Source organism: Kitasatospora saccharophila, assembly GCF_039529925.1.
GTDB classification, from domain to species: Bacteria; Actinomycetota; Actinomycetes; order Streptomycetales; family Streptomycetaceae; genus Kitasatospora; species Kitasatospora saccharophila.
Map to the genome: position 1 here is coordinate 57672 of NZ_BAAANS010000023.1, position 57671 is coordinate 115342.

Below are 57671 nucleotides of genomic sequence, written 5' to 3' on the forward strand. Positions count from 1 at the left end.
CCGGCTCCGGCGGTGGCGTGCTCGGCCAGCTCGGAGTGCACCGCGGCCAGGTTGACCAGGGCGATCGCCCGGCCGACCTGGTTGCCCGCCCGGGCGGCGAGCTCGGCGGCGGGGCCGAGGCAGGCGGCGGCCTCGTGCAGGCGGCGGTTGGAGACCAGCACCCAGCCGAGCAGCGCCCGCACCTGGCTCTCGCCGTCCACGTCCCCGGTCTCCACGGTCGCCTCCAGGGCGAGCTGGAGCTGCGGCACCCAGCCGTCGCGGACCCGGCGCAGGATCAGCGGCCACTGGGTGAGCACCAGCCGCCAGGCCCGCTCCGGGCCCGTGGTGGCGATCACCTCGGCGAGCGTCTCGCGGTGCGCGCCGAGCCACTGCAGGGCGTCCTCGGCGGCGTCGAACTCGGGGACGGAGCGCGGACGGCGGCTGTCGGCCGGGGGTTCGCAGCAGGGCCGGCTGGCGGGTTCGGCGCACAGCGCGGCGGCCAGGCCGGTGTGCAGGTACTGGTCGGCGAGCCGGGTACGGGCGGCGCGCTGCTCGGACCGGCCGGTCTCGGCGGCGAGCTGGCGGGCGTACAGCCAGACCAGGTCGTGCAGGGTGTACTGCTCGGCGCCGGTCTCGGTGACCAGGTGGGTGGCGGCGAGCTGCTCCAACGCCTCGGCGGCGTCCCGGTGTTCGAGGTCGGCGAGGGCGGCGGCGGTGTGGGCGTCGACCATCGGGCCCGGGTGCAGGCCGAGGGCGCGGAACAACCGGGCCGCGGTGGGCGGGAGTTGCTCGTGCGAGATCCGCAGCGCACTGGTGACGCTGATCTCCTCGGCCGCCAGCTGGCTCAACCGGTGCTGCTCGTGCCGCAGTTGCTCGGCAACGGCGGCCAAGCCGCGGCGCGGGTCGGCGGCGGCCTTGGCGGCGGCGACCCGCAGCGCGAGCGGCAACCCGTCGCACAGGTCGGCGAGTTCGCGGGCGGCCTCGGGTTCGGCGGCGATCCGGGCCGGGCCCAGCACCCGGGACAGCAGGGCCGCCGACTCCTCCGGACGCAGCACCGACAGCGGGACGGGGCGGGCGAGTTCGGAGGCGACCAGGCCGAGCATCCGGTACCGGCTGGTGACCAGCGCGGCCGAGTCGGAGCCGGCCGGCAGCAGCGGCCGGACCTGTTCGGACTCGCGGGCGTTGTCGACCACCACCAGCAGCCGGAGCCCGGTGGTGGCCCGCCGGTAGAGCGCGGCCCGGCCGGCCAGGGTGGGCGGCAGGTCCGCCGGGTCGGTGCCCAGGGCGACCAGGAACTCGGCCAGCACGTCGCCGAGTTCGCGGTCCGGACGGTCGCTGAACCCGCCGAGGTCGGCGAACAGCACGCCGTCGGGGAAGCCACCGCCGTGCCGGTGCGCCCAGTCCAGCACGAGCGCGGTCTTGCCGACCCCGGCCGGGCCGGTGACCAGGGCGATCGCCCCGTCCGGCCCGGTGCGCAACGCGTCGCCCAGCGCGGCCAGTTCGGTGACCCGGCCGTAGAAGCCGCGCGGGGCGCGGGGCAGCAGGTCGACGGCGGCGGACGGAGCGGACGAACGGGCGGCGGACGGAGCGGACCCGGCGGACGCAACGGGCCCGGCCGACGACGCGGCGTCCTCGGCGTCCTCGGCAGGTGCCTCGGTGCCCGTCCGGACGGGGGTGCGCGGCGCCGACCGGGCCCGCCCGGCGGCGTCCGGAACCGGGGCGGGGTCCGGAACCGGGGCGGCGGCTGGAGCGGTGACCGCCCCCGCGTCCGGCTCGGTGCGGCCGTTCTCGCCGCGCAGGATCCGCTCGTACGCGGCGTTCAGGGCCCGGCCCGGGTCGACGCCGAGGCGGTCGGCGAGGGCCTCCCGGGTGCGGTGGTACCAGTCGATGGCGTCGGACTGCCGCCCGGCGCGGACCAGGGCGAGCATCAGTGCGGAGACCAGCGATTCGCGCAGCGGGTGGGCGACCGTCTCGGCGCGCAGCAGCTCGGCGGCGCGGGCGGGTTCGCCGAGCCGCTGGAGGTGGTCGGCGAGCGCCTCGACGGCGGCGAGCCGGTTCTCCTCCAGGGTCTGCCGCCAGGCTTCCAGCGGGGTGCTGGCGACGGTGCCGGTGAGGGCGGGGCCGCGCCACAGGCCGAGGGCCTGTTCGAGGGTGCCGACCACCTCGGTGGAGCGCTGCTCGACCCGGGCGGCGGCGACCAGCGCGTCGAACCGCTCGACGTCGAGCAGCCCTTCGGGCAACTGCAGGACGTAGGCGTCGCCCGCGGTGGCGAGCCGGACGCCGTACCCCTCGGCCCCCGCCCCGGCGAGCAGGGCGCGCAGCCGGGAGACGTGGCCCTGCACCACGGTGCGGGCGTTGGCGGGCGGTTCGTCCGCCCAGAGCGCCTCGATCAGCTGGGCGACGGACACGGCGCGGTCGCGGCGCAGCAGCAGCAGGGCGAGCAGGCTGCGCCGCTTCTCCGGCCCGAGTTGGAGCGCGCCGTCCGCACCGTCCGCCGCGACTGCGCCGAGCAGCCGGAATCTCACCGTGTACCCCCCACCGTGGTGCTACGTCCGGTCACGGAGGTTATCCGGTCGTTATCCGATGCACACCACCGGGGCCTGAACCGGTAAGCCCGCCGGGCCCCGGCCGGGGCCCGGCGGTCGTGCCGTTCCCGTCCGCTCAGCCGGACGCCTCCGGGGAGCCGTCCCGACCTGCGGCGAACCGCCACGCGGCGGCGACCCGGGCCGCCGCCGCGTCGTCGAGCGGGGCGCCACCGGACGGAGCGTCCTGCGGCTGGCCGTCCTGCGGCTGCGCGCCCGCGGGCTTGCGGTGGCGCAGCGTCAGTTCGCGTTCACCGCCCGGGCGGACGGCCACCAGGTAGTCCCAGTCCCCGTTGGCCCCTGGCGAGGGGGTCAGCTGGACGATGACCTCGCTCGGCGGGGTGCCCGGCTTGAGGTAGGTCTTCTCCTCGAACTTCCGGATCTGTTCCGCCACGTCGCCGCCGTCCAACTGGAACCGCTGGCTCAGCAGCAGGCTGGCGTCCTGGCCGAGGACGGTGAGGCTCAGCTGCCCGCCGGCCGGTGTGCCGTCGCCCGGCAGGGCCCGGGCGGCGTCGGCGGCGGTCGCCATCGCGCTGGTGACCAGTCCGCTGGCCGGGCCCCGGTCGGTCCACGTCTCGCGGTGGACGTCGTACTGCTCCTGTGCGGGCCAGCCGTCGTGCGCGCCGAGCACCAGGTCCTCCAGGGTGAACGGCCCGTCGCCCGCGGTCCGTCCGGGGGCTCCGAGCGGCCGGGCCGCCTCGGTGGCGCGCCGTTCGAAGTAGTCGGCCACCTGGACCACGGCGTCAACCGGCAACGGGTCCCCCTTGGGGGTGCCGAGCAGGTCGCCGAGCAGGTCGGCCGTGCCGGAGTAGGTGCCGCCGCCCAGCATGACCAGGTGGTGGACGGCCTGGATGCGGCCCCGGTCGGCTCCGGTCCCGGCGGCGAAGTCCTCTCCGTAGACGGCCCTGCCGAGCCGTACGGTGTCGACGAGGCTCTGGTGGTCGGCCGGGGTGGCCTTGGCCTGGTCGTACAGCTGGTCGCCGCCCCGGGCGCGGTGCACCGTGTTGAGGAGGCCCGGCTCGCCGTACTGCAGTTCGCCGGCGCGGTGGGCCGGGCCGAAGGAGAGGTAGTGGTCCTCCGGGACGTCCACGGCACGGGTCTCCGACAGCGGGATGTCGAGGGCGACGGGGATGAGCCCCTTCTCCTTGACCTGCTCGCGGTTGCCGTCGAAGAACGTCACCTCGACCTCGGCGTAGCCGTGGTAGAGGGCCGCCCCGCCCGGGATCTTGCCGTTGGAGACGATCTGCCCGGCGCCGCCGTGGCCGCCGCCCGCCCGCCAGGCGTGCTGGCTCCCGCCGATGATCGCCGGGGTGTTGGTGAAGGAGGAGGTACCGGTGATCTTCGCGCCCAACTGTGCCTGGGCACCCGCGTCGCCCGCCGACAGGGCGTAGCCGAGCGAGCCGCCGGAAGCGGAGTTGGCCGGGCTCAACTCACCCACCACGTCGCTGTTCCGGTGTTCGAGGGAGACCAACCTCACGTTGAACTCGACGCCCTTGTCCCGGCCGAACAGCACCCGCTCGATCGGAGCGGTCTTCGCACCTTCCTTCGACGTCCCCTCCTTCGGCGCGCCCTCCTTCGGCGTCCCTTCCTTCGGCGCGCTCTCCTTCGACGTCTCCTCCGTCAACGCGCCCTCCGACGACGTCCCTTCCTTCACCGCCCCTTCCTTCGACGCCCCTTCGCTCTCCGGCGTCCCGTGGGAGGCGGAGGCGAACAGGGCCGAGAGGCTGGCGTACTTGGTGCCCCCGCCCCTCTGGGATTCCATCTTCTCCCAGGCCGACCGGCCGAAGTACTCCGGCCCGCGCAGCCGCACCAGGTCCTGGACACCGCCGACGTCGACGAGGAAGCGCAGTACGTCGGTGTCGCGCAGCCCGCTCTTCCAGACCCGTTCCGGCGGGATCGGGATGCTGGCCGGCTCGACCGCCTGCTGCGGGATGGTCTTCACCGGTTCCTTTTCAGGGGCGGTGTCCTTCTCGTCCGCACCCTTGGCAGCAGCCTTCTCGTCCGCACCCTTGGCAGCAGCCTTCTCGTCCGCACCCTTGGCAGCAGCCTTCTCGGGCACCGGCACGGTCCCGGCGGTCTCGACGATGCTCTCGAAGCCGACCACCGCCGTCCGCCGCTGGAACACCGAGGCGCCGATCAACGGCCGCCGCTCGAAGGTGAACTGCAGCTCCGCCGCGCCCTGGTAGGCGCTGCCCGGCAGTTTGGCCTTGGTCGCCATGCCGCTGGAGACGCTGCTGTTGTGCACCTCGATCTGCTCCCGGCCGCGGCCGCCGGTGCCGGTCAGTCCGGGGGCCATCGAGACCGGCGCGCCGGGGATGGGGGCGGAGCCGGTGATCCCGAGCAGGCCGTGGTGACCTTGGCCGGTGGCGTCGACGTCGACGAACGTCCGTTGGACGTCGGTGCCGGTGTTGAACTCGGTGGTGCCGGAGCTGCCGAGGTGGTCCATCCGGTCGCGGAGCACGGCGCGGACCCGGACGGTGGTGCGCCCGTGCCGAACGACGATCTCGTCCCCGGCCGTCATGCCCTTCAGGCGGGACTGCAACCGGTCGGGGGTGAGTTCACGGTCCAGCTTGCTGCGGAGTCCGGACCAGTCGCTCCGGAACGGGTTGCTCACCGACTTCTGTTCCTGCTTCGGAGTCTTCCCGTTCATCCGCTTCAGCCAGTCGGGCTTCCAGCCCGACTCGACCTGGGACAGCACGGACTCGCCGAACGTCTGCCGCGGCCCCCGGCTGTTGTCCGGACCGGCCGGGCCGTTCGCGTACTCCGGTAGGACGTGGACGTCGGTGATGATCGCCGAGGAGTCCAGCCGCCGCCGTCCCCCCGCGAAGCTGACGGGCTCGGTGCCGGCGGGCTTCTTGCCCGGGTCCTCCGTCGACCGGGCGTCGCGCGTCGGGACGGCCACCCGGGCCGACGTGCGGACCTGCTCGGTGACCGTGCCGTCCGGGACGCCGAGCCGGGTGAACTTCACCGTGACGTCGTAGGCCGCGTCGACGTCGAAGAACACGGCCGGCTCGACGTGCTTGCCCCGGTTCGAGGCCGAGCCGATGCTCTCCGTGGTCCGGCCCTGGCTGTGGTCGCTCCGGTGCGCGTAGGCACCCAGGACGTCCAGCACCGGCGTCTTCACCTTGAACCGGGTGCCGAAGAACAGCCGCCGGCGCGTGTCGCGCACGTCGCCGTGGCCGCTCGACGTGCGGGTGCCGGACTCGAACTCGTACTTCTCCGTCGACGAGTGGTAGGTGGCGTCCGTCACCCGGGCCCTGACCGTGATCTCGGCCTTCCAGGTGGGACCGGAGACCGTCTCGGTGATCTTGCCGCCCCGGGTGAGCGGGGAGAGCTGGGTCTTCAGCGCGATCCGGTCGAGGGTCGCGTCGAGCCGCTCCTCCACCTTCGCCGAGGGCTCGCCGTGCTTTTCCCGGATCGCACCCTTCACCTTCGCGAGCACCTGATCGCCGCCGCGCAGGGTGTGGACGACGTACGAGGCGTTCACCTCCTGCCGCTCCAGCATCCGGGGGGGCGCGTTGTAGGGGGCGGCGGGCTTCGGGCGCTGAACGGTGGTGCGGGGCTCCTCGGTCGTGCCCTTCGCCGGGGCAGGCGTGCCCTTCGCCGGAGCGGGCGTGCCCTTCGCCGGGGCAGGCGTGGCCTTCGCCGGAGCAGGCGTGCCCTTCGCCGGAGCGGGCGTGCCCTTCGCCGGGGCAGGCGTGGCCGGCCGCGGGAAGACGACGGTGCCGTCCTCGCGGCGCGGCGCCCGGACCTTGGCCGTCTCCCGGGCGTCGAGGCCCACCTCGACCCGGACCGGGGCCGAGACGGTGCCGAGGTCCCCGGCCTTGTCACCGGGCCGGCCGAAGCTGATCTCCACCGACAGGTCCGCCCCGTAGATCACCTGCGGGACGCCGTACTTGCCGTTGGCGTACACCCGGTCGGCCTGCCGTCCCTGCCCGCCCTTGCGTTCGCGCTGCTGGCCGGTCCCGACGGCGGCCAGTTCGAAACCGGGCGTGCCCTGGACCGGGACGGCGCCCGCCTCGACGGTGCCGATGGTGGTGTCCGACTGCAGCCGGCGGTCCACCCGGAACGTGCTGGTCTCGTTGAGCGGGTTGAGTTCGGCCTTGCCGTCCTCGCGGCGGTAGGTCATGCCCTCGACCTTGGCCACGGCGCGGATCACCAGGTCCTCCTTGCCGGGGACCTTCACCACCAGCGGCTCGCCCCGGGTCATCCCGGTCAGCCGGGCGGCCAGGTTCGGCTGGCTGAAGCTCCGCAGCACCTGGTCGCGGATGCCGTCCCACTCCTTGCGGAACCGCGCGCGTCCTGCGGTGTCGATCGCCGAGCGCAGGGCGACGGTGCTCTCCAGGTCCCGGACGACCACCGTCTCGTCCAGCCCGCCCCGGTCGTTGCCTTCCTTCCAGACCGATGCCGGCGGGGCGAGGACCTCCTGTTCCTCCTGCTTCTCCGGCTGGTCCTTGGCCTGCTTCTCCGGCTGGTCCTTCGGCTGGTTCTCCGGCTGGTTCTCCGGCTGGTTCTCCGGCTGGTCCTTCGGCGGGGTGGACCCGGAGTCCTTCGCCGCCGGGGCCGGGGGACGAGTGTCCGCCTGGTCGACGAGCAGGCGGACGTCCGCCGAACCCGCCTCGTGGGTCTCGGGCTTGCCGTTGAACGAGAGCGTGAAGCGCACGGCGCCGTCGTAGATGACGGCCGGCACCTTCGACTTGCTGGTGAGCTGCGACACCCGGCTCTCGCCCACGATCTCGACGTGGTCCCGGCCGAGCCGCTTGGCTCCGCCCCCGCCAGCCACCGCGTAGCCCGGCCGGAACACCTCCGTCAGCCCCAACTGGCCCGCGTTGCCCTCGTTCGTCACCGAGCTGCGGACCTGCTGGACGGCGGTGCCGATGTTGAACTCGGTCTCCTTGGTCGTCCCGGTCTGGTGCAGGTCGCCGACCCGGGCACCGATCTCGACCGTGCCGATCCGGCGGCCCTGTCCGTCGGTCAGCGTGACGGTGACCGGTTCGCCCGCCGTCATGCTCTTCAGGTTCTGCTGCAACAGGTCGAAGTCGACCTCGGCGAGGACCTTCTCCCGCATCGCGGGCCACCTGTCGCCGAACTCGTGCCGCGCCGCCTGCTCGACGTGCTCCAGCAGCGCCTCCACCGGCTGCCGGCCCTCGGCCGCGCCGCGCGGCGCCATGTCCAGCACGATCTCCTGCCCGCCGACCCGGCCGTCCAGCAGCCGCTGCGGGGGCGTGCGCTGCTCGTCCTCCGGCCCGGTCCTGGTCTGCACCGGGACGGCGACGGTCAGCCCGAGTTCCGCCTGCACGGTGTGGCCGCCGGAGGCGGTGCGCACCGGGGCGTCCTCGTGCCGCAGGCCGCCGAAGTCGACCTCCAGTCGCATCGTCGACTCGTACAGCTCCGCGTCCTGGACGGTCTTCGAGCGCGCGACCATCCCGCCGAGGTCCACGGCGACCTCGCTGTGGCCCCGGTCGTGGTAGTACCCGGCCATTTCGGTGGGCTCCCAGAGGTCCACGCCGTGCCGGGCCCGGAACCCGAGGTTGTGCTGCCACTGGCTGTCGCGGAAGCCGCCGTTCGCCGCGGACAGGTCGCCGCCGTTCTCGAACTCCAGCTTCTGGGTGCCGCGCTCGAACGTCTCGAAGACCCGGCCGCTCAGCTTGATGTCGCCGCTCCAGCCGTCGCCCTCGAACGGGATGGTCCACGAGTCGCCCCGGGAGAACGCCCGGAGCATCGGCCGCAGGGTCGCCGGACCGAAGTGCGTGTCGGCGAACGTCCGGACCGCCGCCTTGTTCCCCGGCACCGCCTGGTTGAGGACGTCGACGACCTTGTCCCGGAGCTCCTTCTCGTCCTTGGTCAGGCCGACCACCAGGTCGGATCCCTCGATCGGCCGCGTCGGGACCTTCTTGCCCTTCAGCTCGCCGGTGTTCTGCTGTTCCGCCTCCGGCGCCTTCTGCTCCGGGGCCTTCTGCTGCTCCTGCTCCTCCGGTGCCTTCTGCTCCGGGGCTTTCTGCTGCTGCTGCCCCTCCGGAGCCTGCTGCTGCCCCTCGGGCGCCTTCTGCTGCTCCGGTGTCGTGCGCGACGGCGGCTGCTGCTCCGGAGTCGTACGCGACGGCGGCTGCTGCTGCCCGGCGACGGGCGGCACCGGGCCGCTTCCGTCGTAGTGGTCACCCTGGTGGTACACCGTGACCTGCCGCCCGTCCGACGGGCCGAAGACCGCCAGGGAGGTGCCGTCGTCGCCGACCACGCGGAGGTTGAGCCCCAGCGCGTGGGCCGCGGCGGCCGGAAGCATCTCGCCCGCGTTGGTCCCCCAGCGGGCCTCCCAGTTCCGGACGGTGTCCAGCAGGGCCGCGCGTTCGGTGCGGGTCGGGGGCGGCGGGGTGCTGGTGGAGTGGTTGCTGAGGGTCTGCAGCGTGTCGGCGGGGAGGCCGAGCGGGTTGCCGGGGTCCAGAGCCTTCTGGGCGATCAGGTCGTTGCGGTGGTTGGAGACGACCTCAATCGGCCAGTGCTCCGGGGGGAGCGTGGCGAAGTGGTTCTCGACGGTGCTCCGGAGCTGTTCGGCCGTGCTGCGGCTCACCGCCGCTCCGGGCGTGCCGATGGCGATCGAGTGCAGCAGGCAGAGGCCGTCCATCGGCGCCGGCACGCGCGGGCCGACCGGCGGGAACTGCCCCCGTTCGGGGGTCGACGGGTGAACGGGCAGCGGTGCCAGCTCTATCGCGTTCGGGTCGGCCTGGTGCGGCGCGCCGAAGGTGTCGGTGCCCGTCGGGTCGGACGGGTGGGCCGATTCGCCGAAGGTGCTGAACCGCTCCATGAACCGCGGGTCGTGCGGCCCGGAGACGTTGTTCTCGTGCGGGTCGGCGACGGAGGCCCAGACCGTCCAGTCGGGGCGGAAGTTGTCGGGCATCGTGCCGTTGGCGGCGGCGACCTTGCGGTCGGTCAGGTCGGCCCAGCGCAGCGTGCCGTCCCGGTCGTGGACCAGGGCGACGGCGTGGCCGGTGCCGGTCGCGCCGATGCCGAGCACGGTGGCGAAGCTGCCGGGTCCACCGGCCTGCACCGTATCCATCAACTTCTGTACGGCGTCCGGCCCTTGGCCGAACAGCGCAGGGCCGTCGTGCCGCTTCCAGAGCGTGTTGCCGGGGGCCGGTTCGACGGTTCCGTGTACGGTCTGCCCGGAGACCCGGGGGCGTCCGAAATGGGTATCCCGGTAGGCCTCGACGTTCTCCAGGCAGGCGTTCAGGTCATTGCCGGACCGGAAGCCCGCAGCGGGATTCGTCGGCTCCTGGTGCGGATTGACCTTCTGCAAGAGGGAGTTGCTCATCGGCGGGTGCAGCTTGGGCGCACCGCCCAGGTAGTTGACCAGCTCACCGGTCAACGGGTGGTCGGGGGCGATCCGTTCGTAGCCGCGATCCCCCATCACCGCCTGGCTGTTCTCGTACTCGGGGGTCCGCCGCCGCTTGTCGGCCGGGGCCGTGGTCGGCCCGTCCTGCTCGTTCTCCTCGTCCTCGCGCCCGCGCTTGCGCGGGTTCGACGGCTGGGGCGCCGGGGCGCCGTCCGCGTCCGCGTCCGCGTCCGCCCGGTGCTCGACCGGCGACGTCGGACCGTCCGGGTTCATCGGCTCCGGCGTGTGCCCGAGCGGGGTGTCGTCACCGCGCACCGGGGCGCGGTCAGTGGCCGGTGCGGGCACCGAACCGAACCCGGCCCGCGGCACGGACTCGGGCGCAGGCTCGGGCGTGGGCTCGGCCGTGGGCTCGGCCGTGGGCTTCAGGTAGGCGCTGGTCTCCCCGTGCAGGCCGTCGATCCAGGCCGCGTTCGCGTTGAACTTGAACTCCTCGACCACTGCGCTGACATGGCCCTTGAAGGCGTACGTCCCGCTGGCGGGCTCCTTGTAGACCATCCGCAGGATGGCCTCCATCATGATCTCGCTCTTCTCCGCGGCCTTCTCGTTCTCCTTCCCCGTGGCCTTCAGGATCCCCGCCACCTTGTGCAGCTCCTGCACTGTCAGGTCGGGCCGTCGGAGGCTCGCGAAGGTCTGTGCCTGGGCCTCCAGCCGCTTGCGCAGCCCGTCGACCTCCTTGCTGATGGCGTCCCACTTCCAGTCCTCCTTGGGCACATCTCGCAGCAACCACTCGGCGTTCCCCTCGAAGCGCCGGGTCTGCTCGGCGGGCACCGAGTCGTACAGGACCATGGTGCGCCTGGTGAACTCCTCTCCGGTGGGCGGGTCCAGCTTCAGCGGCCGGGTGGTGGTGTCGCGTCCGATGTGGTGGTTGCCCGGGGTCTTGACGACTTCCTGGCTGATCACCTCCCAGCCGGCCGGACCGTGCCGCAGCACGTTGGTGACCGCGTACTGCTGGCTCTGGTGGGGATTGATGTACTCGTCGATACCGAACCAGTCCGTCACGGGGTGCTCCACCCGGAACGTGGCCGCCGGGCCCAGGTTGGAGAGCGCCGAGTACGACTGCACGTGCCAGACCTTGAAGGAGTCCGGGCCCACGTCGGTGATCGCCAGCCCGCAGCCGTTCATGCCGCCGGTGAAGACCAGGCTGTCTCCGGGCCGGGCCGGATCGGGTTTCCGGACGACCACCGTGTTGCCGATATTGGCTTCGTCGCGCATCGAGCCCGACTTGTACGGGAAGTAGCCGGCTCGGATGTACTCGTGGTCGGGCTTCGGGACCGGCAGCGCCACACCGTTCGACGGCTTGGGGAAGCGCTCCTCACCCGGCTGCTTCGGGAGGCTCTCGTCGTGCGCCACGTACTTCTCCCACGCCGGGGTGAGGATGTACGCCTCCTGGTCGGGCCCGGAGTTCGGATCGCGTTCCAGGGTGAACCAGTGCTCGGAGCTGCGCTCGAACGCTTCGACGAAGGCGAACACGTCCTGCTGCTGCAGGCCCGGGGTGCGCTGCAGGACTCCATCGGCGAAGGACACCGAGACCGGATTGTTCTTCAGGAACTCCACCGGGTCGTGCAGCAGCCCGTACTCGGCGCTGTTGTCCGGGGGAAGCAGCGGTTCGTGGCCCGGCGCGGCCCCGTCGTCGTGCTGCTGCTGGTCCTGCTCGTGTTGGCCCTGCTCGTGTTGGCCGGGAGCGGGCTGGTCGGACGTGTGCGGAGCGGACGCGGTGGAGGGGCCGGCGTGGCCGGTTCCCTGCTGTCCGGTGGGCGACCCGGTTCGGAGGTCCGCTCCGAAGCCGCGCCGGTCGCCTTCGGCGCGCGGCGTGCCGCCCGCGCCGCCGACCGGCGGCAGGGAGCCGGACGTCTCGACGGCCGGGGGCTGCGGACGGCCGGAGCCGCCCGCGGCCACCGGCTCCGGGGCGGGCGCGTCCGCGGGGCGGGTGAAGCCGGAGTAGGTGTCCACGAAGTTCGGGTCGTGCGGGCCCGAGATGTTGTTCTCGTGCGGGTCGGCGACCGAGGCCCACACCGTCCAGTCGGGGCGGAAGTTCTCCGGCATGCCGCCGTCCGCGGGGGTGACCCGGTGGTCCGACAGGTCGGCCCAGTGCAGTTGCCCGTCCTGGCCGTGGACCAGCGCGACCACGTGGCCGGTGCCCTGCTTGCCCGCGCCGAGCACGGTGGCGAAGCTGCCCGGGCCGCCGTCCCGCACCGTCTCCATCAGCTTCGGGATCGCGGCGGCGCCCTCGCCGAACAGCGCCGGGCTGTCGTGCCGCTTCCACAGCGTGCTGCCCGGGTTCTGTTCCACGTCACCGTGCAGCGTCTGACCGGCGACCCGGGGACGGCCGAAGTGGGTGTCCCGGTACGCCTCCACGTTCTCCATGCAGGCGTTCAGGTCGTCGCCGACCCGGAAGCCCTCGCCCGGGTGGACGGGCGCGGCGTGCGGGTTCACCTTCCCGAGCAACTCGGGACTGACCGGCGGGTGCGCCTTCGCCTCGCCGCCGAGGTGGCTCACCAGGTCCTGCGTCAGCGGGTCGTGGGCGCCGACGGCCCGGAACCCGCGGTCCTGCATGACCGCGTCGCTGTTCTCGTACGACGGCGTCCGGCGCCGCTTCGGCTCGGGGGTGGGCTCGGAGACGGGCCGGTCGTCCCCGTCCTCGTCCCGGCCGCGCTTGCGGCTGTTCGACGGGGCGGGCTGCGGCGTGCTGTCGTCGTCCTCGTCCCGCCCGCGCTTGCGGCTGTTCGACGGGGCGGGCGACGCCGGCGGGGTGTCACTGTCGGCGTTCCGCCGGGGCGGGACGGCCCGGGTGTCCGAGGCGGGCGCGGTGGCCTCCGTCGGACGGGGCTGCCGGGGTTCGGACACACCGGTGCCGTGCGCGGTGGCCGACGGGTGCGCCTCGGGTGTCGGCTGCGACGTGGGCGCCGGGCTTGACGGGATCGAGCCGAAGTCCCGGGTGCTGGTGCCCTGTTGGACGTCCGCGGTGGGGTGCGGGGCCGACGGCGGGACGGGGGTGCTGTCGTCGCCGAGGCTCCGGGTCGACGGCGCCGGGCTGTTCAGGTCCTGGACGGACGTGGTGTCGGCGGAACCGGGCGGCAGGGGCTGCCGGGCGTCGCTCTCGTGCCGCATCACGTCGATCCAGTCCGACTTCCGGAACTCCGAGATCAAGGTATCGGGTCGCCGGTTCGGATAGGCCGCCGTCGCGTGCTCGAACAGCTCCTTGAAGTGAGCCTCGTTCTTGTCCAGGAATTCCCGGTTCTTCTGCTCCGCCTCCCGCAACTCGGTCACGGCGGCCCTGACGTCCTCCAGGGTCTTTCCGGGCTCCTGAAGCTCGGCGACGCGGCGCTCCTGAGCTTCGAGCCTCCGGCTCATGGTCTTGATGAACCCCGCCAGTTCCTCGACGTAGTGGCTGTCCTGGTCCAGCCCCTTGGTGAGGCTGTGCGCCGCGTCCTGGAACTGTCCGAGCTGCTGCTTCGCCCTGACGTGGTAGGGGTCGACCGTCATCTTGACGAGGTTCTCCGGGGTCTGCGTCGTGACCTCGAAGGGAATGGTCGACTGCTTGGAGACCCTCGGCGGGCTGTTCGGGTCCAGGATGTTCGTGTGCGTCTCCTGGCTGACCAGCTCCCAGCCCTGCCCGTTGTGGCGCAGCATGTTGGTCGCCGCCGGCGTGTGCCCGGGCGGCAGGGGCGCCGCGTAGTCGTGCAGCCCCGCCCACTGGGTGACCGTCTTGCCCAGCCGGAAGTCGGCGCCGGCCTGCAGGTTCTCCGCGGCTGAGTACGACTGGTAGTGCCAGGCCGTGAACGTCTCCTCACCGGGCTTGACGGTGGCCACGAACGCGCAGCCGTTCATCGCGTCGGTGAACACCAGCCCCTCGCGCGGGAGGTTCGGGTCCGGGTTCAGCGGGACCTCGGCGTGGCCGATGGTGCTGTCGGCGCCGGGACGCTCACTGGCCTCGTAGGGCACGTACGCGCCCTTCACGTAGTGGCTGTCGTCCTTCAGCGGCGGCAACTGGGCCCCGAGCGGCTCGGGGAAGCTTTCGACTCCGGGGAAGCTCTCGGGGTGCTCGGCGAAGTGCGCCGCGTACTTCTCCCACGCGGGCACCAGGTGGTACGAGGGCTTGCCACCGCGGCCGACGGCCGGGTCCGGCTCCATCGTGAACCAGTGCTTGTCGCTGCTCTTCATCGCGTTGAGGAACACGATGTCCTGCCCCGGCCTCAGCCCGGGCATCCGCTGCTTCACGCCTTCGGAGAAGTCCACCGAGAGCAGGTTGTCCGCCAGGAACCCCGCCGGGTCGTGCATGATCCCGTGCTCCGGCGTGCCCACCGGCGGCAACGGCTCCGGCTCGACGTGCGAGACGGTCTCCTCGTGGTTCGACGGCAGGTCGGTGCCGTCCACGCGACCCTCGCCGGAGCGGATGGTGCTGCCGCCGGGCTCGGACCGGACCGGACCGGTCGCCGAGCCCGCCGGGGGACCGTCCTGCCGCGGAACGGACCCGAAGCCCCCCTGGCGGCCGGACGCACCGGCCCCGCCGCGACCGGCACCGCTCGCACCGACGGACGACGCACCGGGCAGGTACCCGGCGCCCGCCATCGGGGGCGGCGTGACGGTCGACGACGGCGTGCCGTCCGGCACGGCGTCCGGCAGCACCTGGCCGGGCACCTGCTCCGGCCCGGCCGGACGCACCGGCGCCGGAGCGGACGCGCCCCGGCTGCCACCGTCCAGGTGGGTACCGCCGGCACCCGCCAGGTTCCCGGCCCCGCCGAGCACGCCCGACAGGTTCGGCCCCCCGGACGGCTGCTGCGTCGCCGCGGCACCGACCGGCTGCTCCGTCACCCTCGGCCCGGCGGCCCCGTCCGTCGGGGCCGGAGCCTCCTGGTGCGCGACCTGGTGCGGCACGGGAGTCTCGTGCGGCTGGACGGTCGGCGTCTCGTGCGGCTGGACGGTCGGCGTCTCGTGCGGCTGGACGGTCGGCGTCTCGTGCGGCTGCGACGCGGCGGGCTCGTGACGCGGGGCCGGAGCTCCGTGCGACTGCTCGGGAACCGGCTCCTGGTGCGGCACGGGCGTCTCGTGCGACACCTGCTCCACACGGACGGGCTCCAGCGGCGTGACCTGCTCGTGGCGCGGCACCGGGGTCTCGTGCGGCTGAACGGTAGGCGTCTCGTGCGGCTGAACCGCCACCGGCTCCGGACGCGGCGTCGCACTCTCGTGCAACTGCGGGGCTGGCGTCTCGTGCGGCTGGACGGTAGGCGTCTCGTGCGGCTGAACCGCCACCGGCTCCGGACGCGGCGCGGGCGACTCCTGGTGCGGCACCGGCGTCTCGTGCGGCTGAACCGCCACCGGCTCCGGACGCGGCGCAGGCGATTCCTGACGCGGCGCCGCACTCTCGTGCAACTGCGGGGCCGGCGACTCGTGCGACTGAACCGTCGGCGACTCGTGCGGCTGCGGCGCGGGCGTCTCGTGCGGCTGTCCGGTCGTCGGGTGCACCGAGCGCACCATCGCCGGTTCGGTTTCGGTGTTAGGCCCGGCCGTCCGCGAGTCGATGCGGGCGATGTCAGGTTCCTGGGCCCGCGTGCCCGTCTGCTCGTGCGGGGCGGGCACAGGCGTCTCGTGCGGCTGGACCGTCGGCGTCTCGTGCGGGGCGGGCGCGGCCGTGGTCCCGGCCGTGGTACCGGTGCTGCGGTCGGAGCCGAACGGCGCCAGGCCGTTCACCTTCGACTCGCCCGCACCCGTCGTGGTGGTGTGTCCGGACGACGAGCCCGCGTCCACGGTCGAGCCCAGGCCGGACGCGGCCCCGGCTCCGGCTCCGGCTCCGGCTCCGGCTCCGGCTCCAGTTGCGGCTGCGGCTCCGAACCCGGCTCCGGAGGTGCTGCCGGAGGTCGGTGCGGGTTCCGGGCTGTCCCCGGAGGTCGTTCCGGACGGGCCGCGGTAGGTGCTGTCGTCCGAGGAGGAGGTGGACTTGGTGAACGTGGGCGGGTTGTCGTGGCCGGTGCCGGCGGTGTCGGGCAGGTCGAGTTTGGGGGCGTCCACCGGCTTGGGGACGTTCATGTTGGTCTTGATCGCGGAGGCGCCGGCGTGCAGGCCCGCGCCCGCGCCGCCGGACAGGCCGGAGCCGAGCAGGGAGCCGCTGTCGAGCTGGCCGGTGGTGATCAGCTGGGTGGAGACGTCCGCGCCGACGCCGATGGCCGCGCCGGTGCCGATCTTGCCGACGGTGGAGTTGAGCGCGTTCTCCGCCCCCATCTTCTTGCCGGCCGCGCCGATGCCCTTGCCGATCAGGTGGGCGGAGGCGCCGCCGACCGCTCCGCCGAGGGCGTTCTGGCCGAGCTCCTTCATGTCGATGCTCTTGCGGTGGCCCTCGGCCACCTCGATGCCTTGGGCGAGGAGGTTGATCGCGCCCATCTGGGCGGCCTGCTTGGCCGCCATCTCCAGGGTTTCCTTGAGCAGTTGCTTCAGGATCTGCTGGACGACCGCCCGGCTGGCCCCGATCATCACCGGCACCTGGAGCAGCGAGGCGCCCGCGGTGAACGGCGCCTCGGCCTCGGCGGTGGCCAACTCGAAGGCCAGGATGCCGAGTTGGGCGATGATCTGGATCTTCGCGGTCTCCGCGGAGTTGGCCATGTTCTCCAGCATGTCGCCCATGCCGTTGAGCGAGTCGACCGTGGCCGGAAGGGCCCCGGGCTTGTCGGAGCCCTCACCGACCGAGTACTTCTTCTCCCAGTACGAGGACAACGCCTCGGCGGCGGCGCCCTGTTGGCCGTCCAGCGCGCGCTTGATCGTCGAATCGGCGCTCTGCGCGGCGTCCTTGACGCTCTCGGCGGCCGTGCGGCAGTGCTCGGCCATGTGGCGGAGCTGGTCCTCGTCCGCCTCGGGCCAGCGGGTGCCGGCCAGCAGCAGGAGGACCCACTGGAGCGGTTCCGGGAGTTCGACGGCCATCGGGTCAGTGCCTTCCGCTCTGGGTCATACCCGGAGTGATCATGAGGTGGGGAGAGGTGGACGGGAGGGACGGCGAGGCGGGCATCGGCGCGGTGCTGTCGATCTCGCCGAGCTCGGCGACGGTGTCGTCGTCCGCGTTCTGGTAGCTGTCGGCCATCTGCTTCAGGCCGTCGGCGATGCCCTTGAGGCCGCCGGACAGGCTCTTGAAGAGCGTCATGGTGCTGTGGCTGACGTTCACGTAGCCGTGCTCGCCCTCGGCGAACTTCTTGCCCGACTCGTCGTTGCCCCAGGGGTCCTGGGCCTCCAGCGAGGGCAGGTAGGCGCTCAACGACCGGTAGGCGTTGCCGAGTTGGTCGGCGGCGGCGAGCAGCGGCGACACCGCCGCCCGGTACTGGTCGGGGTCCACCCGGAAGCCCGATCCGGCGCCGCCCGAACTCCCGCTCCCGGACGCCGCGTTCCGGGCCGCCATCGGCCGGTGGGCCACCTGGTCGGGCGTCGCCCGGGAGAGCGGCACGCCCTGCTGCATCGGCTGCAGCGGCGCGTACGCCGGTTCCACCGGATGCTCGGCGGACGGTGCCGCGAAGTCCGTCCGCCCCTGCTGGAACGGCTCCACCGGCTGCTCCAGCCCCTGCCGGGGCAGCAACGTCTCCGGCGACGCCTGCTCCAGCCCCTGCCGGGGCAACAGCGTCTCCGGCTCCGCCAACTGCATCGCCGGCTGCCGGGGCAGCAGCGTCTCCGGCTCCGCCGGCAGGACCCGCTCCCGGGGCAGCAGCATCTCCGGTGTCGCCTGCTCGGAGACCGGAACGCCCTGCTGCATCGGCTGCAGCAGACCGCCCATCCGCTCCCGCGGCTGCACCGGATCGAGGGCGATGCTCTCCGGGCCCGCCGTGTCGACCTCGAAGCGGTCGGCCTCGACAGGGGTCTCGACCATCCGGTGCAGGACGTGGGCGGGTTCGGCGGGCGCCCCGGCGTCGACGTACCAGGCCTGCTCGTCGTTGCTCATGAGGGTTCCTTCGTCAGTGCGGGCGGCGGCGGGCGCGCGGTCAGTCGGCGGCGGGCGCGGCCAGCCGGGAGAGGGCGGCGCGCAGGAACGGGCTGGGCACCTGGAAGCCGCCCTCCTCGCGGAGCGGGGCCCGCTGCGGGGTGGCCGCCGCACCGGCGTCGGAGGCCGTCGCGGCGGAACCGGTCTCGGCCGTCGGCGCGTCGGGGTGGCCGCGCCGGGCGGCGACGCTGCGGGAGCGTTCCAGGTAGGAGGCGTCATCCGTGCTGCCGGCGGTCTCCGTCGTCGTGACGGGGGTCTCCCGGCGTGCCGTCGCGTGGTCGGCGGTGGCGGTGGCGGCGTCCGTGGTGCCACCGGAAGCCTGCTCGCCCCCCGTCCCGCCGCTGCCCGTACCGCCGCTGCCCGTACCGCCGCCGCCCGTCCCGTCGTTGCCCGCGCCGTCCGCGCCGGCTCCGTCGGTGCCCGTCCCGTCGGTGCCGGTCGCGCCGCCGCCGAGCAGGACGCCCGCGAGCTGGTTCAGGACCTCGCTCTCGCTGGCGGGGGCGGCCGGGGCGGCCTGCGTTTCGGGCTCGGCCGTGGCGAAGGTGGCGTCGTCGCGGGCGTCGTCGAGCCAGCGGCGGCGGGCCCGGTGCCAGTGGCGGTCGCGCGGGCCGACCTCGCCGGCCTGGCCGAGGATGCCCCGGTCGCCGTGCAGCTGCTCCTCCTCCTCGCCGTCGCTGCCGAAGCGGGTGGGGCTGACGAAGCGGTTGCCGTGCCTGCCGTCCTTGCCGCCGCCGCGGCCGCCGCCGCCCATGCCGGGCATGTGGCCGCCGCCCATGCCGGAGGCGCCGCTGCGGCCGGTCGCGCCGCCGGACGCCAGGGTGCCGGCCCCGGCCCCGGCCCGGCCGACCGCGGAACCGGCGCCGGTCATGCCGCCCGCGGCTCCCGCACCGCGGCTCCCGGCCAGGGTGCTGCCCGTGCCGCTGAGGCCGCGGGCGGCCCCGCCGCCGAGGCCGTACGGGCTGCTGCCGCCGCCGAACGGGGCGAGTCCGGCCCGGGCGCCGCCGCCCGATCCGCCGCCCGATCCGCCGAGCGCGCCGAGGGCGCCGCCCAGGGAGCCGCCGAGGTTCCCGAGCGAGCCGCCGCTGGAGCTGCCGATGCTGCTGCCGAGGCCGGAGCCGAAGTTCTGACTCGGGACGTAGCTGCTTCCGGTCTCGACGCCGGGGCCGCCGATGCCGCTGAGGTCGCCGAGCCCGGCCAGACCGAGGTGGTTGCTGCCGGTGGTGGAGAGCGGCGTGAACACCGGGGCGCTGCCGCCCGCGCCGGTGTCGGTGCCGAACTGGGGCAGGTTCGGGGCGGGCAGGCTGAAGGGCTCCAGGCCGGAGCCGCCGGTCGATCCGGAGGTTCCCGACCCGGAGTAGCCCCCGCCGCCGAACGCCCCGGATCCGCCGTAGGATCCGGCCGTTCCGGGGTCGCTCAGGCCCGGGAGCGAGAAGTCGGACCCGGCGGACCCGCCCGCGCCGCCCGCACCGGCGCCGTCCAGGCCCGGCAGCGAGAAACCGGACCCGGCCGCCCCGGCCGCGCCGCCCGCACCGGCGCCGTCCAGGCCGGGCAGCGAGAAGCCGGACCCGGCGAATCCGGCACCCCCGCCCGCACCACCCGCACCGGCACCCGCACCGGCGCCGTCCAGGCCCGGCAGCGAGAAACCGGACGGGTCGGTGGTGGTGGCGCCGACCCCGCCGGGCAGGCCGCTGCCCGCGCCCGCCCCGAACAGCCCGCCGGGCAGGTTGCCGACCCCGCCGCTCATCGTGCCGACGCCGCCCGCGCCGCCCGCGATGCCCAGGCCGCCGACCCCGCCGACGCCCGAACCCCCGCTCGCGGTGCTGCCGTTGAGGGAGCAGGTCTGGCCCATGCCGGTCATGTCGGCGATGTAGCCGGCGTTCGTCCGGAGCGTGGTGTCCATGTTGCCGCTGACCCGGCCGATGTACTGGTGGTACAGGGTGACGGCCTGCTTGACGCCCTCGGACTTGGCGATGTCGTCGTGCTTCCCGGCCGGGTGGGCCTCGATGTACTTCTTCGCGTAGTCGAGTTCGCGGATCATCTCCGTCTTGGCCTCGCCCACCGCCTGCGCGGCGCCCCGCATCGAGTCCTCCATCACGTGCCCGGCCTGGAGGGTGGTGGTGACGTGCGAGCCCTCACCGGCGGCGAACTTCTTGAGGTACTGGGCGAAGCTGTCGGCGGCGGGGCCCGACATGCTCGCCATGGCCCGGTTGGCGGCCGCGACGATCGCCGTGACGTGGCTGTCGGCCACCTCGTTCCACTTGGCCCAGGCGGCGGCGAGTTCGGCGAGCAGGTCCTCGTTCCCGTCGGGGAAGACGATGTCGGCGCCTTGCTCGTTGCTCTGGAGGGTCTTGAGTACCTCGGCGAGGTCAGCGGGCAGCTCGATCATGGCAGCGGGTCTCCGGAGGGGTGCGGTCGGGACGGCAGGGGGCCCGCGGCGGCGCGGACGGCTCGGCGGCGCGGACGGCTCGGCGGCGCGGGCGGATGGCGGCACGAACGGCCCGGCGGCGCGGACGGCTCGGCGCGATGGGCTCGGCGGACGGACGGCGGGGAGCCGGGCGGACGGCCCGGCGCGGGCGGGCGGGGTGCCCGCCCGGCGGCGTCAGACGCCGTGCCCCGTCGGGGCCCACATGCCCGGTCCCAGGTAGGGCGGCGGCGGCGGGGGGTTGTAGTCGAGGTCCGGCGTCTCGGCGGACTGGTAGCCGCCGTCCGGGTCGATGTTGCCGAGCCCCTCGATGGGCGGCGGCGGGGCCGGGGCGCCCACCGGGAAGGCGGGCAGCTGCTCCGTCTCCCTGGGCAGCACGTGGAGGGCCGGCGTGGCCTCCACCGTCTCCCTCGGCAGCGTGTGGAGGGCCGGCGTGCCCTGCATCGCCGGCGTGGCCTCCACCATCTCGGGCCGGGCCAGCGGCAGGTGCTCCCCCGTGAGCAGCGTCGCCCCGGTCCGGGCGTGCGGCAGGTTGTCCGGCGTGAGCAGCTCCGCCCCCGCCCGGGCGTGCGGCAGGTTGTCCGGCGTGGCCGCGATCTGCGACGTCAGCTGCCCGGACACGGGAGCCGCCCAGATGTCCTGGCCCGGCGTCAGCACCGGCTCGCCGGGCGTCGCCTGCCCGAGCGGCAGGCTCGACTCGTACCCGGGGGTGCCCACCGTCGCACCGCCGGACAGGTAGGTCCCCGCGCTGGCGAGGCCCGGGCCGGCCGGCATGGTGCCGTCGCCCATGATGCCGCCGAGCGCGGTGGCCTGCTGGTCCTCGTTGGCGCGGTGCCGGGCGGCCATCGACTGCAGGTTCTGGCCGACCGCGGTGGCGTTCTGGATCAGGACGCCGATGCCCTGGAGCACCTGCTCCTGGTGCTCGGCGAGGCCGCCGACCGAGGAGCTGCCGCCCTGGATCGCCTTGCCGACCTGGTCGGTGCCGTAGACGGTCGCCTGGACCTGTTTCACCTTGGCCGCCAACTGGTTGGCGGGGCCGGTGAGTTCGTCCAGTAGTCCGAGAATCTTCTTCGCTGCCGCCTCGACCTCGTCGAGGTCGATCCAGACCGTCTCGTCCGCCACCTGCGCATCCTCCGCACTCCGCCGCCCCCGGTCGGCACGCACCCGTGCCGACGGCCCGCGCCGGGCATGCCGGGTCGTCGGGGCAGCGGGTGGCCCGGACGCGCCCGTGACATGCCCGCACCGGCCCATTCCACTACCACCCTAACCCGCGGCTGGGAGCGCTCCCAGCCGCTCGGGGGTGCCGGAATGACAACACGTCATCCCGGCACGATCCTGACATGTCATCAAGTCACGGTGGAAACCAGAAGGAATGCAACAGGTAAATTCACGACATGAACCCGCAAGGGGAAGTAAAGACCGGAAGTGCCCGTTCCGGGTCGGTCGTGAATGTTCGATGGAGGATCCCGGTCAGAGCGTGACCGCGCCGCCCGGGGTGACGATCCGCAGGCCCGCCTCGTCGAGGTCGATGGCCAGCGGGGTCCCGTCCAGCGCGGCCTCGTTGAGCAGCGAGGCGCTGGCCAGGTGCCACAGCCGCAGGGTGCCCGCGGCGTCCCCGGCCGCGAGCAGTCCCTCGCCGTCGAACTCCCGGCCCACCACGGCGCGGACGGCCGCGCCGCCACCGGCCAGTTCGGCGGTGCGGCTGCCGTCCTGGACGTCCCAGACCAGCACGGTGCCGTCGCCCGCGCCCGCGATCACCGCGGGGCGGCCGCCGAGCACCGCGAACGACAGCACCTCGGCGGCCTGCGGGAGTCCGGTGCAGACCGGGCCGGCCGCGCCGCTGACGGCGTGCCACAGCCGCACCACCAGGTCCTCGCCGGCGGTGGCCAGGATCGGCTGGCCGCCCGCCTCGGTGGCGGCCAGCGCGGTGAACGGGCCGCACCCGGTGGCGAACCGGCGGCTGTCGGCGCCGGTGGCGGCGTCCCGGACGGCGATCGCGCCGTCGCGTCCGGCGGAGGCCAGCAGCGGCTGCTCGCCGGGGGTGAAGGCGATCCCGGCGACCGGCCCGGCGTGCGGGACGGGCAGCGGCAGCTCGGTGCCGTCGGTGAGGCGGTGGCTGCGGACGGCGCCCGCGGCGGTGCCGCACACCAGCAGGTCGGCGGTGAGGTCGAGGCTGTGCACCGGGCCGCCCCCGCCGGGCAGGTCCAGGAACGGGGCGCCGGTGGCGGCGTCCCAGGCGGTGAGCGCGCCGTCGCCGAACCCGGCGGCGAGCACCGGACGGCCGTGCAGGGTGCCGGCGGCCAGCGCGGCGAGCGGGCTGCCGGGGCGGCCGGCGGGCACGGCCCTGGGGGCGGGCGCGCCGGTGGCGGCGTCCCAGGCGGTGATCCGGCCGGTCTCGTCGCCGGTGTACAGCGCGTCCCCGGCGGCGGCCAGCGCGGTGAGCCACTCGCCGGCCGGCCAGCCGTTCAGCGGGCGGCCGTCGTACACGTCCCAGGTGCGGACGGTGCCGTCCAGCGCGCAGGAGGCGAGCACCGGCCGGTCGGCGAGGGTGGTGAAGGCGAGCCCGGTCACCGTGCCGGTGTGGCCGTCGAGTTCGGCGACCGGCTGGCCGGTGGCGAGGTCCCACAGCCGGATCCGGCGGTCCTGGCCGGCGGAGGCCAGCACGGCCTGGTTGTCGACGGTGAGCACGGCCAGCGCCAGCACCTCGCCGCGGTGGCCGACCAGCAGGTGCATCAGCTCGCCGGTGCCCGCGTCCCAGACCCGGACGGTGCCGTCGGGGGCGGCGGCGGCCAGCAGGTCGACCCCGGCGCAGTGCACGGCGCGCAGCGCGGTCGCGCCGCGGCCGCCGGTGGGCAGGGTGCCCAGCACCCGGCCGTCGTCGGCGCGGACCGCCCGCAGGTCGCCGGACTGCCCGGCCGAGAACGCCACCGGGATGTCCCGGCAGACCAGCGCGGCCACGGACTGGGCGCCCTCGCCGCCGGTGGTGCCGTGCGCGACGGCGCCGGTGGTGGCGTCCCAGACCTGGACCGAGCCGTCGGTGCTGCCGACCGCGAACAGCGAGCGGCCGCCCGCCTCGCCGAGCGCGACGGCGGTCGGGGCCAGCCCGGCGTCGGCGTCGGAGCCGCCGAGCGGGGCGGCGTCGTCCAGCGCGGTGAGGCCGAACGCGCCGTCCGCCTCGACCAGGGCGTACGCGGCCCGGCCCGCGACGGTGCCGACCACGGCGGCGCTGCGGGCGGTTCCGCCGGCGGGCTCGGTGGCGGCCAGCGCGGCGGGCAGCGCGGCGGGGTCGGCGGCTTCGCCGAGGGCCTGGGCGAGCAGCGCGTCGAGCACGGCGGCGGAGCCCGGGACGGGCGCGGCGGTGCCGTCGGTCCACTGCCGGTCGGCCTGCCCGGGCCGGCCCAGGACGGTGAGCCGCCGTCCGGCGGCGGGGGTGTCGGCGGGCGCGGGGGCGGGGACCTGGTCGGCCCCGGCGAGGACCCGGCGGATCAGGGCCGGGTCGACCCGGCCGGTGCGCTCGCGGTCGGCGCGGGTGGCGCGGAAGGCGCCGTCGGCGTCGATCAGCAGTTCGCCGCGGGTGCCGTCTTCCAGCCTGACGCTTCCTGACATGGTGTCACTCCTGGTTCTTTGCAGGGAAGTTGGGAGCCCCGTGGGTCAGCAGAGGTCTTCCGGTACGAGTGTCGCGTGCACGGCGTCGTGCAGCCGGTGGGTGCGGGAGCTGCGGAACAGCGCCGGGCGGTAGCCGGCCCGGCGGAAGCCGATCGCGGCGCCGGTGAGCTGGCTGGGCATGTTGTCGGCGGCGGCGAACGCCTCGACCCGGCACAGGCCGATCCGCTCGAACCCGAAGCGGCACACCAGGCGCAGCGCGGCCTTGGCGGTGCGCAGCCGGCGGTGTTCGGGCAGCAGCCAGACGGCGACCTCGGCGCACTCCCGCTCCGGGTCGAGGTTGACGAGTTCGGCCCAGCCGACGGGCTCGGCGGTCGCGGCGTCCTCCAGCGCGAAGTAGGCGGCCCGGCCGGTCTCCCACAGCATCGGGGGGATCTCGTCGAGCCACCGCGCGGCGGCGGCGGTGTCCAGGTGCGGGACGACGGCCTGCAGGAACTCGCGCACCAGCGGGTCGTGGCTGCCCCGGTGCACGAGGGCCGCGTCGGTGGGGCGCGGTCGGCGCAGCACCAGCCCGTCGGCCGTCATCGGTTCGTCCCGCACTTCGGTGAGCGCCCGCATCGCTCCCCCCGTCCGCTCCCCCTGCCGGCTTGCCCGGCCGGCCCTCACGGGCCGCCCGGGCGTACCCTCCCCCGCCGTTCGACCGCCCGTCAAGTCGGAGCCGAAGGATGAACGTTCGCGCACGTCAGCGGGACGTTAGTGGAACGTGAGCGGGAACGCGCAGACTCTTTCCCGGGGTTCGTCACTCCGCGTCCCGCCGCCCACCCGGTCCACTCGTTCTCGGACCGGGCGCCCCCGCTGAGGGCGGCGGGACTTCCTTCCTCCGCGCCGGCCGCCGCCGCTGCCGCGGGCCGGGCCGCCGCGGCAGCGGACCCCGGCGGGCCTCGGCGCCCCGCCGGACGGATCGGCCGGAGGCGCCGGGCCCGGGCCGATCGCCCGTCTCATCGGCTGAGAACAGCTCGTCCCGCCTGGACAGCCGGATTCGGTGGCGTGTTCGCTGATGCGACGTCACCTGCGGATCGAGGCGACCGGCCGCAGCCGGTCCGCCTCGGGCCGCAGCATGCCCCGGAAGGACCAACCATGTTAAATCGCACACGAACGGCACCGAGCTGGCGCCGCCGGGTGACCACCCGCCTGGCCGCCGCACTGACGGCCATGGCCGCCGTCGTGGCCATGGCGGGCGTCGCCGCGACCCCCGCCCAGGCCACCGAGGGACCCAGTCCCTACTGGTACACCGGGATCATCCGCAGCTGGGCCCAGGGCCAGTGCCTGGACAGCAACGACCAGGGCGACGTCTACACCCTCCCGTGCAACGGGGGCCAGTACCAGCAGTGGCACATCACCATCGCGAACCACCCCAAGGACGAGTGGGCCACGGTGTGGATCCAGGACGTGCAGACCCAGCGCTTCCTCATTCCGCGCTGCGACACCTGCGACTCCTGGCAGCCGGGGGTTGGAACGGTCACCTGGCTCCCCACCCAGACCTGGCTGCTCTACCCGAGCAACTACCCCTGGACCGCGTGGCGCTTCGCGTGGCACCCCGGACTCACCCAGCGGTGCCTGGACGCCAACTCGCCCGGCCACCCGCCCTACATCTCCTACACGGACTGGGATCCGGACCCGATACTCCCCCCGGACTACTGCAGCTCGAACTTCCAGGACTGGAAGCTGGGCTTCTGACCCGGGCCCACCGGCGGATCACCTGAAGGCCCGTCAACCCCACTGCCCGCCTGGTCAGTTGCCGGGGCCGGCCAGTCTCAGCTGCTCGTCCTCGACGATCCGCACCGCGAGTGCCCGGTCGGAGATGTCGACGGCCTCGGGGGCGGCCTCGGCGAGGTCGCTGCGGCGGGCGTAGCGGTCGAACAACTCGGCCTTGCCGCGCAGCAGTTCGACCAGTCGGCGGTCGAGGCTGTCGGTGGCCAGCAGCCGGTGCACCCGGACCCGGCGGATCTGGCCCATCCGCTGGGCCCGGGCCACCGCCTGGTCCTCCAGGGTGGGTTTGAGCTGCGGTTCGCACAGGATGACCACGCTGGCGGCCTGCAGGTTGAGGCCGATCCCGCCGGCCTGGATCTGGCAGAGCAGCACGGCGTGGCCCTCGGCGGCACTGAACTCGTCGACGAGTTCCTGCCGTTGCTCGGCCGGCAGCGATCCGGCGACGGTGCCGGTGACGGGCGCGCCGAGTGCGCCGAGCGCGCCGTGCACGGCGGCCAGCACCTCCCGGAAGTAGGAGAAGACCACCACCTTGTGCCCGGACTCGGCGGCCTCGGCGACGAGTTCGCGCAGCCGCCGCAGTTTCGCGGAGTGCGCGGGGTCGGCGTACGCGGCCCGGCGCATCGCCATGAAGTTGCCATCGGCGACGGCGGCGGCGTACGCGGCGCGGTCCGGCCCGGAGAGCTCGTCCCACTCGTCCACCCGTACCACGTCCGGGAGTTCGGTGAGCACGTCCTGCTGGTTGCGGCGCAGGTAGGCGGGGGCGACGGCGCGCCGGAAGGCGAGCGGGCCGAGGGCGCCGAGGCCGGCCGGGAGGTCGGTGAGCAGCTCGGGCTGGAGGTGGCCGATCAGGGTGCGGAACTCCTCCACCCGGTTCTCCATCGGGGTGCCGGTGAGGAACAGCACGTGCTCGGTGCGGGCGGCCCACTCGGCGACCAACTGCGTGCGGCGGGCGGCCGGGTTCTTCACGAAGTGCGCCTCGTCGACGACCAGCGCGGCCACCGGGTCGGCGGCCAGGGTGCGCAGCGACTCGTAGGTGGCGACCAGCACGCCGCCGGCGGCCAGCCAGCGCTCCCGGGCGGCCTCCCGGCCGGGGCCGTGGTAGCGGTGCGGGGTGAGCGTGCTGCGCTCGGCGGTCTCGCGCTGCCAGTTGACCAGCACCGAGGCCGGGCACACCACCAGGAAGCGTGCCGTCCCCTCCGCCGCGGCCGCCAGGTGGGCGAGCACGGCGAGCGCCTGGACGGTCTTGCCGAGGCCCATCTCGTCGCCGATCACCACCTTCCGGCGGGCCAGCGCGAACCGGGCGCCGAACGCCTGGTAGCCGCGCAGCGAGACGGTGCAGCCGCGGTCGTCGAAGGGCTGGGCGCGGACCTGTTCGGCCAGTTCGTCGGGCAGGTGGCCCTCGGCGGCGGCCCGGCCGTCGGTGGCGGTCCGGCCGGCGAGCAGGCCGTCCTCGGCGAGCAGCGCCAGTTCGGCGTAGAACTCGGCGGACCGGTGCTCGAACTCGACCCACGCCTCGACTTCCCCGGCGAGCGGGCGCAGCAGGTCGGCGGACGCCTGGGCGAAGCGCAGCCCGGCCTCGTCGGCCTCCGCCCGCTCCCCCTCGGCGGCCAGCGACTCGACGGCCCGCCAGGCCCGTTCGCGCTTCTCGGCGCCGGCCAGCAGAGCGCGCAGCCGGCCCCGGGCGTACTTGGCCTCGGCCAGCGGGGTCTCGTAGCGGGCGTCCAGCGCGGCGGCCTCGGCGGCGGCCCGGCGGGCGGCCGGGCCGGCCAGCACCAGCCGGTGCAGGGCGGCGACCAGCGCGGTGGTCCCGGCGTCGGGGTGCGCCGGGTCGAGCCGGACGGCGGTGCCCTCCTCGACGGCGGCGGCGATCTGGGCGGCGGCGGCGAGCAGGTGCGCGGCGGTGGGGCCGGCGATGCCGGGGATCCGCAGCAGGTCCTGCCGGGTAGCGTCGTGCACGGCGGCGACGGTGGTGCACCCGACGGCGCGCAGCGTGCCGATCTGCAGGCGGCCCCCGGTGACGTCCTTGAGCCGCTCGACCGGGATCGCCTCCAGTTCGGCCCGCACCAGCCGTCCGAAGACCCGCCGGTGCGCGGCGGCGACCTCCGCGACCGCCGCCGCGTGGTCGGCCACCAGCACCCGCGCCGCGGCCCGCTGCCGCCCGGCCACCGCGACCACGTCCCTGGCCCGGCGCACGTTCCGTCCCGCCACCCGCGTCTCCTCCCACCCGCCCGTCCGGCCCGCCCGTCCCGACCGACCGGGACGCCCATCCTGGCACCCGCCGCCGTCGAACCGCCCCGGGGCCTCCTGACCGCGAGCAGCACCTCAGCGCATCACGGGATCCTCACGGGCTCCGGGGCGGCGGGCCAGGACGTCTCGGCCTCGGCCTCGGCGGTGTAGTCGACGCCGGGCACGTCACAGCCGTACAGCTCCCGGACTGCTGGTGGAACCAGGCCGAACCGGCCGGGTCGGCGGCCAGTGCGGCAACCGAGTCGGCCCACCGGGCGCGCACTCGTGTCTGGACCTCCTCGTCCGACTCCCAGCCGTCGAGCCGGATCCGGCCCTGCCCGTCGAGGAGAAGCGGCCGCTCGCCGGCCAACTGCTCCCACAGGTCCACGGCCTGGTCGGTGGTGGTGCGCCAGCCGTCCGCACCAAAGACGTTCCGCAGCAGCGAGGTGTACAGGGCGATCGAGGGGATGGCGGTGGACGCCTGGGTGACGGCCACACCGGCGACCACGGTGAACGCCCGGCCCGCGCCGCCTGCCAGGACGCCGTCGGCCCACAGCCGCCAGTTCTCGCCGCCCATCGCCTTCACGGTGGCCCGCCGCTCCTCCTCGCTCGCGGCGGCCAGCCGCACAGCGCCGATGCTCGCGGCTCCGTCGGGGAAGACCGGGGACGCTGCCTCGTACGCCCCGCCGACCGGCTTGATCACCAAGTGGTGTACCTCGCTGGTGACGGGGTCGGTGCGGCGGGGCGCGGCCAAGCTGTAGACCAGGTGGTCTACAGGGCCGTAGCGCTCGGCGACCAGGTCGAGGACGCGCTCCTTGGCCCCGGCGGAGAACGCGTCGGCATTGAGGAACACGAAGTCCGAGCCGTTCTCGGCGGCGAGCCGGGCGACGGTCGCAGTGCGGTACCAGCCTGCGGTCGCGGTGCGCCGCTCGCTCAGGGCGCCCTCGTAGGCGACGCCTATGCCCCGGATCCCGTGCTGCCGCAGCCCGGCCAGCAGGATCGACAGGCCGTACCCGGCACTGGACCCGAGCAGCAGCACCACCGGCGCGCGCCCCCGGGCGTGCGTGCCGGGATCGACTGCCAACTGCGGGCGACCGTCTCGGCGCAGCCGCCGGAGCGGGAGTTGACGACCAGGTAGCCACGCTGCTTCGGGGAGATCCGTTGCAAGCCCACTTGCGTTCGCTTCCGTTCCGCCCGACGAACGGGCACCCGCTCCGGGCCCGTCCCCACCGAACGTATCCACCCCGGGCCCGCACCCCGTGCGCTCCCGGCACCGGTGACCATCCCGGGAATTGTCGGGTCCCGTCCTTGCGGCGACGTCCCTCCGCGAACTACCGGCCCGCGACTTCGAACGTCCTGGAACGTCTCAGCCCAGGTCGGTGCGGGCGGTGTCCGTCTCCTTCGGGGCGTAGCGCAGCAGTACCACGTCGCCCACCGTCTCGGCGCCCAGCAGCTTCATCCGGCGGGTGCTGCCGCCCGGGAACTCGGCGGGGTGGACGAAGCGCGGTGCGCCCGCCTCGCCCACCAGCAACGGCGCCACGGCCAAGTGGATCTCGTCGGCCAAGCCGAGGCTCAGGAACTGCGTGTGGACCTGGCCGCCGCCTTCGACCATCAGCCGCTGCACGCCGCGCGTCGCCAGGTCTTCGAGCATCAGGCCGAAGTCCACCGTGTCGCCGGTGCTCACCACGTCGGCAAGACCGTCCAAGGTGTCACGCAGCTTCAGCGCGCCGGCGTCGGTCGTGTAGACCACCTTCTTATCGCCGAAGTGCCAGAACTTCAGGTCGCGGTCCAGGTCGCCACTGGCCGTGATGGTGACCTTGAGCGGGTACTCCGGCTTGCCGACTGCTACCCGAGCCACCCGGCGATCGTCGCTGTTCACCAGGAGCCGCGGGTTGTCGCTGCGCAGGGTGTTGCCACCGATGAGGATGGCGTCCGACTCGGCCCGCACCTGGTCTACCCGGTCGAAGTCGTCCGAGTTCGACAGCAGCAGCCGCTGCGGCGAGGTGTCGTCGATGTACCCGTCCACCGAGGTGGCGACGCTCAGCAGGACGAAGGGACGCTCGGCCATCGTGGCTCCGTTCTCGCTTGGGGCGGCACGGGCGCCGCCGGGATGATCACACTTCATGGAGCATCACGCTGTCGAGGGCTTCGCGGAACTCTGCGACCTCGGCCACCGCGGACCATGGTTGCAACTTGCCGTCCAGCGAGGCCAGTTCAGCGAAGATCCGGGCAGAACCGGTACCGGAGGCGATTGACAGGGCTTCAGATGCGGTGGCTGCTGCCCGCTCGGGACCGGTGGCGTGCAGTTGGGCGCCGGCGGACCGGGCCAGGTAGACACCACGGTCGCGCCGGAACGAGGCCGGCAGCGCTCGGATTGCCTGGTCGAAGCCGGTTGCTGCGGCTTCGTACTGGCCCAGTACCGCCCAGGACCGGGCTCGCTGGGCTTCGACGTAGGCCGCGTTCAGCCAGTGCCCGCGGTTCGCGCCGGTCTCGCTCGGCACGCTGACCAGTTCCAGGGCCTGGTCGTACGCGCGTTGGCACGCCAGCTCGTCGCCGAGCAGCGCGTGTCCGTGTGCTCCGTAGACCGCCCCGAGTGCCATCAGCCGACTCTGAGGAGGGGCGATCCGCTGGGCTGCATCGGCGAGGTCGACGGCGTCGAGCGATTCCCGCATGTCGCCGGCCAGCTGTGCCTTGCGGGCCGTGATGTAGACGGTCAGGTCGTGATCACCAGCAGAGGTCGACCAGTCGACAGCGCGGTCCGCCCAGTACTGGGCGGCTCGGTGGTCACCGCCGTCCTGGAACAGCCAGCTGCAGAACTCGGCGTACTCGGCCTGGACCTGCATGAGGTTGAGTCGATCACGGCCCGAGGCCTCGCGACGGAGCTGCTGGATCAATCGGACGTGTTCCTGGGAGCTGGCTACGATCTGGCGCGGCCCGAGCACGTTGTCACAGGCGACCAACGACTTCCGCAGCTGCCGTAGGTTCTCGACAGGGTGGACATCGGGCGACAGCACCAGCTGAGGGCCGGGCTCAGGCCCAGTTGCCAACCCGGGAAGCACCGCTGCTCCGGCCGCGCCGGCAGCCGAGCGGAGCAGTGCGCGACGCGGCATCGTCACGAAGATGATCCTTCCGCCTGAGGTCCGGCAGCCGACCCGGACCTCACCATCAGCGAGCATCATCGCTGAGCCGATCCCCGCTGGATCAGGGACCGCCCCCAGCGCCCCTGGACCTGCGTCGTTCAAGGCGACCGGTGTCTGCCAGGGAAGGATCGGCACGTTGGCTGGTACCGGAGCCAGCAGATCGACGAGTTCTGCTGCGGTGACCTGGAGCAGTAGGGCCAGCCGGGGCATCTGGAACGGCTGAGGATCACCTCGGCCGCTCTCCCAGCGGACGACCGTGGACCGGTCAACGGTGAGGGCTTCTGCAAGCCCCTCCTGGGTGAAGCCCATGGCTCGGCGACGCTGGGCGAACTCATCCCGTTTCACCACCACTCAGGTCCCCCGGTTCACCAACACTGATTCGGCCGCTCGGCATCCGCCCAGGTCATGCCCAGCCGTGCCACATGGATGCCACGTTGATGCGCCAATTCTCCTCTGGTTCGGGCTTTCTGACGGCGGTTTCGTAGAGCTCTGCCGGACGACATCGATGATCCGGCACCAGCTTCCGGCTCCGGGCAGCTAAGGCGGTCCGGAGCCGGAAGCCCCAACCGAGCCGGCATCAGCTGACTCGGAAGTCGTTCCACTAGCGCGAGAGGGGTACAGCTCATGCCCGAGAACCTCACGTCTTCCTCCACCGAGCTGGAGGAGGAAGGCCTGCTGGTCGCCCGTCGCCGGGTCACCGCAGCGCGGTCCCGCTTCGAGATGCCGTCGGACGGTGGCTCCACCGGCGTCACCGACACCAACGACTGACGGCTGACACCATCGTGACCACCGAGACCCTTTCGGTGGCCCAGCGTCTGGGCGGGGAGCAGTTCCTCGCCCAGACGCTCGGCCGCAGCTACCACGTTGCGCGCGGCAATGCCGCGTCGGTCGCCGGACTGGTGAGCTGGGATGACCTCAACGACATCCTCACGCACCACCGGCTTGAAGCCCCCCGGTTCCGGTTGGCGATGGACGGCGACCCGGTGCCGGCCTTCCGCTACTCCCGGCCAGTCGTCACGCGCCGCAGCACCGTCTGGCACCGACTTCAGCCGGCCTCGCTCCACGAGCAGCTGGCCGGTGGGGCCACGCTGGTGGTCGACGCCGTGGACGAGCTGCACCCCGGGACCGGGGGCCTGGCCAAGCACCTGGAGAACTGGCTTCGGACCGCCGTGCAGGTCAATCTGTACGGCTCCTGGACCGGCACCGAGGGCTTCGGCACCCACTGGGACGACCACGACGTGATCGTGGTCCAGCTCGACGGCGCGAAGCGCTGGAAGCTCTACGGTCCGACCCGCACCGCTCCGATGCACCAAGACGTGGCTGCACCGGAGGAACCGCCGGAGCAGCCGGTGGCCGACCTGGTGCTCACGGCCGGCGACGTGCTCTACCTGCCCCGCGGCTGGTGGCACGCGGTCGCTGCGTCCGAGGGCCAGTACTCGCTGCACGTGACCTGCGGGCTCCGGACCACCACCGGGGCCGACCTGCTCACCTGGCTGTCCGAGGTGCTCCGTGGCCACGAGGTCATCCGGACCGACGTGCCGCGGTTCAGCACCGAGAGCGAGCAACGCGATTTCCTGGACCGGATCGCCAAGCTGGTGGTCGACGAGCTGACCAGCTCCGACCTGATCACCCGGTTTGACCGGGCCCGTGATGCCACGGAGTCGGCCCGGCTGGCACCGTCGCTGCCGTACGTCACCGGTGTTCCGGCACAGCCCGATCTGCTGGTGCACCTGGTGGTCGCGCGGGCCGGCCTGCTGACCATGCCGGACGGCACCGCTCTGCTGACGGCGGGCGGTGAGGAGTGGACGTTCGCCGCGAAGGCGCTACCGCTGCTCAAGCCGTTGCTGGACGGCTCCACGCACAGCCTGGACGAGCTTGCGGCGCTGGCCTGCCTCCCCCTCGAACAGGCTGCTGGAGTGGTGAACGAACTGGTCCTCGGCCAGGTGGCTGCGGTGAGGACCGCCCGGTGACGACGCAGCTCGGTCTCGGCACCCACCGCTGTCCCGATGTCGAAGGGGCCGCCGCGATGGCAGCGGCCCACGCAGTCGGCTGGATCGACACCGCACCCAACTACGACTGCGGTCTGGCCGAAGGCGCGCTGCTCCGGGTACTCGGCAACAACCCGCAGATCAAGGTGTCCACCAAGGTCGGGTTCGTCCCGCGCTTGCTCCAGGACCGGGCGGTGAAGGACAGCGTGCTCACCAAGGCCCAGGCGAACAGCGGCCATGCCCTGACGGCCGAGTACATCGCCTGGCAAGTCGAAAGGAGCCGGCGCGCACTGGGCCGCGAGCCCGACCTGGTGTTCCTGCACAACCCCGAGCACCACTGCGAGCCCCACCAGATCCGGGAACGCCTGTCCACCGCGTTCGCGGCGCTGGAGGAGGCATGCTCTCAGCAACTCGTCCACGGGTACGGCGTGGCTGCCTGGAACGGGTTCTCCCACGGCATCTTCAACGTGCCGTTGCTGGTCGACCTGGCGTTCGAGGCCGGAGGCCCGCAGCACCACCTGCGAGCCATCCAGCTCCCGCTGTCGCTGGTGAAGCTGAGCGCCATCGCGGAGGCGCTCGATGGTGGCGGCGTGCTGGCCGAGGCCCAAGCGGCCGGCTTGGACGTGTTCGCTTCGGCGCCGCTGCACGGCGGTGAGGTGCCGAAGTTGGTCACCCCGGAGTTGTCCGAGCTGATCCGCTCCGGCAGTTCGCCGGCTCAGGCCGGACTGGCCGTCGTGGCCTCGGCCCCCGGCGTGCGGCGTGTGCTGCTGTCCACGGGCAACACGGAACACTGGACCGATGCTGCTGCCGCCGTGGGCGGGCAGCAGTTGTCCGAAGCCGTCATGCGGAGGGTTGTCGATGTACTCGGTACCTGAGCCGGAAGTCGCCGACCGGATGCGCCGAGCCCACGCCGACGTGGCGGTCCAGTTCCAGGCCCAGGCCGTTGGCGGCGCCGAATCCTGGGGTTGGCGCGGACGGACCCTGAGCCGGTTGGTGCTCACCCCGACTGGCGACGGCTGGTTGCGGCTGGTCTGCGCGCCGGCCGAGGAAGCCGAGGGGAAGCTCTGGGAAGGACCGATGGCGGCCGAGCTGTCGATGCCGGCGGACGTTCCGCGGCCCCGGCTGCGCCGCCGGATGACCTGGGTCGACGGTGAGCACGGCTACCTGGCCGAGCTGTACGACCCAGTACCGAACCGCACGATCACGGTGGACGGACCGGTGCTCCGCAATGAGCCCGACCTCGATGCCGCCTGGTGGCCCGGCCTGGCCGGCGCGCTCGACCTGGTGGCCGTCGTCCGGACCAGCCGGGTAGCCGTTCGGCAGGAGTACCTGGACCGCGCGATGCCTCGGTTCCTCGGGGCGTCCGTCAACGCGACGGTGCCGGCCTGGAGCACGGCTCACGGTGATCTGCACTGGGCCAACCTGGTGGCACCCTCGCTGTCGATCCTCGACTGGGAAGGCTGGGGCGTCGCGCCGGTCGGCTTCGACGCTGCCATGCTGCACACCTACTCGCTGCTGGTACCGGAGACCGCTGCCCAGGTTCGTCGCCACCTCGGCCACGTGCTCGACACCCCGGCAGGCCGGTTCTCCGAGCTGGCCGTCATCGCCATGCTGCTCCAGACCGTCCAGCGCGGGGACAACCTGGACTTGGAGAGGTCCCTGCGCGAACGGGCCTCACTCCTCCTCGGCACCGCGATCTGACGGACTCACCGCCACGAACCGGCCCGGTCCCGGCCCGGCCCCGGCTACTCGCGCTTGCGGCGCGGTCGCGGCGGGATGACTGGGACGACCTGGCGCAGGTGGGTGCGGGCGGTGTCCATCAGGGTGGCGAGCTGGGTGACCTGGGCGGGGGTGAAGAGGTCGAGGAGGCCCTCGCGGACCACCCGGACGTGGCCGGGGGCGGTGGCTTCCAGGAGGCGCCGGCCCGCTTCGGTGAGGACGGCGCGGACGGCGCGTTCGTCGGCCGGGTCGGGCTCCCGGACGAGCAGGCCGGCCTTGGCCAACTGGCCGACCTGGTAGGTGAGTCCGCTGCGGGAGGCGACCATGCGTTCGGCGAGTTCGGTCATCCCGCAGGAGCCGGCGGGGCTCTCGTCGAGCCGGGTGAGGATCTCGTACTGGACCATGGTCAGCCCGGCCTCCTCGCGGAGCTGGAGCTCCACCTGCCGGTGGATCAGGTCGTAGGTCTCCAGCAGGCCGGCCCAGGCCCGCATCTCGGTGTCGTCCAGCCAGCGCGGTCCGGTCGGGGGTTCGGTCATGGGACCAGGCTAACAGTTGCTGCGAATTCGAAGCATGTGTATGTTTCTCGGCGTCGAAGTGCTTCGAATTCGCAACACCATGGTGGGGCGGGGGCGGCACTCCGCGCCCTTCGCCGACCCACCTCCGGCGACCCACCGCGATCACCGGCCGCGATCCGCTCGCAGCCCACGGAACAGGGGAGATTCCCATGCAGATCAACGTCCTCGGCACCGGCAACGTCGGCTCCGTCCTCGCCCGCCGCCTCGCCGACCTCGGCCACACCGTCACCACCGCCAACACCTCCACCCCGGCCGAGAAGTCCGCCCGCCAGGCCGCCGAGGCCGAACTCACCATCCTGGCCGTCCCGTTCGGCGCCGTCGCCGAACTCCCCGCCGAGCTCCGGGCCGCCCTCGCCGACCGGATCGTGGTCGACGCCACCAACCCGCTGGCCGCCGACTACCTCTCCCTCACCGTCGGCCACACCACCTCCGGCGGCGAGCAGGTCGCCGCCGCACTGCCCGGCGCCCGGGTGGTCAAGGCGTTCAACACCGCGATGGCCGTCACCATGGAGACCGGCGCCCTCTCCGGCACCCCCCTGCTGCTCCCGGTCGCCGGGGACGACCGCGAGGCCGTCGCCGCCGTCGTCGCCCTCGGCACCGCCCTCGGCTTCGACGCCCTCGACGCCGGCCCCCTCACCAACGCCCGCTACCTGGAGCCCGCCGTCGAACTCCTCATCCAGCTCGCCTACGCCCAGGGGCACGGCGCCGACATCGGCTTCGCCCTCGCCCGCGGCTGAGCCCACCACCGGATCCACCGCCGGCCCCGGCCTCCCCGCACCACCCACGACGGCCCCCGCCCCGATCCGGGCGGGGGCCGTGTCGGCGCCTCCGGCCGACGCCTCCGGCCAGGCTGCCCGGTCAGCGCTTCCCGATCAGGCCGCCCGGTCAGCGCTTCCCGATCAGGCCACCCGGTCAGCGCTTCCCGCAGGCTTCGGCGGCGAACTCGGCGCGCGGGTCGGCGGCCGCGAAGGAGACGGCGGCGGCGCACCAGCCCCGGTCCGCGCCGTAGGCGTAGAGCCGGCAGGCGGCGCCGGGGCCGAGTTCACCGACGCGGCCGGTGGCGTCCCGGCCCTCGGCGGGTCCGTCCAGGCGCCAGGTGACGGCACCGGACGGGTCTCGGCGCCCGGCGCGGTCAGCGCAGTTCGAGGAGGTCCGCGAGGCCGGCCGCGGCGAAGGCGGCGAGCAGGGGTTCGCGGCCCTCGGTGAAGTGCGCCCAGCTGTCGAAGTGGACGGGGACGACCCGGCGGGCGCCGAGGATGCGGGCGGCCTCGGCGGCGCGGGCGCTGTCGAGGGTGAGCAGGGCGTTGTCGAGCAGGCCGGTGCGGGCGGCGCCGGCGAACAGGACGGCGGTGTCGACGGGGCCGAAGCGTTCGGCGATCCGCTCGACCACCCGCAGCGAGGCGTTGTCGCCGCTGACGTAGACCACGGGCAGGCCGTCGCCGGTCAGGACGAAGCCGATCACCTCGCCGACCAGTGCCTCGCTGCCGTCGGGCCCGTGCTGGGCGGGTACCGCGGTGATCGTGACGGCGCCCAACCGGACGCTCTCCCAAGGGGCCAGGCCGCGCGCGGTGCCGCCGAGGCGCTCGGCGCCGCCCCGGGTGGTGAGGGTGAGCGGGACGTCGGCGAGCAGCTTGCGGCCGCTGTGGTCGAGGTTGTCGGGGTGCTCGTCGTGCGAGAGCAGGACGGCGTCGAGCGGGCCGAGTTCGGCGGGGTCGACGGTGCCGGGGAGGGTCTTGGTGAGGGACCGGCCGCCGCGCGGGTAGACGCCGGGCTCGTCGAAGGTGGGGTCGGTGAGCAGGCGCAGACCGCCGTACTCGATCAGGGCGGTGGGGCCTCCGAAGACCTGGACGGTGGGGACAGCGGTCATGGCGCACCTCGCGAATCGACGATCCCCTCACGGGGAAGTCTGACTTTATCCGTGAGAAGAACCTAGCGATCTCTCACGGAGAACCGCAAGCTTTCCCGTGAAGTCGATCCGACCGGCCGTCAATTCGCCCTCTGCATCGATCAGTCGACATGTCAACCACCGGAACATTCCGCACTGCCTTCAGGACACAAGGTGTCCTATAGTGAACTCAGTGTTCAGGGCATCGCCGAACCCCCGAAGGAGGCCCCCGGACATGGCCGACAGCTTCGCCACGCCCAAATCCGCCCTGGTCGAGCTCGCCCAGCAGCGGATGCGCACCGCCATCCCCGACAACGACTGGTCGATCCGCCAGAAGCTCGCCCTCACCTGCCGCATCCTGTTCGACGCCGGCCACGACTCCGGCCTCGCCGGGCAGATCACCGCCCGCGCCGAACGGCCCGGCACCTACTGGACGCAGCGCCTCGGCCTCGGCTTCGACGAGGTCACCGAGGACAACCTGCTGCTGGTCGACGAGGACCTCGACGTGCTGGCGGGCGAAGGCATGGCCAACCCCGCCAACCGCTTCCACTCCTGGGTCTACCGGGCCCGCCCGGACGTCAACTGCATCATCCACACCCACCCGCTGCACGTCTCGGCGCTGTCCATGCTGGAGACCCCGCTGGTGGTCTCGCACATGGACCTGTGCCCGCTGTACGACGACTGCGCGTTCCTGGAGAAGTGGCCCGGCATCCCGGTCGGCAACGAGGAGGGCGAACTGATCTCCGCCGCGCTCGGCGACAAGCGCGCCCTGCTGCTCGCCCACCACGGGCAGTTGGTCGCCACCGCCAGCGTCGAGGAGTCCTGCACCCTCGCCGTGCTGTTCGAACGGGCCGCCCGGCTCCAGCTGCTGGCCTCCGCGTCCGGCCGGATCCAGGAGATCCCCGACCTGCTCGCCCAGGAGGCCCACGACTGGACCTCCACCCCCAAGCGCAGCCAGGCCAACTTCGCCTACTACGCCCGCCGCGCCCTGCGGGCCGGCCACGGCGACGCGCTGACCACCACCAACTCCCTTGAGGACGGCCCCCGTTGAGCAAGCTCGCCCTGGACGGCGTGATCGCCTACCCCGTCACCCCCTTCGACCCGGTCGACGGCGGCGTGGACACCGTCCGGCTGGCCGCCCTGGTCGACCGGCTGGTCGACGCCGGGGTGCACGCCGTCGCCCCGCTCGGCTCCACCGGCGAGAGCGCCTACCTGGACGACGCGGAGTGGCGCACCGCCGCCGAGACCGCGATCGGCGCGGTGGCCGGCCGGGTCCCCACCGTGGTCGGGATCGCCGAACTCACCACCAAGGGCGCGGTGGAGCGCGCCCGCTTCGCCGAACGGGCGGGCGCGGACGCCGTGATGGTGCTGCCGCTGTCCTACTGGCGGCTGGACGAGCGCGAGGTGACCCGGCACTTCACCGAGGTCGCGGACGCGGTCGGCGTCGAGGTGATGGTCTACAACAACCCCGCCACCGCCGGGATCGACCTCTCCCCCGAGCAACTCGTCGGCCTGGTCGAGTCGGTGGAGAACATCACCATGGTCAAGGAGAGCAGCGGCGACCTCCAGCGGATGCACCGCCTCGCCCAACTCTCCGGCGGCGAACTGCCGTTCTACAACGGCAGCAACCCGCTCGCGCTGCCCGCCTTCGTCGCCGGCGCGGCCGGCTGGTGCACCGCCGCCGCCTGCCTGGTCCCGGAGCAGGTGCTCGCCCTGCACCGGGCCGTCCGCTCCGGTGAACTCGCCACCGCCCGCGAGCTGTTCGGCCGACTGCTGCCGCTGCTGCAGTACATCGTGACCGGCGGCCTGCCCACCACCGTCAAGGCCGGCCTGGCCCTGCGCGGCTTCCCCGCCGGGGCACCCCGGCCGCCGCTGCTGCCGCTGGACGGCGACCGCTCCGAGCGACTCACCGCCCTGCTGCGGGAGATCGACGCGTCACCCGCCCTGCCGACCACCTGACGCCACGCCACGGGCGCGTCCCGACCCCGTCCTTCACGGCAGGGCCGGGACGCGCCCGTCCGCCGCGCCCGGCTCGTCGTGGATCACCACCAGGACCTCCGCGGGCCGCCCGTCCGTGCTGCGGCAGCGGTGCGGCAGCGCGGCGTTGAAGTACACGCTGTCGCCCGGCCCGAGGCTGACCGTCCGCTCCGGGAACTCCAGCTCGGCGTGCCCCGCGTGCACGAACAGGAACTCCTCCCCGGGGTGCGACTTGAACGCCTCCACCGGCCCCTCCACCGGCGGGTACATCATGAACGGCACCATCCGCTTGCCCGGCAGCGCCGCCGCGATCCCCTCGTACCGCGCCCCCGCCGCCCCGCCCAGCGGCGTCCGCTCCCCCGCCCGGACCACCGTGACCAGCTCCGGCTCCACCTCGTCCGAGAACAGCCGCCCCACCTCGACCCCGAGCGCCTGCGCCAGCTTCAGCGCCGTGGAGATCGACGGCTCGCTCAGCCCCCGCTCCACCTTCGACAGGTAGCTCTTGGTCACCCCCACCTGCGCGGCCAACGCCTCCAGGCTGAGTCGGTTCTGCGTGCGCAACGCCCTCAGTCGGCCGGCCATCCGAATCACGTACCCCTTGCTCCGTCGATCCGCCCATCCTCCCACCCCGCCCGTCCCGCCCGTCCGCCCCGACCATCCATCCGTCCGCACCGCCCGTCCGACCCGACCGTCCGACCCGACCGGTAGCCTGCGCAGCCGGAACGACGGACGGACGGGACGATCGACATGACCGAGACGCGGCTCGAAGCGCACTACTGCGACGGCTGGGACCCCGCAACCCGCAGCAGCGTCCGCCCGCTACCGCGTGCCGAGGCCGAGCGCCGGGACGCCGCGGGCGAGCCGTACGCCGTGGTGTTCCGCGCGCCGGGACGGGAGCAGCCCGTCGCCGTGCTGCACCTGGCGCGGGCCGGGCAGTACGCGGAACTGCACCGGTTGGACCCGCAGGGACGGCGGACGTTCGAGATCGACCTGCGCGCCCTGGAGCCGGGGCGGCTGTTCCTGCGCCACCTGACCGAGTGGCGCTACGAGCGCCCCGAGCAGCCGGACCGGGCCACGGACGCCTGGCGGAAGGTCCTGCTGCTGCTGCCGGACGGGCGGGGCCGCCAGACCGTGAACGACCGGGGCGACGGGGGCGGTTCGTACCAGACCGCCGCCGACCTCCCGGTCGAGTCGAGGTGGCTGCCCGATCCGCGGTTCGGCCACTGGGCGGAACTGCTGGCCGTCGGCCGGCTCGGCGGCACCGGCCCGCTGCCAGAGATCACCGAGCCGCCCCTCGACCCCGCACCGCCGCAGCCCGCCGGGCCGGCCGAACCCTTCGGCTGGCGGCCTCCCCGCCCGGCCACCCCGCCCTGGCCGGAGGAGCTGTTCACCCCGGGGGCGACGTTCGCCCACCGGTTCCGGGCGGGGACGGTCACCGTCGAACCGCCCCGCACCATCACCGAGATCGCCCTGCCCAGCGGCCGCCTCGCCGTCCACGACCCGCTCCACCTCGGCCGGGACGAACCGATCGTGATCGAGGTGCCGCCCGGCAGCTACCCGGTGCAGGAGAGCCGTTCCAGCTTCGGCAGACCCGGCGGGAACGCGAACGGGGCGAATCCGATCGGGGCGGACGCCATCGGGGAGAGCTACGCCCTGCGGGTGCTGGTGAGCGGGAAGCCGCCGGCGAGCTGGACGCCGGCCGTCCCGCCCGGTGGGGACCCGCGGCTGCTGGGCGACGGCGAGTGCTTCGGCTTCGGCACCGACTCCGCCACCGGCAGCTTCGCCGACGCAGACGCCCGGCCCTCGTTGAGCGCCCGCTACAAGCAGTACCTCACCTCCCGCGTGAAGGACGGCGTCGAGACCTTCGACTACTCCTACGCCAAGGTCACCGACGCCGGAACGGGTGCCGGACTGCTCGGCTTCCCCCTGGGCGGCGACGGCACCGTCCCGGTCTGGATCGGCCGCGACACCGACGGCGCGGTCGCCGCCGTCGTGGTGCCCGACCCGTTCGAGGTGTACGTCCTGGAGCCGGCGGTCGGCTGAACACCCCTCCCGCACACCTCTCCTCACGGGCAACCGCTGGCTTTACCATGAGGGACATGAGCCAGCGCACCACCGCCCCCGCCGTCGAGCCCGCCGAGCCCACCGAGCCCACCGAGCCCACCGAGCCCACCGAGCCCACCGGGACCGTCGCACCGCCGCCGCCCGTGCCGGGGGCCGAGCGGTACCCGGCGCTGGACTTCGCCAATTCGCTGCTGACCCTGCCGGGCGGGGTGCTGGACCTGTTGGGGGAGCCGGGGGCGGCGTCCCGGTGGCTGGTGGAGCACGGGCTCGCGCCGGAGGCGGGGCGGGTGCTGGGGCCGTGCGCGGTGCGGCTGCGGGTGTTCCGGGGGGCGGTGCGGGAGTTGCTGGACGCCCGGGTGGCGGGGCGGCCCGCGCCGCCGGGGGCGCTGGCGGCGGTGAACGAGGCGCTGTCGGCGGCGCCGTCGGTGCCGCTGCTGTGCTGGGACGCCGAGCGGGGCCTGCACCGCAGTCTGCCGCACCCGGCGGACCGGATCGCCGACCGGGCGATGGCCCGGCTGGCCGCCGACGCCGCCGACCTGCTGACCGGCCCGGACGCCGAGCGGCTGGCCCGGTGCGGCGGCGCCCCGTGCAGCCGGTTCTACGTCCGCACCCACGCGTCCCGGCACTGGTGCTCGACCCGCTGCGGGGACCGCGTCCGGGCGGCCCGCGCCTACGCCAGGAAGCGGGCCGGGAAGGGGAGTTGAGGCGGCGCCGGGAAAGGGCGCGGGCCCCGGCCGACCGGCCGGGGCCCGCGGAACCGCACCGGGCCCGCCGCGTCAGCGCGTCGCGGCCGGGAAGGTCGGGTACTCGACGCCGGAGACGTGCTGGACGACCCGGACGACCTGGCAGGAGTAGCCGAACTCGTTGTCGTACCAGAGGTAGAGGATCGCGTTGTCGCCCTCGACCTTGGTCGCGCCCGCGTCCACGATCGAGGCGTGCCGGGAGCCGATGAAGTCGCTGGAGACCGCGTCGGGCGAGTCGATGAAGTCGATCTGCCGCTTCAGCGGGGAGGTCAGCGAGACGTCCCGCAGGTGCTCCAGGACCTCCTCGCGGGTGGTCTCCCGCGCCAGCTGGAGGTTGAGGATGGCGATCGAGACGTCCGGCACCGGGACGCGGATCGAGCTGCCGGTGATCTTCGCCTGGAGTTCCGGGAGCGCCTTGGCGACGGCGGAGGCGGCGCCGGTCTCGGTGATGACCATGTTGAGCGGCGCGGAGCGGCCCCGGCGGTCGGCCTTGTGGTAGTTGTCCAGCAGGTTCTGGTCGTTGGTGAACGAGTGGACGGTCTCCACGTGGCCGCGCAGCACGCCGTACGCGTCGTTCATCGCCTTCAGCGGCGGCACGATCGCGTTGGTGGTGCAGGACGCGCAGGAGATGATCCGCTCGTCCGGCTTGACGGTGTCGTGGTTGACGCCGTGCACGATGTTCGGGACGTCGCCCTTGCCGGGGGCGGTCAGCACGACCTTGGCGATGCCGGGGCGCAGGTGCTTGGAGAGGCCCTCGCGGTCGCGCCAGCGGCCGGTGTTGTCGATCAGGATGGCGTCGTCGATCCCGTAGGCGGTGTAGTCCACCTCGCCGGGGTCGTCGGAGTAGATGACCTGGATCGCGTTGCCGTTGGCGACGATGGTGCCGGTCGCCTCGTCCACGGTGATGGTGCCCTGGAACTGGCCGTGGATGGAGTCGCGGCGCAGCAGCGAGGCGCGCTTGACCAGGTCGTCGCCGCCGCCGTTGCGGACCACGATGGCGCGCAGCCGCAGGCCGCCGGCCTTCTCGACCAGCAGGCGGGCGAGCAGGCGGCCGATCCGGCCGAAGCCGTAGAGGACCACGTCGCGCGGGGCCTGGCGCTCCAGCTTGTTGGCGCCGGTCGCGCCCGCCACCGCTTCGGCGGTGAACTCCGCCGGGGACAGGCCCCGGTCGTCGGCGCGGTGGGCCTCGGCGAGCAGGCCGAGGTCGATCTGGGACGGGCCGAGGTCGAGGGCGGCGAGGGCCTGGAGGAAGGGGAAGGTCTCGGTGATCGAGAGTTCCTCGCCGGCGATCTGGCGGGCGAAGCGGTGCGTCTTCAGGATGCTGACCACCGACTTGTTCACCAGGGAACGGCTGTGCAGCAGGATGGTGACGTCCCGCTCGCGGTGCAGCCGCCCGATGATCGGGATCATCGTCTCCGCGAGTTCCTCGCGGTTCTTCCAGTCCGTGAACACGTCGTCGTTGACAGTCACAATTCAACTTTCGAGGGTAGGCCGAGCTGAGGGCAGGCCGATTTGAGGGTTGGCCGAGCTTGGTCGCGCCCCCATGCTAGCCAGCGCCGCCGCCCCGCCCCGGGGCCGGTCCCCCCGCTGACCAGCGGTGGTTCGCCCCGGCCCGGACCGGCGGACGTGACGGTGGCCACACCGGGCGGGGCCCGCCCGGCCGCCGGCCTTCCCCACCAGGCGAGTTGACGCCCCGTCAGCTCACGGATGGCCGACCGGCGGGCGTGACCAACATCACTTTGCACCGAACTCGGCTACCGGGCAGGGGAGTTGAGGCCGTCCGCCCGGCGGTCGCGGTCGAGGACGGGGCCGAGCTCGGCGATCAGGCGACGGTAGGTGTCGAACGCGGGCTTGGGCGTGTGGTCGTCGCGCAGCAGCCCGAAGTGCGGGAACAGGCCCGTCCCGGCGCTGTCCGCGTCGCGCAGCGCGAACAGCGCGTAGCCGTCGATGCCGAGGCTCCCGGCCCGGTCGGCGACGGTGCGGACCACCGTCTCCAGGACCCGCGCCTGGGCCTCCTCGGAGCGGCCGGGGCCGGTCGGCCAGCCGTTCTCGCAGATCCGGATCGGGACGCCGGCGGGGATGCCCGCCTTCGGCAGGTCGGTGTGCCGGAAGGTGTCCAGCAGCCAGCCGGTAGCCTCGGCGAGCCGTTCGGCGGGGACGGGCCGGAAGACGTCCGGGAAGCAGTCCAGGCCGACGTAGTCGAGCGCGTCCAGGAAGCGGTCGTCGGCGAGCCGGCCCAGTTCGGGCCAGAAGGCGGCGCCCGGGTCGGGGCTGGGGACGGCGTTGAAGCCGACGGTGGCGTCCAGGCCGAGCGCGCGCACCTCGTCCTTGGCGGCGACCACCCCGGCCACCAGCGCCGCCAGCACGTTCGGGACGCTGCCGTCCAGCACCGGCAGGTCGGCGTTGGGCTCCTCGCAGACCTGCACCGAGCCGAGCCGGCCGCCGAGTTCGCGCACCTGGCCCCGCACGTACGCGGCCCAGCCCGCCAACGAGCCGGTGGGTTCGCGGAACTGGAGCACCAGGTCGATCCGCCGCCCGGGCCGTCCCAGGTACGCCTCCCAGCCGTCGGGGGTCTGCGGCGGCGCGGGGACGGTGGCGGCGAAGGAGCGGTAGACCCGCACCCGGAAGCGGGGCTCGGCGCCCTGCAGCAGGTCGAGCGCCTCGGCGATCCGCGCCGGGTCGTCGGGGCGGACGGGGTGCAGCAGGCCGTGCTCGTCGCCGAGCAGTCCGCCCGGGTAGATGCCGAAGGTGAACTGCCGCTGCGGGTGGGCCATTTCGCTCTCCTCGTGGTCCGTGGAAGGTCTCGGGGAAAATCTTGGTGTGACACCAATTTTTTAGTGACCCTACCATTCCGTACGATGGGCGGATGGGCCTTCGCGAGACCAAGAAGCAGCAGACCCGCACCGCCATCGCGGACGCCGCGCTCCCGCTGTTCCTGGAGCACGGCTTCGACCGGGTCACCGTCGCCGAGGTCGCCCGGCACGCGGGCGTCTCCACCAACACGGTGTTCAACTACTTCCCGACCAAGGAGGACCTGTTCTACGACCGGCAGGACGAGGTCGAACGGCACCTCGCCGCCCTGGTCGACCCGCTCCCGCCCACCGCCTGCTGCCCCGCCGCGGCCGTCCGCGACGACCTGTGCGCCGCCCTGCGCCGCGCCGACCCGGCGATCGGCCTCGCCCCCGGCGCCGCCGACTTCTTCCGCACCGTCGAGGCCAGCCCCGCCCTGCGCGCCCGCGAACGCGAGATCGGCGAACGCGCCGAAGCCGCCCTCGCCGCCGCCCTGCCGCCCTCCCCCGGCGCCCCCCTGCTGGCCGGCGCCCTCACCGGGCTGCACCGCGCCGCCCTGCGCGAACTGCGCCGCCGCGTCCTGGCCGGCGACCCGCCCGCCACCGTCGCGGCCGACCTCGCCACCGCCGTCACCCGCGCCTTCGCCCCGCTCTGCACCTGCCCCGCACGCTGAACCCCGCCGCCCCCACCGGGCCCGCGCCGCGCCTCGGCCGCACCAGGTGCCCACCCGTGCCCCTCCGTCACTCCCGCGAGTGACGCACCACCGGATTCCCGGCCCTCGGGGCCCGTCCGTCAGCAGAGTGGTCCCGGACGGGCCCGCGCGCACCGAGCCGGGCCGCCGCGAGTGGAGGGACGACCGTCTCATGGGACACGAGGCCGATCAGCGGGCCGCGCTGGTGTTCACCCTGTTCGACGCCAACGGCAACGGGGTGCTCGACCCCGACGACTTCAAACTGATGACCGAACGGGTGCTGGAGGTCGCCGCCGACTCGCCCGCCGCCGACCGGCAGGCGCTCGCCGACAGCCTGGACGACTACTGGCGGGTGCTGTCCGAGACCTTGGACACCAACGGCGACGGGGTGATCAGCCCCGAGGAGTTCAACGGCTTCGTGCTGAACCCGAAGCTGTTCGGCGCCACCGCGTCCCAGTTCGCCGACGCGCTCGCCGCGCTCGGCGATCCGGACGGGGACGGCCTGATCGGGCGGGGCCGGTTCCTCGCCCTGATGACCGCGATCGGCTTCCGACCGGCCAACTCCGAAGCCCTGTTCGACGCCTTCGGCCCGGACGCCGAGGACCGGATCACCGTCGCCGTGTGGGCCCAGGGCATCCGCGACTACTACTCGCCCGAGAAGTCCGGCATCCCCGGCGACCGCCTGCTCCCGCAGCCGGCCTGACCCCCGCGGCACCACCGCACTCACCGCCCGCGGCGCGCCGCGTCGCACCGCCACGCGCCGCGCCGCACCCCCACGCCACGCCCCCACGTCCCCCCACGCACCGCACCCCCCACCCCCCACGCACCGCACCGCACCGCACCGCACCGCACCGCACCGCACCGCACCGCGTCCAAGGAGTACCGCAGTGACCGCTCCCCTCATCGCCCTCGCCGTCGGCCGCGGCACCGGCCCCGACCTCGCCCCCGTCTTCGAGCGGGTGCTCGACCGGGTCACCGGACTGCACGGCACCCGGGTCCGGGTGGAACGGTCACCGCGGACCTACCACTCGTACGTGTCGCTGCGGGCCGAGGCCGCCGGTACCGCGGAGTTCGCCGCGATGACCGAGCAGGACGCCGCGCACTACGAGTGGTTCTGCCGCGAGCAGGCGGCCGCGGGGGCGCGGGCGGTGTTCCGGACCGCGATCAACGCCCAGTCGCTGTACCTGGTGCGGCAGCGGCTGGCCTCCGTCAAGGTCGAGTCCCTCACCGCCGGGACGGCCCGGCTGCTGCTGGTCCGCGACCAGGCGCAGGGCTTCTACACCGGCGAGAACCGGCACACCGGCGACCGGGTGGTGCGCACCATGGAGTTCAGCCGGGCCGTCACCGAGCAGGTGGTGCGCTACGCGGTGCGCCGGGCCCGGGAGTCGTGGCCCGAGGGCCCGGCCCGGGTGCTGCTCGCCTACAAGTACCACCTGCTGGACGGGGTGCTGGACGGCTGGACGGCGGACCTGTCCGCCGAACTCGGCCTGGACGTCGCCCCGTTCCAGCCGGACACGGTCAACCGCAACCTGATCGCGCACGGCCCGGAGGACCGCACGCTGCTGGTCGCCGGGAACGAGTGGGCGGACATCATGCACGTCGTCCTGCTCGACCGGTACGGCTCGGAGCGGCAGGAGAACCGCTGCGCCGAGAACGTCCACCTGCACCCGGCGCTGGCCGGACTGACCGAGTACCAGACCGTGCACGGCTCGGCCGACGACCTGGCCGGACGCGACCTGGTCAACCCGGTCGCCACGATCCGGGCCGCCGCCCGGATCGCCGAGCGGCACGCCGACTGCCCAGGTGCGGAGGCGGCCGTCGAGGCCGCGATCGCCACCGCGCAGGCCCGCGGCGTCCGCACCCCCGACCTCGGCGGGACGGCGTCCACCACCGAGGTGGTGGACGCCGTGCTCGCCGCCCTCGCCGGAGCGTCCGTGCCGGGCCAGGACCGGGCCGGACGCGCCTCGGCGGCCTCCCGGTGAGCGCCGCCGGCACGGCTCTGCTCCTGGTCGACCTGCAGAACGACTTCTGCGCGGGCGAGGTCGCGGCCGCGCGCTTCCCCGGCGACCCGGCCCTGCTCGCCCGGGCCACCGCCAACAGCGTCCGGGCGGTGGAACTGGCCCGGGCGGCGGAGGTCGAGGTGCTGTTCGTCCGCTTCCTCGGCGACCACGCCCACCAGGGCCCGGCCTGGCGGCGCCGGGACGCCCGGCTCGGCAAGCGCCCCAAGTGCCTGGAGGGCAGTTGGGGCGCCGAGTTCCACGGCGTCCGACCCCGGCCGGACGAGGCGGTGTTCACCAAACGCGCCTGCTTCGACGCCTTCCAGGACCCGGACCTCGAACCCCACCTGCGCCGTCGCGGCATCCACCACCTCGTCCTGGCGGGCCTGTTCACCGACGTCTGCGTGGACTCCACCGCCCGCACCGCCTTCCAGCGCGGGTTCCACCTCACCGTGCTGCGCGACTGCACCACCGCACTGCACCTGGCCGACGCCGACATCCTGCGCTTCATGTCCCGGGTGTACGGCGCCCGGATCACCGAACTCGACCAACTCCCGTTCACCGAAGCGGTGTTCGACGGGGACGAGAGCACGGCGGGGCAGCGGTGACCGCCCTCGACACCCCCGGGGTGGAGGCGGGCGTCGGCCGGACCGCCCTGCTGGTCGCCAACGCCCGCGCGCTGGAGGCCCGGCGCAGCGGGGCGCTGGCCGTCGACCCGTTCGCCGAGCACTTCGTCCGCGCCTCGCCGGGCTGCGCCGACTGGCCCCTCGACCCGGAGCAGGTCTCCCCCGACGACCCGCTGTGGGGGCGGCTCGCCACCTACTTCGCCCTGCGGACAAGGGTGTTGGACGACCACCTGCTCGCCGTGACGGCGGCCGGCACCCGGCAGGTGGTCCTGCTCGGCGCCGGCCTGGACACCCGGGCCCACCGGCTGCCCTGGCCGACCGGCACCACCGTGTGGGAGCTCGACCGCCCCGGCGTGCTCCGCTTCAAGCAGCAGGTCCTGGACGGGCTCGGCGCCGCCCCGCGCGCCCACCGCCACACCGTCCCGGTCGACCTGCGGGAGGACTGGACGGGCGCGCTGACCACCGCCGGACTCGACCCGTCCCAGCCGGTGGCCTGGCTCGCCGAGGGCCTGTTCCTGTACCTTCCGGCGGCGGGCGAACTCGCCGTCACCGCGGCCCTGGACGGCCTGAGCGCCCCGGGCAGCACCCTCGCGTACGAGGTCAAGGCCGCCCCGGAATCCCCCGCGGTCCGGGCCGCGCCCGTGTACGCGGCGGCCCGCGAACGCCTCGGCATCGACCTGCTGGCCCTGTTCGCCCCCGGCCCCCGCCCGGACAGCGCCGCCGCCCTGACCTCCCTCGGCTGGACCTGCACCGTCCGCACGCCCTTCGACCACTTCCCCGGCACCCTCCGCGCCGAACCCCACGACGCCCTGGCCGCCAACCGCTGGGTGACCTGCGTCAGACCACTGACCGCCCCGCCGCCCCGGCCGTAGAACCCGCCACGAGGCATAGCGTGGCGGGGAGTTCACGGAACCGTACGCGGAAGTGGTGGAGGCGCAATGGAACTGCCGGACGTACTGGGCGTGTTCGCGCACCCGGACGACGAGTCGCTGGCGGCGGGCGGGCTGCTGGCCCGGCACGCGGAGGCCGGGGCGCGGACCGCCGTGGTGACCGCGACCTGGGCGGAGGGGACCCACCGGGTGCCCGAACTGGCGCGGGCGCTGGCCGAGTTGGGAGCCGGGGCGCCCCGGTTGCTGGGGTACGCGGACGCGAAGGTGCCGGAGTCCGCGCCCGGTGCGGCCCGGCTGCTGGACGCGCCGGTGGAACAGGCGGTACGGCGGCTGGTCGCCGAGCTGCGCGCCTTCCGGCCGCACTGGGTGGTGACCCACGACGCGCACGGCGGGATGACCGGGCACCCGGACCACCGGCGGACCCACGAGCTGACGGTGCGCGCGGTGCACGCCGCCGCCCGGCCGGACTACCACCCGGAGCTGGGCGAGCCGGTCCGGGTGCGGCGGCTGCTGCTGGCGACCCACCCGGCCGGGGCGGCCCGGGAGCTGGCCCCGCTGCTGCTGCGGCCGGGGCGGGCGGCGCTCACGGTGCCGGACGGGGACGCGGAGGCGCTGGACGTCTCGCCGTGGCTGGAGCGCAAGCTGGCGGCGGTGTTCGCGCACCGCTCGGAGGTGGAGCGCGGCGCGCTGCCCGGACGGCTGGCGGCCGCGTCCCCGGCGGACCGGGCCCGGATGGCGGGCACCGAGTGGTACCAGCGCCACCCGCTGCCGGACCCGCCCGACCTCGGTTCCGCGACTGCCACCGCCTCGGCCACCGCTACCGCCACCGCCTCCGCCGCCGCCGCCGCCGGAACGGTCCGTGCACCGTCCGCCTGACCGCCCCCTGGACGGCGGCGGGTCCGCCGTCCAGGCATTTCCCACCGTCCGGGGACTTGACGCGGCACTGCCGGGAAGCGAAGGTGAGCGAAACCATCTGACATGTTGCGTGTGACATTGCATAGACCGATGCCACCGCCGAGGCGGGGCCGCCCGCACGCGAGGAGGGCCGGCCGTGGATCTCGAACTGCGGCACCTGCGGGTGCTCTGTGCGATCGCCGACAGTGGCAGCGTGGGGCGGGCGGCAGCCGCGATCGGCGCCTCCCAGCCCGCGACCAGCACCCAACTGCGGCGCATCGAACACTACTTGGGCGCGGTGGTGTTCGACCGGACGGCGGCCGGCGTGGTGCCCACCACCTTCGGCGCCGAGGTGCTGGCAGCCGCCCGCGAGGTGCTCTCCCGGGTCGACCGGCTGGGTCAGGCCGCCGTGCCGGACGGCGAGCGCCCGCACCGCGAACTGCGACTGGCCGCCGACTGCCCGGTCCTGCTCCCCGGCACCCTGTCCCGGGTCCGACAGCTCAGACCGGAACTGCGCTTCGCCCTGGCCCCGCACCGGAGCCCCGCACCGCCCCCGAGCCCGACCCCGACCCCGAGCCCGACCCCGACCCAAGACCCGGCCCTGACCCAAGACCCGGCCCCGGCTCCGACCTCGCAGCCGGACGCCGGGGCGCCCTTCGACCTGGCACTGCTGCTCGACCACCCCGGCTCGGGGCTGCGCGCGACCCCCGCCCTGGCGGCGCGCGCCGTCGCCACCGAGCCGGTGTTCGTCGCACTGCCCGCCGGACACCCGCTGCGCCACCACGCCGAACCCGCGCCGGCCGACCTGGGCGGCGAGACCTGGCTGCTGCCCACCACCGACGGCGCGCCCTGGCCCGCGCTGTTCCGGGCGGCCTGCGAGGCGGCCGCGTTCGCCCCGGCCGGGGTGCGCGAACTGCCGTGCGGGCAGCGGGAGGTGCTCGACCTGGTGGCCGCCGGGCTGGGCGCGGCCCTGGTGCCGGGCAGCACCGCGCCGGTGCCGGGCGTCGCGGTCAAGCCGCTGCTGGGGGCGCCGCTGTGGCTGCGGCACGTGCTGCTGTGGCGGCGCGCCACGATCGGCCCGGGCCTGGCGGACACGCTGTTCGGGGCGGCCGCCGCCGCGTACCGGGAGCTCGCCGCCGAGGCCCCCCACCTGCACAGCTGGGCCGGGCGGACGTTCCGGCCGCCGCGCACCTGAGCCGTCCGACCGCCCCGCCCCCGTCCCCGTGCCAGCCTCCTCCCCCAAGGTCTTCCCGGGCGTGTTATGCCGCGTCCGCTCGATGTCATATGACCTGTGACATTGTTCTGACTCGGCCTCCGGTGCCAGGATGCTCACGCGTCAACCTCCCCCATCTGATGCTCAGTGAGCTCCCTCCCCCAGGAGATGCAGTGCGTCTGCGGATACCCCTCCCCACCCTGGCGGCCGGTCTGCTGGCCGGCTGTACCGTCGCGGCCACCCTGCTGCCGGTGACCTCGGCCGCGGCCGCCACCGGCGGGCAGTCGGCGCAGGCGGCCGGTCCGGCGGCCGCCGCCCCCGCCTCCGCCGCGGCGCCCGAGGCCCCCGGCGGTGCCGTCCCCAAGCCGCTCGGCCCGATCGTCGAGGCCGCCCCCGACACCCTGACCCCGGTGGCCGCCCCGCTGCCGCCCGCCCTGCTGGGCCAGGTCCAGATGGGACAGCCGAAGGGCACGGCCGTCCAGACCACCCCGCGCCCGGCCCGGCAGAAGGCCGGACAGAACGCCGGACAGGACGCCGGTCAGAAGGCCGGACAGAACGCCGCCGGCAACCCGGTCGCCAAGCCGAACGGCGCCCCCGGCCCGGTGGCCGGTGCCGCCGGCGCGCAGGCCGCCGCCGCGCAGAGCTGCACCTACGCCGACTTCGGCAGCCGCTCCGGCGCGGACCTGGTGAACTTCGTCAAGTCCTCGACGAACACCTGCGTCAACTCGCTGTACAACGTGACCGGCACCGACGCGGGCGCGATCTTCAAGCAGGCCGACATGGTCACCGTCGCGAACGCCTTCAAGGACCTGGCGGCGGCCTACGACGGCACCAACGGCTCCGGCATCCTGCAGCTGGTGCAGTTCCTCCGGGCCGGCTACTACGTGCAGTCCTACTACCCGTCCCAGGTGGGCGGCTACGGCGCCACCCTGACCAACGCCACCCGGGCCGGCCTGGACGCCTTCTTCGCGGGCACCCGCTGGAAGGACGTCACCGACGCCAACGGCACGGTGCTGTACGACGTGCTGGTGCTGACCGACAGCGCCAACATCCAGGCCGGGTACCTGAACGTCTACCAGCAGGTGCTGAACGGCTACGACAACGGCTACAACGCGACGCCGAAGATGGTCAACGCCGTCAACTCGGTGCTGTTCGCCCCGCTGTGGCGCGGCAACTGGAACACCGACTTCGTCAACGCGATCGGCGCCGACACCAGCCTGGTGACCACGCTCGGCAACTTCGCGCTCGACCACCGCGACCTGCTGGGCACGTCGAACTCCTTCCTGGACGTCAACGCGGGCAACGACATCGCCCGGATGGCCGGGACGTCCACCGCCGTGGAGACCGCCGCCAAGCCGCTGATCAAGCAACTGCTGGACACCACCCGGATCCTCGGCAGCTCCGGCCCGCTGTACGTGCACGTGGCGTTCAACGCCAACACCTACGACAAGGGCCAGTGCTCGTACTACGGCACCTGCGACCTGCCGACCAAGCTGGCCGACGCCGTCCTGCCCAACGTCCTGGTCTGCGACAACAAGACGCTGCGCGCCCAGGCCCTGACGGTCGCCCAGCTGCAGCCGGTGTGCGACAGCCTGCGCGGCGAGGACGCCTACTTCCACAACCTGGTCAAGGACGACGGCCCGGTGCCGAACCAGTACGGCAGGACGGTCGTCATGCCGGTGTTCGCCAGCGCCGCCGACTACCAGACCTACTCGTGGGCGATCTATGGCAACTCCACCGACAACGGCGGCCAGACCGTCATGGACGTCACCGACCCGAACAACCAGCCGGTGTGCGTGATGTACCAGAAGTCGTGGAACGACGACTTCGCGGGCAACGTGTGGAACCTCAACCACGAGTACACCCACTACCTCGACAACGTCTACGACATGAAGGGCGACTTCGCCGCCGAGATCTCCGTCCCGGACATCTGGTGGATCGAGGGCGTCGCCGAGTACCAGTCGTACGCCTACCGGGGCGTCACCGACACCCAGGCGATGGCCGAGGCGGCCAAGCACACCTACCAGCTGTCGACGCTCTTCCAGAACACGTACGACAACTCGGACTCCACCCGGGTCTACCCGTGGGGCTACCTGGCCGTCCGCTACATGTTCGAGAAGCACCCGGCCGACGTCCACACCATGCTCGGCCACTTCCGCACCGGCGACTACCAGGGCGGGTACGCGGTCTACAACGGCCTCGGCACCTCCTACGACGCCGACTTCGACGCCTGGCTGACCCGGTGTGCGAACGGCGCCTGCTTCGCCACCGGCCCGACCGCGCTGTTCGACCAGTCCGTCAGCGGCGCCACCGTCACCCTGACCGACCGCTCGGTGGTCACCGACTCCCCGGCGCAGATCACCGGTTGGCACTGGACCTTCGGCGACGGCGGCTCCTCCGACGAGCGCAACCCCGCGCACACCTACGCCAAGGCCGGCACCTACACCGTCGCGCTGACCGTCACCGACGCGGGCGGCCGCACCACCGCCACCCCGGCCTCGGTCACCACCACCGTCGACGGCGGCAGCACCGCCCTGCCGACCTGCACCGACCAGCGCACCGACGCGATGGGCCAGAACTGCCAGCGCACCGGCCTCGCCGCCACCGCCGGCAACCTCGCCTACCTGTACGTCTACCTGCCCGCCGGCACCAGCACCCTGAAGGTCACCGCCAACGGCGGCACCGGCACCGCGCACCTGTACTACAACGAGGACACCTGGGCCTCGCCGAGCGCCTTCACCGCCTCCTCCACCCTCCAGGGCACCGCCCAGACCCTCACGGTCACCAACCCCACGGCCGGCTACCGCTACCTGAGCCTGTACGCGGTCACCGACTTCTCCGGCGTCACCCTCAGCACCCGGTTCTGACCCGCCGACCCCCACCCGAGGCAGCCGCGGCCCCAGCCGCGGCTGCCTCCGGCGTCCCCGCCCTCAGCCCAGCCGCCCGGCCGCGACCTCCCGCAACTCGTCGTACTCCCCCGGGCTGTCACGCAACTCGGCCAGCCGGACGGCCAGTCGGCCGTCCAGGGGGACGTGCCGGACGGCGTACAGCCGGGCGTCCCGCTCGCAGTCCCAGAGCGACTCGCCCAACAGCGGAGCCGCCGCGCCCGGGTCGATCGCGTGCAACGCCTTGAGGTAGGACGGGCGTTCGTAACTGTGCGGAGTGAGCTGCCAGAACCGGCGCAGCAGCGGGGCGGCCTCCGCCGCGACCGGGCCGAACCGGGCCAGGCCGTCGGCCACGGTCTTCGGCCCGCACCACGTGCGCTCCTCCCACTGGTTCGCCAACTCGGCCACCAGTCGCGGAACATCACCGACACCGCCGTACTCGGCGAGCACCCGCACCCCGAGCCACTGCAACCAGTGGCGGCCGTCGACGGCCCACTCCCGGGCCGGGCCGACCGCGAGCGGACCGAGTCGCCGCACCGCGCGGCCCACGCCGCCCAGCCCCCGCACCCCGAAGCCGTCGCGCCCGTCGGTCGTCAACTCCGGTACCAGCGTCAGCAGTTCGACCGGGACGGCGGGGCGCTCGGCCAGGATCCGCACGGCTTCGTCGCGCTCGCGGTACGGGGTGTCCGGATCGGCCAGCGCGGCGAGCAGCCGGTCGGTGCGGGGCGTGATCCGCAGCTCCCGCCGGGCCGGCGGCGCGGCCTCCCGGGCGGGCAGCAACTCCCGCCAGCTGAGCCAGGGTTCGGACCTCCAGTGCGCGGGCCGCTCTCCGCCGAGACGGCGCACCGCGTCCGGCCCCAGGTCCTCCCACCAGTGGGCCGGCCAGTTGTCCGCCAGGAAGGACAGCGTCTCCTGCCACCACTCGCCCTCCCGCACGTGGCGGCGCAGCGCCTCCCGAGCCGACTCCGAACCCAGCAGGGCGAGTGGGGCCAGCGCCTCCCGGGCCCGCTCGGAGCCTTCCTCGCCGGGGCCGTCGAGCAGTTCCAGCAGCGGATCGATCGGAACGCCCAACTCCCTGATCAGATAGGCGTGGTAGTCACCGCGCTCGTCAACGCCCCAGTCCCACCGGGTGTCCCGCCGCAGGCAGTCGAGCACCGCCGCGACCCCGGCCTCGCGGTCGGCCATGGCGTACGCCCACCCCAGCCCGCGGCCGCGTTCGAGCGCGCCGAGCAGGGTGCCGGGCGGGGAGTAGGACCAGCCGGTGCCTTCGGTGTCGGTCACGAGCGACGAGGGTGCCCGACCCCGGAGCCGGACGCGAGCGCTTTTCCGACCGTCCGGCGCGTCCCGCTCTGGGGGCTCAACCCGCTTACGGGGCCCAGCCGGTGGCGGCGGCCCGGGGTTCGGCGAGGACGACGACCAGGTCCACCACGCGGAGAAGAGCTGCCGGGGGGCGAAGTGCTGGTGAACGCGCGCTGCGAGGACGGGACCTCCTCCGGCGGGGGTCCGTTCTCGACGGCGCGGGTCACCCGGTCCCGTCGGAGTTCGTGTCCTGTCAGAGGAGGACGCCCACGGCCCGCAGCCCATTGGACGGGTCCCGGAGGCAGTGACAGAACGTAGCGGCACGCGCTATACCGGGGGCGTGCGGCGGGCACGGGGCGGGCCGGTGGCCCGCAGTCCGTCGGCGGGGGGAACGGCATGGGATCGATCGGTGTGCTGTGCGCGGCGGCCGCGCTCGTCGTCGCGGGGTTGCTGCGCTGGCTGCCCGTCCGGGGGCGGCCGGAGGGGCTGACGGCGGTCGGGGTCGCGGGTCTGCGGGGTGGGAGAGCGGCCGCGCCGGCGGTGGCCGCGGTGGAACTGCACCTGGCGGGAACGGTCGGGGTCGGACGGTTCGGGCGGATGCGGCGGCTGGTGCACAGCGGCCCCGGGCGCGGCCTGACACCCCTGCACCGGGCGCTGTGGGCCGCGTTCGGCCGGGAGCTGGCGCTGGCCGACGCCGCCCGCACTCCGACCGCGCGGCGGGCCGGGGACGAACTGCTCGCCGACCTGACCGCCCGCGGCCTGCGCTGCGGCCGGGCCCGGCTGGCGGCGGCCGTCGTGGCGGCGCTGGCGGCCTGCGGCACGGCCGTGGCCGTCGCGGTGCGGGGGAACCTCGTGGCGGGCCTGCCGTCGGCGGTGCTCGCGCTCGCCGTCCTGGCCGCCCCGGCGCGCACCCTGGCCGGGCACCGCCTGCTGCGCGCCCTGCGCCGCCGCCACCCGCTCCCGACCGGCTCCGGAGCCGAAGTCGAATCCGGGGCCGGGGCCTTGGAGGAGCGGGGCCTGCTGGTCGCCCTGCACGGGCGCCGGGCGATGCGGCTGCTGGCACCGGAGTTCGCCGCCCGCACCGCCCTGCTCGGCGGCCGGGCCCTCCGGGAGACCGTCGTCCGGGAGGACCCCGCCCCGTACGGCTACAGCACCGGCGCCCCCGGCGGCGACCCCGAGCACCACATGTGAGCGGGCGCGCCCGGGGCCCCGGGGCGGGTGGCTCAGAACGCGTAGGGCCCGAAGCGGCCCCAGGCGACCAGGGCGGCCAGGGCCAGCAGGACGAGGTTGACCGGGAGGGACTTGGCCTCGCCGCGGCGCAGGTGGACGATCGCGGCGCCGACCATGGTGACGCCCAGGCCGGTGGCGGCGCAGGGGACCAGGACGGTGGCGATGCCGGTGACGGCGGGGAGGACCAGGCCGAGCGCGCCGAGCACCTGGGTGGCGCCGAGCGCCTTGATCGCGCCGGGGGCGACGTCCTCGGCCCAGCCCATGCCGGAGGCGACCAGCTTCTCCCGGGGCTGGCCGAGCTTCATCAGGCCGGAGGCCAGGAAGGCGAGGGCCAGGACGGTGGCGACGATCCACAGGGTGATGTTCATCAGGCGCTTCTCTACGTGTTGACTTGAATGTTCAACGAGAAGGTAGGCGGCTCCGAGTTGAAGAGTCAAGTCAACCGACGGGAAATCCCGGTTGAAGCTTCACGTCGGACCCGGCTCCGCCCCCGGGACGCCCACGTACCATGGCAGCCATGAGCACCGACGAACCCCGCTGGCTGGATTCCGCGGAGGAGGAGACCTGGCTGGCCATGGTCACCCTGCTCATGCGCTTCCCGGCCGCCCTCGACACCCAGCTGCAGCGCGACGCGGGCCTCTCGCACTTCGAGTACCAGGTCCTCTCCGGGCTCTCCATGACCCCCGGACGCACCCTGCGGATGAGCGTGCTGGCCGAGTTCGCCGCCTGCTCGCTCTCCCGGCTCTCGCACACCGCCAAGCGCCTGGAGGGCCGGGGCTGGCTGCACCGGACCCCCGACCCGGAGGACGGCCGCTACACCCTGGCGGTGCTCACCGACGAGGGCATGGCGAAGGTCGAGGCCGCCGCCCCCGGCCACGTCGCCGAGGTCCGCCGCCTGCTCTTCGACCCGCTGACCAAGGCCCAGTACGGGCAGCTGAAGTCGATCAGCGGCCGGGTCAACGACGCGATCGGCCCGCTCCGGGGCTGCCCCTCGCACCCCGCGCCCTGACCGGCGGCGCCCGTTCCCCACCGGTGCGTGCCGTGCCACCGATCCCAGATCGATTGTCACCGAAGTCGGACCGGCGGTCGTCAGTGACAGCGGAGTCGGGCCGCCGCCGGTCAGGACCCGGGGCAGGAACCACCGG

The 57671-nt window shown here is 73.9% G+C and carries 38 protein-coding genes (1 of these 38 only partly in view); 20 read left to right on the forward strand and 18 right to left on the reverse strand.

From position 1 onward, the window contains the following. The 7 genes from ABD345_RS18155 to ABD345_RS18185 form a co-directional block, all read right to left on the reverse strand. Positions 1-2504: the 5' portion of an AfsR/SARP family transcriptional regulator gene (locus ABD345_RS18155; protein WP_344553283.1), read on the reverse strand. Its footprint begins 394 nt before the window's first position; only the first 2504 of its 2898 coding nucleotides appear in the window; the start codon lies at positions 2502-2504; the stop codon falls past the left edge of the window. Between the two features lie 136 nt (positions 2505-2640). Continuing rightward, entirely contained in the window at positions 2641-16857 is a 14217-nt protein-coding gene (locus ABD345_RS18160; protein ID WP_344553284.1) for a toxin glutamine deamidase domain-containing protein, read from the reverse strand. 4 nt (positions 16858-16861) lie between these two features. After that, the gene (locus ABD345_RS18165; protein WP_344553285.1) at positions 16862-17860 is read right to left on the reverse strand and encodes a hypothetical protein; all 999 of its coding nucleotides are present in this window, start codon (positions 17858-17860) and stop codon (positions 16862-16864) included. Between the two features lie 40 nt (positions 17861-17900). Beyond that, positions 17901-20285, reverse strand: coding sequence for a WXG100-like domain-containing protein (locus ABD345_RS18170; RefSeq protein ID WP_344553286.1), 2385 nt, complete (start codon positions 20283-20285; stop codon positions 17901-17903). Positions 20286-20498: 213 nt separating this feature from the next. Next, on the reverse strand, positions 20499-21443 hold the full coding sequence (locus ABD345_RS18175; RefSeq protein ID WP_344553287.1) for a hypothetical protein: 945 nt from the start codon (positions 21441-21443) through the stop codon (positions 20499-20501). Between the two features lie 348 nt (positions 21444-21791). After that, positions 21792-23927, reverse strand: a complete 2136-nt coding sequence (locus ABD345_RS18180; RefSeq protein WP_344553288.1) for a PQQ-binding-like beta-propeller repeat protein — start codon at positions 23925-23927, stop codon at positions 21792-21794. A 45-nt stretch (positions 23928-23972) separates the two neighbouring features. After that, on the reverse strand, positions 23973-24509 hold the full coding sequence (locus ABD345_RS18185; RefSeq protein ID WP_344553289.1) for a GNAT family N-acetyltransferase: 537 nt from the start codon (positions 24507-24509) through the stop codon (positions 23973-23975). 594 nt (positions 24510-25103) lie between these two features. Between ABD345_RS18185 and ABD345_RS18190 the strand changes: the two genes are divergently transcribed. Then, a complete protein-coding gene (locus ABD345_RS18190) occupies positions 25104-25661 on the forward strand; it encodes a hypothetical protein (RefSeq protein WP_344553290.1) in 558 nt (185 codons plus the stop codon). 54 nt (positions 25662-25715) lie between these two features. On the opposite strand, the gene ABD345_RS18195 is transcribed toward ABD345_RS18190, so the two are convergent. From ABD345_RS18195 to ABD345_RS18210, 4 genes are all read right to left on the reverse strand, one after another. Further along, positions 25716-27902, reverse strand: coding sequence for a DEAD/DEAH box helicase (locus ABD345_RS18195; protein WP_344553291.1), 2187 nt, complete (start codon positions 27900-27902; stop codon positions 25716-25718). Positions 27903-28035: 133 nt separating this feature from the next. Further along, positions 28036-29004, reverse strand: coding sequence for an enoyl-[acyl-carrier-protein] reductase FabV (locus tag ABD345_RS18200; protein WP_344553292.1), 969 nt, complete (start codon positions 29002-29004; stop codon positions 28036-28038). A 282-nt stretch (positions 29005-29286) separates the two neighbouring features. Then, entirely contained in the window at positions 29287-29988 is a 702-nt protein-coding gene (locus ABD345_RS18205) for a RibD family protein (RefSeq protein WP_344553293.1), read from the reverse strand. 46 nt (positions 29989-30034) lie between these two features. Further along, the gene (locus tag ABD345_RS18210) at positions 30035-31411 is read right to left on the reverse strand and encodes a helix-turn-helix domain-containing protein (RefSeq protein ID WP_344553294.1); all 1377 of its coding nucleotides are present in this window, start codon (positions 31409-31411) and stop codon (positions 30035-30037) included. Positions 31412-31684: 273 nt separating this feature from the next. On the opposite strand from ABD345_RS18210, the gene ABD345_RS18215 reads away from it, so the two are divergent. The 4 genes from ABD345_RS18215 to ABD345_RS18230 are packed head-to-tail and all read left to right on the forward strand — an operon-like array spanning position 31685 to position 34749. Beyond that, positions 31685-31828 carry a hypothetical protein gene (locus ABD345_RS18215; RefSeq protein WP_344553295.1) on the forward strand — a complete coding sequence of 48 codons (144 nt, stop codon included), beginning with the start codon at positions 31685-31687 and terminating at the stop codon, positions 31826-31828. A gap of 14 nt (positions 31829-31842) precedes the next feature. Beyond that, on the forward strand, positions 31843-33030 hold the full coding sequence (locus ABD345_RS18220) for a cupin domain-containing protein (protein ID WP_344553296.1): 1188 nt from the start codon (positions 31843-31845) through the stop codon (positions 33028-33030). After that, positions 33027-33923, forward strand: coding sequence for an aldo/keto reductase (locus tag ABD345_RS18225; RefSeq protein ID WP_344553297.1), 897 nt, complete (start codon positions 33027-33029; stop codon positions 33921-33923). Before ABD345_RS18220 ends, ABD345_RS18225 begins: the two co-directional genes overlap by 4 nt. Continuing rightward, a complete protein-coding gene (locus ABD345_RS18230) occupies positions 33907-34749 on the forward strand; it encodes a hypothetical protein (RefSeq protein WP_344553299.1) in 843 nt (280 codons plus the stop codon). The genes ABD345_RS18225 and ABD345_RS18230 overlap by 17 nt, the downstream gene beginning before the upstream one ends. A gap of 44 nt (positions 34750-34793) precedes the next feature. Here the strand turns inward: ABD345_RS18230 and ABD345_RS18235 are convergent, their stop codons facing one another. After that, a complete protein-coding gene (locus tag ABD345_RS18235; RefSeq protein WP_344553301.1) occupies positions 34794-35303 on the reverse strand; it encodes a MarR family winged helix-turn-helix transcriptional regulator in 510 nt (169 codons plus the stop codon). 188 nt (positions 35304-35491) lie between these two features. Here ABD345_RS18235 and ABD345_RS18240 point away from each other — a divergent pair, with 188 nt between their 5' ends. Beyond that, a complete protein-coding gene (locus tag ABD345_RS18240; protein WP_344553302.1) occupies positions 35492-36079 on the forward strand; it encodes an NADPH-dependent F420 reductase in 588 nt (195 codons plus the stop codon). A gap of 395 nt (positions 36080-36474) precedes the next feature. On the opposite strand, the gene ABD345_RS18245 is transcribed toward ABD345_RS18240, so the two are convergent. Next, positions 36475-37209 (reverse strand): MBL fold metallo-hydrolase, encoded by a 735-nt coding sequence (locus ABD345_RS18245; protein ID WP_344553303.1) that lies wholly within the window; start codon positions 37207-37209, stop codon positions 36475-36477. Positions 37210-37462: 253 nt separating this feature from the next. Between ABD345_RS18245 and ABD345_RS18250 the strand changes: the two genes are divergently transcribed. Together ABD345_RS18250 and ABD345_RS18255 are read left to right on the forward strand one after the other, a co-directional pair. Further along, positions 37463-38278, forward strand: coding sequence for an aldolase (locus tag ABD345_RS18250; protein WP_344553305.1), 816 nt, complete (start codon positions 37463-37465; stop codon positions 38276-38278). Next, positions 38275-39186 carry a dihydrodipicolinate synthase family protein gene (locus tag ABD345_RS18255; protein WP_344553307.1) on the forward strand — a complete coding sequence of 304 codons (912 nt, stop codon included), beginning with the start codon at positions 38275-38277 and terminating at the stop codon, positions 39184-39186. Before ABD345_RS18250 ends, ABD345_RS18255 begins: the two co-directional genes overlap by 4 nt. Positions 39187-39219: 33 nt before the next feature. Here the strand turns inward: ABD345_RS18255 and ABD345_RS18260 are convergent, their stop codons facing one another. After that, entirely contained in the window at positions 39220-39786 is a 567-nt protein-coding gene (locus tag ABD345_RS18260) for a helix-turn-helix domain-containing protein (RefSeq protein ID WP_344553308.1), read from the reverse strand. 165 nt (positions 39787-39951) lie between these two features. On the opposite strand from ABD345_RS18260, the gene ABD345_RS18265 reads away from it, so the two are divergent. Both ABD345_RS18265 and ABD345_RS18270 read left to right on the forward strand, forming a co-directional pair. Continuing rightward, on the forward strand, positions 39952-41247 hold the full coding sequence (locus ABD345_RS18265) for a DUF4241 domain-containing protein (RefSeq protein ID WP_344553310.1): 1296 nt from the start codon (positions 39952-39954) through the stop codon (positions 41245-41247). A gap of 56 nt (positions 41248-41303) precedes the next feature. After that, the gene (locus ABD345_RS18270) at positions 41304-41972 is read left to right on the forward strand and encodes a CGNR zinc finger domain-containing protein (protein ID WP_344553311.1); all 669 of its coding nucleotides are present in this window, start codon (positions 41304-41306) and stop codon (positions 41970-41972) included. 72 nt (positions 41973-42044) lie between these two features. Here ABD345_RS18270 and ABD345_RS18275 read toward each other — a convergent pair whose 3' ends face one another. Together ABD345_RS18275 and ABD345_RS18280 are read right to left on the reverse strand one after the other, a co-directional pair. Beyond that, on the reverse strand, positions 42045-43481 hold the full coding sequence (locus tag ABD345_RS18275) for a glyceraldehyde-3-phosphate dehydrogenase (RefSeq protein WP_344553313.1): 1437 nt from the start codon (positions 43479-43481) through the stop codon (positions 42045-42047). A gap of 284 nt (positions 43482-43765) precedes the next feature. Beyond that, a complete protein-coding gene (locus ABD345_RS18280; protein ID WP_344553314.1) occupies positions 43766-44785 on the reverse strand; it encodes a glycoside hydrolase 5 family protein in 1020 nt (339 codons plus the stop codon). A gap of 92 nt (positions 44786-44877) precedes the next feature. Between ABD345_RS18280 and ABD345_RS18285 the strand changes: the two genes are divergently transcribed. The 8 genes from ABD345_RS18285 to ABD345_RS18320 all read left to right on the forward strand — a co-directional run bounded on the left by ABD345_RS18285 (position 44878) and on the right by ABD345_RS18320 (position 53979). Then, on the forward strand, positions 44878-45474 hold the full coding sequence (locus ABD345_RS18285; protein ID WP_344553315.1) for a TetR/AcrR family transcriptional regulator: 597 nt from the start codon (positions 44878-44880) through the stop codon (positions 45472-45474). Between the two features lie 190 nt (positions 45475-45664). Next, positions 45665-46195, forward strand: a complete 531-nt coding sequence (locus ABD345_RS18290; RefSeq protein ID WP_344553316.1) for an EF-hand domain-containing protein — start codon at positions 45665-45667, stop codon at positions 46193-46195. Between the two features lie 184 nt (positions 46196-46379). Then, positions 46380-47474, forward strand: a complete 1095-nt coding sequence (locus ABD345_RS18295; protein ID WP_344553317.1) for an isocitrate/isopropylmalate family dehydrogenase — start codon at positions 46380-46382, stop codon at positions 47472-47474. Further along, the gene (locus ABD345_RS18300; protein WP_344553318.1) at positions 47471-48097 is read left to right on the forward strand and encodes a cysteine hydrolase family protein; all 627 of its coding nucleotides are present in this window, start codon (positions 47471-47473) and stop codon (positions 48095-48097) included. Before ABD345_RS18295 ends, ABD345_RS18300 begins: the two co-directional genes overlap by 4 nt. Further along, complete coding sequence (locus ABD345_RS18305) at positions 48094-48987, forward strand: SAM-dependent methyltransferase (RefSeq protein WP_344553319.1); 894 nt, start codon at positions 48094-48096, stop codon at positions 48985-48987. Before ABD345_RS18300 ends, ABD345_RS18305 begins: the two co-directional genes overlap by 4 nt. 66 nt (positions 48988-49053) lie before the next feature. Next, positions 49054-49881: a PIG-L deacetylase family protein gene (locus ABD345_RS18310; protein ID WP_344553320.1), complete on the forward strand. Its 828-nt coding sequence runs from the start codon at positions 49054-49056 to the stop codon at positions 49879-49881. A 175-nt stretch (positions 49882-50056) separates the two neighbouring features. After that, positions 50057-51094 carry a LysR family transcriptional regulator gene (locus tag ABD345_RS18315; protein ID WP_344553321.1) on the forward strand — a complete coding sequence of 346 codons (1038 nt, stop codon included), beginning with the start codon at positions 50057-50059 and terminating at the stop codon, positions 51092-51094. Positions 51095-51285: 191 nt separating this feature from the next. Further along, complete coding sequence (locus tag ABD345_RS18320) at positions 51286-53979, forward strand: collagenase (RefSeq protein WP_344553322.1); 2694 nt, start codon at positions 51286-51288, stop codon at positions 53977-53979. Between the two features lie 63 nt (positions 53980-54042). On the opposite strand, the gene ABD345_RS18325 is transcribed toward ABD345_RS18320, so the two are convergent. After that, positions 54043-55278: a hypothetical protein gene (locus tag ABD345_RS18325; RefSeq protein WP_344553323.1), complete on the reverse strand. Its 1236-nt coding sequence runs from the start codon at positions 55276-55278 to the stop codon at positions 54043-54045. 414 nt (positions 55279-55692) lie between these two features. Between ABD345_RS18325 and ABD345_RS18330 the strand changes: the two genes are divergently transcribed. After that, a complete protein-coding gene (locus tag ABD345_RS18330) occupies positions 55693-56487 on the forward strand; it encodes a hypothetical protein (RefSeq protein ID WP_344553324.1) in 795 nt (264 codons plus the stop codon). A 32-nt stretch (positions 56488-56519) separates the two neighbouring features. Here ABD345_RS18330 and ABD345_RS18335 read toward each other — a convergent pair whose 3' ends face one another. Continuing rightward, positions 56520-56894 carry a DoxX family protein gene (locus tag ABD345_RS18335; protein WP_344553325.1) on the reverse strand — a complete coding sequence of 125 codons (375 nt, stop codon included), beginning with the start codon at positions 56892-56894 and terminating at the stop codon, positions 56520-56522. Between the two features lie 149 nt (positions 56895-57043). Here ABD345_RS18335 and ABD345_RS18340 point away from each other — a divergent pair, with 149 nt between their 5' ends. Beyond that, the gene (locus ABD345_RS18340) at positions 57044-57535 is read left to right on the forward strand and encodes a MarR family winged helix-turn-helix transcriptional regulator (protein WP_344553326.1); all 492 of its coding nucleotides are present in this window, start codon (positions 57044-57046) and stop codon (positions 57533-57535) included. The last annotated feature ends 136 nt before the right edge of the window (positions 57536-57671 follow it).

Excerpts from the sequence above, each read along its gene's own strand:
- ABD345_RS18235 (WP_344553301.1), bottom strand. The coding sequence starts at position 35,303 with ATGACCGAACCCCCGACCGGACCGCGCTGGCTGGACGACACCGAGATG.
- ABD345_RS18330 (WP_344553324.1), top strand. The coding sequence starts at position 55,693 with ATGGGATCGATCGGTGTGCTGTGCGCGGCGGCCGCGCTCGTCGTCGCG.
- ABD345_RS18290 (WP_344553316.1), top strand. The coding sequence starts at position 45,665 with ATGGGACACGAGGCCGATCAGCGGGCCGCGCTGGTGTTCACCCTGTTC.
- ABD345_RS18160 (WP_344553284.1), bottom strand. The coding sequence starts at position 16,857 with ATGGCCGTCGAACTCCCGGAACCGCTCCAGTGGGTCCTCCTGCTGCTG.
- ABD345_RS18185 (WP_344553289.1), bottom strand. The coding sequence starts at position 24,509 with ATGACGGCCGACGGGCTGGTGCTGCGCCGACCGCGCCCCACCGACGCG.
- ABD345_RS18205 (WP_344553293.1), bottom strand. The coding sequence starts at position 29,988 with ATGGCCGAGCGTCCCTTCGTCCTGCTGAGCGTCGCCACCTCGGTGGAC.
- ABD345_RS18310 (WP_344553320.1), top strand. The coding sequence starts at position 49,054 with ATGGAACTGCCGGACGTACTGGGCGTGTTCGCGCACCCGGACGACGAG.
- ABD345_RS18285 (WP_344553315.1), top strand. The coding sequence starts at position 44,878 with ATGGGCCTTCGCGAGACCAAGAAGCAGCAGACCCGCACCGCCATCGCG.
- ABD345_RS18260 (WP_344553308.1), bottom strand. The coding sequence starts at position 39,786 with ATGGCCGGCCGACTGAGGGCGTTGCGCACGCAGAACCGACTCAGCCTG.
- ABD345_RS18270 (WP_344553311.1), top strand. The coding sequence starts at position 41,304 with ATGAGCCAGCGCACCACCGCCCCCGCCGTCGAGCCCGCCGAGCCCACC.
- ABD345_RS18245 (WP_344553303.1), bottom strand. The coding sequence starts at position 37,209 with ATGACCGCTGTCCCCACCGTCCAGGTCTTCGGAGGCCCCACCGCCCTG.
- ABD345_RS18335 (WP_344553325.1), bottom strand. The coding sequence starts at position 56,894 with ATGAACATCACCCTGTGGATCGTCGCCACCGTCCTGGCCCTCGCCTTC.
- ABD345_RS18265 (WP_344553310.1), top strand. The coding sequence starts at position 39,952 with ATGACCGAGACGCGGCTCGAAGCGCACTACTGCGACGGCTGGGACCCC.
- ABD345_RS18215 (WP_344553295.1), top strand. The coding sequence starts at position 31,685 with ATGCCCGAGAACCTCACGTCTTCCTCCACCGAGCTGGAGGAGGAAGGC.
- ABD345_RS18165 (WP_344553285.1), bottom strand. The coding sequence starts at position 17,860 with ATGAGCAACGACGAGCAGGCCTGGTACGTCGACGCCGGGGCGCCCGCC.
- ABD345_RS18180 (WP_344553288.1), bottom strand. The coding sequence starts at position 23,927 with ATGTCAGGAAGCGTCAGGCTGGAAGACGGCACCCGCGGCGAACTGCTG.
- ABD345_RS18340 (WP_344553326.1), top strand. The coding sequence starts at position 57,044 with ATGAGCACCGACGAACCCCGCTGGCTGGATTCCGCGGAGGAGGAGACC.
- ABD345_RS18230 (WP_344553299.1), top strand. The coding sequence starts at position 33,907 with ATGTACTCGGTACCTGAGCCGGAAGTCGCCGACCGGATGCGCCGAGCC.
- ABD345_RS18170 (WP_344553286.1), bottom strand. The coding sequence starts at position 20,285 with ATGATCGAGCTGCCCGCTGACCTCGCCGAGGTACTCAAGACCCTCCAG.
- ABD345_RS18240 (WP_344553302.1), top strand. The coding sequence starts at position 35,492 with ATGCAGATCAACGTCCTCGGCACCGGCAACGTCGGCTCCGTCCTCGCC.
- ABD345_RS18250 (WP_344553305.1), top strand. The coding sequence starts at position 37,463 with ATGGCCGACAGCTTCGCCACGCCCAAATCCGCCCTGGTCGAGCTCGCC.
- ABD345_RS18280 (WP_344553314.1), bottom strand. The coding sequence starts at position 44,785 with ATGGCCCACCCGCAGCGGCAGTTCACCTTCGGCATCTACCCGGGCGGA.